The sequence below is a fragment of the Paenibacillus sp. FSL L8-0502 genome (genome assembly GCF_038593055.1).
In the GTDB taxonomy this organism is placed as follows: domain Bacteria; phylum Bacillota; class Bacilli; order Paenibacillales; family Paenibacillaceae; genus Paenibacillus; species Paenibacillus polymyxa_D.
Genome location: NZ_CP151958.1, coordinates 117,501 through 175,171 on the forward strand (window position 1 = coordinate 117,501; position 57,671 = coordinate 175,171).

The window sequence follows — 57,671 nt, forward strand, 5'->3', positions numbered from 1 at the left end:
ATTGAATTTGGGTACGATCTGTACAGGATAGGTGGGAGCCGTCGAACTTTGAGCGCCAGCTTGAAGGGAGGCATCCTTGGGATACCACCCTGATCGTATCTAGGTTCTAACTTGGTACCGTAAACCGGTGCGAGGACAGTGTCAGGTGGGCAGTTTGACTGGGGCGGTCGCCTCCTAAAGAGTAACGGAGGCGCCCCAAGGTTCCCTCAGAATGGTTGGAAATCATTCGAAGAGTGCAAAGGCAGAAGGGAGCTTGACTGCGAGACCTACAAGTCGAGCAGGGACGAAAGTCGGGCTTAGTGATCCGGTGGTACCGCATGGAAGGGCCATCGCTCAACGGATAAAAGCTACCCTGGGGATAACAGGCTTATCTCCCCCAAGAGTCCACATCGACGGGGAGGTTTGGCACCTCGATGTCGGCTCATCGCATCCTGGGGCTGAAGTAGGTCCCAAGGGTTGGGCTGTTCGCCCATTAAAGCGGTACGCGAGCTGGGTTCAGAACGTCGTGAGACAGTTCGGTCCCTATCTGTCGTGGGCGTAGGAAATTTGAGAGGAGCTGTCCTTAGTACGAGAGGACCGGGATGGACGTACCGCTGGTGTACCAGTTGTTCCGCCAGGAGCACCGCTGGGTAGCTATGTACGGAAGGGATAAGCGCTGAAAGCATCTAAGCGTGAAGCCCCCCTCAAGATGAGATTTCCCAGTATGTAAGACCCCTTGAAGACGACGAGGTAGATAGGTTGGGGGTGGAAGTGCAGTAATGCATGGAGCTGACCAATACTAATCGGTCGAGGGCTTATCCTAAGAATAAAACGCAAATGAGTTTCGGATCCAGTTTTCAGGGTGTAACCTTGAAGGTATGTACAAGTGACATACGACAAGCGCATGGCTATTCATTCACACGATATGTGGTGAACCGAATAACCGTACGGAAGAATTTGCGTAGCAAATTCATGTTTGGTGGCGATAGCGGAGGGGTTCCACACGTACCCATCCCGAACACGACCGTTAAGCCCTCCAGCGCCGATGGTACTTGGACCGCAGGGTCCTGGGAGAGTAGGACGTCGCCAAGCAACAAGTAAAGAGGACCATGATCTCATTGAGATCATGGTCCTCTTTGGTATATTAGGGTACAAACCACTTGTATAATTGCTTCTATGCTGCGCATTCAAAGAAGAGATACGCTCTTGTGAATAGCTATTACTCTTAAAAACGCTTATTTTTAAAGGTTGTCCTCCGTAGGAGTACAGTTGTTTGTACAGGGAAATACTAAAGGTTAGGGCTATTGTTGAAGGCTTGACACCCCTATACCGCTTTGCTAAGATTGCAATAATATATTTTCAGAGAGCCTTGATTTGTCCATGTCGGACAGACAACAAGACCAATACAGACTAAACAATTTGAAGGAGGATCATCTTGGTGTGGGAAGATAAATTCGGTAAGGAAGGCCTTACCTTTGACGATGTTTTGCTGGTACCTCGCAAGTCGGTGGTTCTGCCCAAAGAAGTAAGCGTGGCGACACGTTTGAGTGATAACGTAAAGCTGAATATTCCTTTGATGAGTGCTGGTATGGATACTGTTACTGAGGCAGTGTTGGCAATCGCGATGGCTCGTGAGGGCGGTATCGGTATTATTCATAAAAATATGTCGATTGAACAGCAAGCGGTAGAGGTGGATCGGGTTAAACGTTCTGAGAGCGGTGTTATCACCAATCCATTCTCATTGACTCCGGATCATTTGGTATCTGATGCTGAAGCAGTTATGGGTAAATACCGTATTTCTGGTGTACCTGTTGTAAACGAAGAAAACAAACTGGTGGGTATTATTACTAACCGTGATCTTCGCTTTATTCACGATTTTAACCTTAAAATCAGTGAAGTCATGACGAAGGAAGAACTGGTAACTGCACCTGTAGGTACGACTTTACAGGAAGCGGAAGTCATTTTGCAAAAGCATAAGATTGAAAAGCTCCCTTTGGTCGATGATGAAAATTATCTCAAAGGTCTTATCACCATTAAAGATATTGAGAAAGCTATTCAATTTCCGAACGCAGCGAAAGATGCACAAGGTCGTCTTCTGGTCGGTGCGGCTGTTGGTATTTCCAAGGATACATTTGATCGGACTGAAGCACTTGTAAAAGCGGGTGTGGATATGATTGTTGTGGACTCTGCTCACGGCCATCATATTAACATCATTGAAGCGGTCCGCAAGCTGCGTGAAGCTTATCCTGATCTGACGATTGTAGCAGGTAATGTAGCTACTGGAGACGGAACGCGCGAATTGATTGAAGCAGGAGCATCGGTCGTAAAAGTCGGTATTGGTCCAGGCTCCATCTGTACAACACGCGTAATCGCAGGGATAGGTGTTCCACAAGTAACAGCAATTTATGATTGTGCAACAGTAGCACGTGAATATAATATTCCGATTATTGCAGACGGCGGTATTAAATACTCCGGTGAAATTACAAAGGCCATTGCGGCAGGCGCTTCTGCGGTAATGCTGGGAAGTCTTTTTGCAGGTACGGAAGAAAGCCCGGGCGAATCTGAAATTTATCAAGGACGCCGCTTTAAAGTATATCGTGGTATGGGCTCTATGGCTGCGATGAAGCAAGGTAGTAAAGATCGTTATTTCCAAGATGACGACAAGAAATTGGTACCGGAAGGCATTGAAGGACGCGTTGCTTATAAAGGACCACTTTCCGACACTGTCCATCAGCTGTTGGGCGGTCTTCGTTCCGGTATGGGTTATTGCGGTACAGCTAATATTGAGGAGCTTCGTAACGATACAAGCTTTATCCGTATTACAGGTGCTGGTCTGCGTGAGAGCCATCCGCATGATGTGCAAATTACGAAAGAAGCACCAAACTACTCTCTATAAAGTTCGGCTGTAGTAGACTTGACGACAGGCAGAGCGTATTTCGCTCTGCCTGTCTTTTTTTAGAGATACCCCTGTGATAGAATAGACAAGTGTCCGCCTTTATGACGAAATTATTGACGAATTAGGGCACGTAGGTCTTTTGGATGATTCCTACCAGTAAAGAAGATTCGAGCAGAAAATGCTCATGACAGGATACAACTAAGAAAACGAAATAAAACGAAATGAAACTGGATTTTAACACTAAAACATTAATTACATTGGCCAAGTAGAGGCTGTAACCACCGTCTCGTTGTACATAACGGATCGGGTTGAGGTACGAGAGGAGTTTGTATTCATTTGAAAGCGAACAATTTAAAGCAAAATACAAAACGCAGCATGATTAAAAAGAGCGTGACTGCAGTCATGGTGCTCAATATGATGTATATGTCGGCATTGCCTGTTGTAGGCAATTTCGATCCGAGCGTGGCTACTTTTGCAGCTGGAGCGGCAACACAGGCAACCAATATTACGGGGACAGGTTCTATTAACCCCCCTAGTCTGGCACTACGTTCTGCCATTTTGATCGAGCCTTCCACGGGGCAAGTATTGCTGTCTATGAATCCAGATGAGCCACTTCCACCAGCAAGTATGACTAAAATGATGACAGAATACATCGTGGCTGAACAGGTTAAGCAAGGCAAACTCAAGTGGACGGATAAGGTTACGGTTAACGAGAATGCTTCTAAGAGCATTGGATCACGTATTTTTTTGGCTCAAGGGGATCAACATACGGTAGAAGAGCTTTATATTGCCATGGCGGTAGGTTCTGCTAATGATGCAACAGTAGCCCTTGCTGAACGCGTATCCGGAACTGAGCAGGATTTTGTAAAACTAATGAATGAAACAGCTCAGAAAATGGGCATGAAAAATACGTATTTTATCAACTCGACTGGTTTGGACCGTGGTGATATGCCGAAAGGCTTCCAGCCGGATACAGACCGGGAAACGGTGATGACAGCGAGAGATGCAGCTACTCTGGCTGGTTACATCATTAAAGATCATCCGGATTACACACGATTCACGACAATTCAATCTTACAAATTCCGTCCTACTGACAAGGCGCCGATTATTAACTATAACTGGATGCTGGAAGCAAACAAAAATATTACTAACTTTAGAAAGTTTGCTTACCCAGGTTTAGACGGGATGAAAACAGGCCATACGGCCAATGCTGGCAACTGTTTTACAGGAACCGCTGAACGCAATGGAATGCGTCTCATCAGTGTAGTTATGGGAGCTGATTCAGATGCACACCGTTTTACAGAGACAGCTAAAGTGCTGAACTATGGTTTTGATAATTTTGAAGTGAAGCAGGTTATTGCCCCAAAGACGGTGGTTAAGGGTGTTGAGAATGTGCCAGTGACCAAAGGTACGGAAACAGAAGTGCCGATCGTTACAAAAGATGCAGTAAGTTTTATCGTACCCAAGGGTGCGAGCAATCCCAAGGTAACCTTTACAACGAACATTACACCAGCAAGCTCTCTTGTAGCACCTTTGAAGCAAGGGGCCAAAGTCGGAACCATTACGTACACGTACAAGACAGACGGTGTGGATAAAGGGCAGACGAAAACCGTTGATCTGGTTACTACGACAGCAGTAGAAGAGGGCGGCTGGTTCCGAATGCTTTTCCGGGCAATCGGTGATTTCTTCGGAGATCTGTTCCAAGGAATTAAGAATCTCTTCTAAATAAGCAGAGCTAAGCGACCTACCTTGTTTTTCATTACTTATTTTGCAGCTTGAAATGATTGTGTATTTGGCATTGGTGCGGTAAAATATTTAGTTAGAATCTAAACGTAACCCTTACAGGAGGCAACGACATGGAAACGGGAACTTCGCGTGTAAAAAGAGGTATGGCAGAGATGCAAAAAGGTGGCGTAATCATGGATGTCATGAACGCTGAGCAGGCTAAAATTGCAGAGGCAGCAGGAGCTACAGCTGTAATGGCTCTTGAACGGGTACCTTCGGATATCCGTGCAGCTGGTGGGGTTGCTCGTATGGCTGACCCAACGATTGTGGAAGAAGTTATGAAGGTTGTTTCTATTCCTGTTATGGCTAAGGCTCGCATCGGTCACTTTGTAGAGGCAAAGGTACTGGAATCTCTCGGTGTTGACTATCTCGATGAGAGCGAAGTATTGACACCTGCGGATGAAGTTTTCCATATTGATAAGCGGGAGTTCACCGTTCCATTTGTTTGTGGAGCCAAGGATCTGGGAGAAGCACTGCGTCGCATTGGTGAGGGTGCATCTATGATCCGTACGAAGGGTGAACCGGGAACTGGGAATATTGTTGAGGCCGTTCGTCATATGCGTTTTATCAATGGTCAAATTCGCAAGGTGCAAAACTTGTCGAAGGACGAGCTGTATGCAGAAGCGAAAAACCTCGGAGTTGCATATGAACTGCTGTTAGAAGTGCATGAGCTTGGCAAGCTGCCAGTGGTTAACTTTGCAGCGGGTGGTGTAGCAACACCTGCTGATGCCGCGTTAATGATGCATTTAGGCGCTGATGGCGTCTTTGTAGGTTCTGGTATTTTCAAGTCGGATAGCCCTGAGAAGTTTGCACGGGCAATCGTGGAAGCGACCACTCATTATACGGATTACAAGCTGATCGCAGAAGTCTCCAAGAATTTGGGAACTCCTATGAAAGGCATTGAAATTTCCAAACTGGCACCGCATGAGCGCATGCAGGATCGTGGTTGGTAAGAAAGAAGGGACCGGCATGAAAATAGGTGTATTGTCGCTGCAAGGCGCTGTAGCTGAACATATACGAAGCGTTGAACGTGCGGGTGCGGAAGGTATAGCGGTGAAGAAGATCGAACAGCTCGATGAGCTGTCCGGTCTTATCATTCCCGGTGGTGAAAGTACCACTATCGGTAAGCTAATGCGCAAGTATGACTTTATAGAGGCTATACGTCAGTTTTCCAATCAAGGCAAGCCTGTATTTGGCACTTGCGCAGGATTGATTGTACTGGCTAAAACGATTCAAGGACAGGAAGAAGCACATTTGGGACTAATGGATATTACAGTATCGCGTAATGCATTTGGTCGCCAAAGAGAGAGCTTTGAAACAGACTTGAACATTAAAGGGATTGAGGAACCGGTTCGTGCCGTATTTATACGCGCACCATTAATACAGTCTGTTGGAACGGGAGTAGATGTGCTGTCTGAGTATAACGGCGAGATCGTGGCAGCCCGTCAGGGTCATTTGCTGGCTTCATCCTTCCATCCGGAGTTAACAGACGATTACCGGTTACATCAATATTTTGTGGATATGGTCCGCGAATAGTGAAAGTCAGGTTTGTAGTGTAGGAGGGATTACCTGTGTTAGATATAAAGATTTTACGTAATGAGCTTGGTAGGGTTGAGAAAGCTTTGCAGAACAGGGGAAAATCTCTGGATCTGATTAATGGTTTTACAGATCTGGATGTAAGCCGTCGTGAGTTACTTCAGGAAAGTGAAGGGCTCAAAAATCGTCGGAACGTGGTATCCGGTGAAGTAGCCAAGTTGAAGAAGAATAAGGAAAATGCGGATGATCTTATTGCAGAAATGCGTCAAGTCTCCGATCGTATCAAAGAATTAGATGAGCAAGTACGCGAACTGGAAGTTCAGATCGACGAACTGGTGATGTCTATTCCGAATATTCCCAATGAAACAGTACCTGTTGGCGCATCGGAAGAGGATAATGTAGAAATCCGTCGCTGGTCGGAGCCGCGCGAGTTTTCCTTTACACCCAAAGCGCATTGGGAGTTGGCTCAGGATCTAGATATTCTTGATTTTGAAGCAGCAGCCAAGGTAACGGGTTCTCGTTTTACGTTCTACAAAGGACTGGGAGCAAGACTAGAGCGTGCGCTGATTAACTTTATGATGGATCTGCACAGCAGTGAGCATGGTTATGAAGAAATGCTTCCTCCATACATCGTAAATCGGGACAGCTTGTACGGAACGGGCCAACTTCCGAAGTTTGAAGAAGATTTGTTCAAGCTGCGTGATACGGAGTATTATCTCATTCCTACGGCTGAAGTTCCGGTAACGAACTACCACCGTGAAGAGATCATGAATGCGGAGCAGCTTCCGAAATATTATGTGGCATACAGCTCATGCTTTCGCTCAGAGGCAGGATCAGCGGGACGTGATACACGTGGTCTGATCCGTCAGCATCAGTTCAATAAAGTAGAGATGCTTAAGTTGGTTCACCCGGATACCTCTTATGAGGAATTGGAAAAAATGACGAATAACGCTGAGCGTGTTTTACAGCTGCTCGGACTTCCATATCGTGTGCTGGCACTTTGCACGGGAGATATGGGTTTTACGTCTGCCAAAACGTACGATCTGGAAGTATGGTTGCCTGAGAGTGGCATGTACCGCGAGATTTCTTCTTGTTCAAACACAGAAGACTTCCAAGCGCGTCGTGCGAACATCCGGTTTCGTCCAGATTCAAAGGCGAAGCCTGAATTTGTACATACGCTGAACGGATCAGGATTGGCTGTAGGGCGGACTGTGGCTGCTATTTTGGAGAACTATCAGCAAGAGGATGGAAGCATCGTGATCCCAGAAGTACTGCGTTCATACATGCGAGGCATTGAGGTTATTGCTCCTAAACAGTAAGTATTGCATTCTTAGAAATTCTGTGGTAAAATAATTTTGTTGCGCCTGAGTATGTTTAAAAGGGAAGCAGCTTTATCCATTTACCACCTGGAGAGGTACCGAAGCGGTCATAACGGGGCGGTCTTGAAAACCGTTAGAGTGCAAGCTCACATGGGTTCGAATCCCATCCTCTCCGCCATATTCTAAATAAACCAAGCCATTCAAATACGATAGCTGGTACATTAGCCTTTAGATGCTAGTGATCAGGAATCGTGGAGAATGGTTTTTTTGTTGTATAAAAAGCTCGGTTTTTTCACACGTTATCAGATATGGAGGTGCTGGCATGAATCGAGAAATGACAGTAGATCAGCAAAAGCTGGTAGAGGCCTGGCAGGAACAACTGCCGATTCTTTTGAATTCAGGGGATAAATCGCAGGTACAGGCAGATGAAGCTGACAACCGGGCTATACGAATCCACATCGAGGTAGAAGGCCGACAAATGTACTCCTTTGATTTTGCATGTACTTATGTAGATTCCCGGGAAGTGCAGGTTAGCTTAGTCGATGTAGAGCGGGATGGACAGTCTGTAGATGAACGAACAGATATCATTCAACAGCTGGTGTCCGATTATACTCGGCATATTCACCAATGTGCCCAAACATTACAGTCATTGACGCATTCGTAGTATGAAGGAATGAGGAGGAAGGATACATGACAAAAGCCAAAAACGGACTGGATAAAAACCTATCTAACATTGTTGATGATTTGGAGCAACGTCCAGTGAATAGTCATCAGGCACAGCAAGTGCAGCAGGATCGTAATGATCGCCGTCATCAGGATTCACTAAACCACGATAAAACAGAAGATCTACACCATCTATAGTCCTATTTTTAATGGTAATAAACGGATTTGTTGATGTACCACAAATATAGACTGAGAATGGAGGATGCATAAATGGGCAAGCCTAAAGCCATTCCTGTCCCTGAAGCACAGGATTCTGGTGGAAGTAACGAAAAGCGTGAGCGTAGTCATCAGCAGGAGCCGTTATCTGGTTCCAAGAAGGTGAAACAGCGGAATCACGTGGATCATCATAACAGAGAAGGTTCATAAGCAGGAAGACCTTTCTCCTAAAAATATACTGCATCGATAGTACACCCTGGTTAGGAGAACCAGGGTGTCTTTGTGCTTATTGTAAGAAAATTTTCCAATAAGTGTTTCGCTGTTTGAGAATATGAGTTAAAATAGGAGGTGTGTATTTTTTTGTTAGCATAAAAAAAGGGGTTAATTACGAGAGGAGAGAATCTACACAATGAGTAAAAAGTTATCCGTCTTGGTACTCACTATGGTGTTGCTTTTGACGGTAGCCCTGGTAGGTTGTAGCAAGAAGTTAGAACCGAAGGAAGCAGTTACGACCGGTACTGCAAATGCAATGAAGTTGAATTCTTATGAATCCAAAAGTCAATTTACCGTTAAGGATCTGACAATTTCATCTGCTACTTTACCAAGTGAACAAAGTGCAATGATAACCAGTATGCTGAAAAATGCAGACATTACGCTGGACGGTGTATATCAAAAAGAACCTTTCCAATCTGAAATGACGCTCGGCATTCATTTGAAAGGTGATCTTTCCACCAGCTTCACGATTCCAATGGTGATGACTAAAGATAAACTGTACGTTAAAATTCCTAATATTCCATTTTACCCGCTTCCACAGGATGTTGTAGGTAAATTCCTGATCATTGATCCACAAGAACTGGCTAAACAATCGGGACAAGAATTTAACCCTGCAGCTATGGATCAAGAAAAATCGCAGAAATTTGCGAATGAAGTGATCGCTGCTATTATGAACGAGTATGATCAAGCTACGTACTTCTTTGATATTGATCCTAAAGACGCTAAGTTGCCACAAGGCGTTGAAGCTAAACAAGTAGTTCAGTTTAAAATAACGAACGACAACGTGAAGCAAGCAACCAATACATTTATCACTAAGGCGCTTCCTAAAGTCCTTGATATAATGTCTAAGGACGAATATGCTAGCATGCTTCAAGTGAAGAAGGAAGAGCTGGCTGAAGCGAAGAAAGAACTGCAATCTAACACCAGTGAAGTTAGCAAAAAGCTGGATGAGTTGAAAAACTACTTGACAGTGAAGCAGTTTGACATTAATACAGCTTTGAACAAGGATAACATTCCTGTGTATCAAGACCTGAATGCGAATGTAGAGATGAATGATCCGGCTACAAAAGACAATGTGAAATTGTCTGTAACAGGCTACACGCAATACAATAAAATCAATGCTAAAGCAGCATTTAAAGTAGGTATTCCAACAGCTGATCAAGTCCTGACGATGGAACAACTGCAACAAAAAATGCAAACTGTTGCTCCTTAAGTATGGGATGACATGATTGCAAGAAAACCGCTCGGCATAAGCCGGGCGGTTTTTTGTTTGTTAATGTTGCCCTGTACAGTCATTTAGCTCTGCCACACTTCATCCTCGGCTAAAAGTCCAAACACCTGGTGATCCTGCCATGTGCCCTGAATCTGTACAAGCTTGCGAGCAATGCCTTCTGGTCGAAAGCCACATTTTTCTAATACACATTGTGAGCGATCATTATGCAAAAGAGTACCCGCTTGAAGACGATGTAGAGATAAGGCACGAAAGGCATATTGTATGATCAACTTTAAGGCGGCGGTCATATGCCCTTTACCCTGTTCATGATGATCCATCATGTAGCCGATATCAGCGAATTGTCCAACTCCACGTACTAGATTGGAAATGGAGATATAACCGATGAGCCGTTCTTCCTTTAAGAGAAAGATACCGAATACGTAACCTCGATCTTCTTCGGCTTGCCGCAATTTCTGACGGATGTAGTCCTGTTGTTTCTCTAATGTGAAAAATGAATCCTCGTAAAGCGGCTCATAAGGCGCATGGGAATCCCTATTTCGGTGCCTAAGGGCGAGAAGGGCTTCGCTATCCGCCAAGCTAAATGGCCGTAAAAAGATACCTTGAGGCGTATTATACAAGCTCATAGGCATGGGGTGATCTCCTTCCATGGGGAATTAGCAATGAGATGAGGTATTTTGGACTGTGTCTCCTCAGAATGAAGACGGGGGAGGAGACAATTTGGCTGCCGCTCTTTTTTGCCGCAGATGCCGAAAGAAGCTCGTTAGCAGCGATGCACATTCCTCCTGCAGTACACCACTAGTTACTTCTGTACAATGATTGAACCGAGGCTCCTGTAATAAATTCATCAGCGTGCCTGCGCAGCCTGCCTTGGGATCTGTAGTGCCGTATATCAAATGGGGAACCCGTGATTGCACAATGGCTCCGGCGCACATTGGACACGGCTCCAGAGTGACATACAGCCTACAATCCAGCAGGCGCCAGGCACCTAAGTGCTCACTGGCCTGACGAATGGCGACCATCTCTGCATGTGCGGTTGGGTCAGCATCCGTCTCGCGCAAATTGTAGCCGCGACCGATGATTTCATTATCTTTTACGATGACAGCCCCGATAGGGACTTCACCTAACGTTTCTGCCTTATACGCTTCCTGAATGGCTTCTTTCATCCAATAGGCGTGATCCATGGTGGTCACTGGGAAAATGCTCCTTTCAAAACGCGGAATTATCCAACGAACAAATATTCCGTTGTTAACATGATGTGAATAAAATTGTGGATAACAAGGTACTTGTCCACAGGTTTATCCACAGTTTATAATAAAATCTGTGTATTTGTGGACTACCTGTGGATGATTATCTTTTATATTGTAGGCAAATCCTCGTCTATTGACAATACTGTACACAAGGTGTGTATTTATGTATATCCGGTAAATGTAAATGCTGGTATCACAGGCGCTATTACGGTATCATTGAGTTAGCAATTCCCAGTAATCGCCAGCATGCGGCAAGAGGTGAGAAATCAGTGTGTCGATAAAAATCAGAATAACGATCATTTTGTCGGGGTCCGTCCTGTTTATCCTTTTATTAAACATCGCACTTAATTATTACACGACCCACGAAAACCTAAGAAGTGACAGTGAAACTAAAATGGTTCTGACGGCTAAAATTATCGGAGGAGCTATCGAACAAACCCAACATAGCTGGGAGGCCGTTGACAAACAGCTCGGATATAATCTGTGGCTTTCTGCCACGTTGGCTGCCAATCAGCTCGATCCTGACATTCGAAATATTCAGCAGAAACAGCTTCAAAAGGTGGCCTCACTCCACAGAGATACTAATATTTCCTTGATGATTCGAGACGGGCAGGGGTATAAGGTTGTTAGATCCTCGGATCCTAAAGAAGTAACGCCATCCGATCCATTGACAGGATATTGGAAAAATGCAGTTGACCAATTATATGAGCACGGACAGGCTGCAATGGTGCAAGGTCAGAAACTGGATCATTTTTGGACGGGGTCATTTGACTACACCGGTTCAGACTCCTCAGATATTAACAAATGGGGATTTTATTATGATCAAAAACGTAACTACTTAATTCGAATTTCCTTTCAGGATACTTCAGTACAAAATTTCATAACCATCCTGAGCCCCGATGAGATCGTAAAGCAAACTCAACAAGTGGATTATCGCATCATGGAGATTACAGGAATTAACCCTGCAACCTTTGGTGGCGCTTCGATGGACAAGAACGGAAACGATTCGAAATACTATTACATGTACAACAAACCGATCCAATTCGGCACGTATCAACTAACAAGGGTGCAGGAAGATCGTTTGGCCGTGTCCAGAGCTATCCTCTCGGGGGAGAGTATTGTACAAGACTGCTATATTAAAGGTGAGCGGGTTCTCGTCAGTTACATACCTTTTTATCCGGCTAATCGTGATGCCTATGTTATCCGTATTGTTATGAATTATGATACGATCACTTCTGTTATTTCCAAGCAATTGATAAGTTTAATTGCCATTTCCATTGTCCTTTTAGAGGTGGTGATCATTGGAAGCTATGTGCTGGCAAGTCTGTTTGTCCGCCCAATTCAGTCGATTCTGGGGAAAGTGAATGAGATGGCTGACGGTCATTTTGATACACGGCTAGAAATAAAAGGTGGTCATGAGCTTGCACAGTTGGGTGAGCGCATCAATGCGATGGCCTACAACCTAGGGATGTACACGAGAAGACTCGAGCAGATGTATGAAGAGAACCGTTCTGTAAAGGAACATCTAGAATCGGTTATTAATCAGACAGCAGATGCGATTCATGTAACCGACGAGGAGGATCGCGTCGTTCGGGTCAATCATGCCTTTGAAGCTTTGTACGGCTGGACCAAGAAAGAATTGGTTGGTCGTAAGTTGGAATTTGTACCTCCACAGCAACAGGAGGAATATGAATTTCAGAAGAAGAGCCTGCTTCAGGGAGAGAGCATCGTATCAAGTGAGTCCCTTAGAATGCGGAAGGATGGAAGTACAGTAGAGATTAGTATGAGCACATCGCCTATTCTGGATGAAGAAGGCCAGATTTTGGGGTTTATCTGCGTGTCGCGTGATATCACGGGTCGCAACCGGATGGAGGAGTTGTTGCGCAGATCAGAGAAACTGACAACCGTCGGGCAACTGGCGGCAGGCGTAGCGCATGAGATTCGTAATCCGCTAACCACGCTACGTGGCTTTCTCCAACTACAGCAGCAAAATCAAGTGTTGAATATGAAACACAACGATATTATGATGTCTGAGCTGGATCGCATTAATTTGATCGTTAGCGAGTTTTTAATACTGGCGAAGCCACAGGCAGTGCATTTTCAGAAAAAAGATGTTCGTTATATTGTGAGCGACGTGATTTCTTTACTAGATAGTCAGGCGCATCTGCTGGGCATTGTATTCAACCTTCAGGTCACGGACGAGCCTGCCCTGGTATACGCTGAAGAAAATCAGTTAAAGCAAGTATTCATTAATTTACTTAAAAATAGCATGGAGGCTATGAGTAAAGGTGGCATCATCACGATTCATTTGTTCTTGGAGGGAGAAAACGTTAAAATCTTCATACGGGACCAGGGAGCGGGTATTCCCGCAGAAATGCTGTCCAAGTTGGGAGAACCTTTTTTCACAAACAAAGAAACAGGTACAGGACTAGGACTTATGGTCAGCCAGCGTATTATACAGAGTCATAAAGGCACACTGGATATTGAAAGCACAGAGGGAGAGGGAACGACAGCCCTGGTGCAGCTTCCGATTGCCAAGCCGGAGTAACGGGCTGGGGCGCAGGAGGAAGTGTGTTAGTAGAAATGGAGGGTACACAGGTTGCGCATTAACAAGTTTATCAGCGAAACCGGTTTTTGCTCGCGCCGGGAGGCAGACAAGCTGGTAGAGAGCGGTCGCGTGACGATTAACGGCGAAGTGGCTGTGCTGGGTAGTCAAGCGGAAGAAGGCGATGATGTTCGCGTGAACGGCAAGCCACTGCGCGATAAGTCTGATCACGTCTATATTGCATTGAACAAACCGGTGGGCATTACAAGTACAACGGAGAGCCACATTAGAGGCAATGTTGTTGATTTTGTGGGGCACCCGCAGCGGATATTCCCGATTGGACGCCTGGATAAGGATTCGGAAGGTCTCATTTTACTTACCAACGATGGAGACATTGTGAATAAGATTCTACGGGCAGAAGGCAAGCATGAGAAAGAATATATTGTAACAGTGGACCGCCCTGTCGTACCGTCTTTTGTGCAGGGCATGTCTAGCGGGGTGAAAATACTCGGTCAGCGGACGCTACCTTGTGAGGTGACGCGTGTATCTGAGTATGTATTCCGTATTATCCTGACTGAAGGGAAAAATCGTCAGATCCGGCGTATGTGTGCAGCCTTCGGTTATGAAGTTAAAAAACTGCAAAGGCTGCGAATCATGAATATTCGGTTGGGGTCCCTTCAGAAAGGTGCCTGGCGTGATCTGACAGAGGCTGAGAAGCTGGAGCTTGGTCAGATGCTCGATTATACGCTTAGCTAATGCCAGAGGGGCTCGTATAGCCTAGAGCGTATGATCGTCGTATCTGAAAGGGCAAAGTACAGGAAGCACTAAACAAAGAGGCACCAGCTGCATAAAAATGCGGCGGTGCCTTTGTTCATATAACATATGCATAATCAACCTTCACTCGAGCTTGAGGTAGGACTGATGACTTGTGTCCCGTTCTGATATTTGCGAAGAACAGATATTTCAACACGACGGTTTTTAGAGCGTCCTTGACCATCTTGATTGCTTGCCAATGGACGATACTGGCCATAACCGATGGATACAAACTTGGTTGGGTCGAGATCTGGATTGAGCAACAAGATACGCAAGAAATTCAGAGAGCGCTTGGCGCTCAAATCAAAATTGGACGGGAACTGGCTGTTGGAGATCGGTACATTATCCGTGTGACCCGATACGATAACATCATAGCCAGGGAACTGCTGGAGCATACTAGAAATGGACTTGGCCAGCTTTCTTGCTTCCGGCTTTACTTCGGCCTGCCCGGATGAAAACAGGGCATTATCACTAATGGTAATCATTAGCTGCGATTGGTTTAGCTTGGTATTCAGCAACGGGGTCAGGCCGTTATTTTGAATATATTGATCCATCTGTTTTTTAAGCTTTTTTAAATCTTCTTCTTCCCGCTGGGCTAGCTGTTTTTGCAGTTCAGAGGTAGAAGTAGCCTTCGATTTTACGGGTTGTGACACTTGTTCTTTATTTTTGCCCATATCCATGGATTGTGACGACGGATTCGCGGCTGAGTGATCCAGTACGCCAGTGCCGCCATTAAAAGCTGCACTCAGGGATTGAGCCATAGTTTCAAATTTTTTGGCGTCGAGCGAGCTCATACCGAATAAGACAATGAAAAGAGCCAACAGAAGGGTCATTAAGTCGGAATATGGCAACAGCCAGCTTTCGTCAGCATGCTCTTCATGCGGTTCATGTCTCTTTTTACTCACTGGAATCGCCATCCTTCTGGGTCATCGTAGCCCGTTCGGTCGGAGTCAGGAAGATCGTCAGTTTCTGACTGATGGCGATCGTCGATATCCCCGATTGAATGGAAAGCAGACCTTCGACCATCATTAATTTAAGCTCGACTTCTTTTTTGGATAACCGTTTCAGCTTGTTGGACATCGGATGCCACAGGACATAACCTGTAAAAATACCGAGCAACGTCGCAATGAAGGCTGCTGCAATGGCATGAGAGAGCTTTTCCATGTCACTAAGGTCGGCCAGAGCGGCGATCAGACCTACAACCGCACCGAGTACCCCGAGCGTTGGAGCGTACATACCGGCTTGGGAGAAGATCAGCGCGCCAGAGCGATGCCGATCCTCGGTGGCATTGATATCCTCCATTAGAACGTCCCGTACGAATTCCTGATCATTGCCGTCAATAATCATTCGCATGCCGCCACGCATAAAGGGATCGTCGATTTCCTCTACCTTGGATTCCAAGGCGAGCAGACCTTCACGACGGGTAATGGATGCCCACTCGGTAAACGTACCGATGAGCTCTTTGCGGTCTAATAGTTTTTGTTCGGTAAAGATAACCTTGAACAGCTTCGGAATCCGTTTGATTTCTGCCATCGGGAAGGCCATAAATATACTCGCTGCCGTTCCGACGAAAATAATCATGTAAGCAGCGGGATTATTGACCAGATTGACGACCGGAGCGCCTTTTAAGATCATCCCGACGACCAGTGACAAAATCCCGAGCACAAGTCCGATAATGGTTGAAATTTGCATGATACACCTCATCCATGAGAATAGATTTTGAATCCTTTCATGCCGCCGGGGTCGTCCTTGCCCCAAGCGCGTCATTACAAGACGGATTATAGTATTTATCGACAAAACTCTCTTTTTTGTTAAGTGCGAATTTCCGGTATAATAAGGTGATTATGTATTGAATGGCGGAACCATTGGAGGAAATGGCATGGGAGTAAAGCATGGACGTGAGTATGAACAAATTTTGAACGATTTGACAGAGGCTGTGGGGCGCATCCCAGATAGCTATGAATTTTTTGAGATGGAAGCAGAAGATTGGGACAGGCTGGACCCGGCGGGACGTCAGGAAGTCAATGAAGCTTTGGCAGAAGACTTATTTTATGCACTGGGTACAGAGCCCACAATCACTGTAGGGAGTGGCGTTGTGATCTATGAGCCGGAGCAGCATCGTATCTATGTACTGATTGGGGACGAGGAGCTTACGTCAGTCCCTTTGATTTGAGGTCCGTCTTATGGATTTATCAACGGGGCCGTGGTAATATGTACACCAATATATCGTAGTTTTGGCCGTATTTAAGCGGTCGAAAGGCTTCCGTATAAACGGGGAGGAGTTCGTAACATGCCTTTTACACAAGAAGAGATTGAAGCACATCTGGAGAAACTGGAGGGCTGGGAGCTGGAGGAAGGACGTTGGATCGTTCGGAAATATAATTTTTCCAGTTTTATGAAAGGGATTGCATTCGTGGATGAAGTTGCCGCTATATCTGAAGCATTCAATCATCATCCATTTATTACGATTGATTACAAGACCGTGACTCTGCGTTTGACCTCTTGGGACGATGGCGGTATTATGGCCGTGGATATTAAGGAAGCCCAACAATATAATGAAGCTTTTGAAAAAATGCGTAGCAGTCATTGAGCTTGTAATGATCTGTCGTATGATGATAAAAGCGCCTTCGCTATACAACATCGTGGTTGTATGCCGAAGGCGCTTTTATCATAGAACCTGGGTTGGGTGGTCTGGACGATATACCATACAATAAAACGGTTTTTTGCCATCGGGAGTCTGGCGTTCATAGGTATCTGTAAGCTCAAATCCAGCCGCCTTGTAGGCCCGAATAGCGCGCCCATTCCAAGTGAGCACCTCTAGATCAATTTCATTCTTCGGGTTGCGTCGTTGGGCTTCCTCTGCAATGGCACGGACAAAATCTGATCCTTTGCCATGTCCGCATCTGTCAGGGTGCATTCCAAGACCTAGCCGGGTCACACCGATCATAGGAAAATATTGAGCAAATCCTGTCAGCTTGTTCTCTTCATCCAGTACGGCAACATATTGCTCTTGGCGAAGCGTGGGACTCCCAAATTCGACTTCAAGCGCCTTCATTTGTTCCCAGGGGAGCCAACCGTATATGTTATAAGGTGGATCATAGCGCCACTCACAGATTGCAGCCGCTTGATGCTCGTCCATCGGTACGATCCGATAGTTGGATATTGAGGCCGGCATGTGTTCCATCCTCCTTTTACACAGGTACTTCAATCATTAACAACAGATTGTAGACAAGTTGCAGGGGAATGGCAAGCGTGTTTATTTCATACCTAAGTCGGGTATACATTCAATAAGAAGGAATTACTGCTCATATGCTCCCCCAGCGGTGACGGTAAAACCGACGATGTTCGCTAAAATTGAAACCTTTTGAGGTGTCAGTTCGTCAGTAAAGATAATCATTGCTGATGTTGTGGACATAAAAAACCGCAATTCGATTCCGGCCAGAATCAAATTGCGGCTAGGGTTAGCTTGCTGTGCGTTAGTTATTCTACGTTATCGTCATCAGGAATATCTGAAGCTACAGAATGGTAAGCGTCTGTGCTCATAATTCTTTTTGCACCGACATAGCGGTTAGCGTAATAATTTTCGTTCAGTGAGCTAACTACTACACCACGTGAAGTCGAGGAGTGGGCAAATTTCCCTTCACCTACGAAGATACCTACATGGGAAATGCCTCTTCCTGTGGTGTTGAAGAACACCAGGTCCCCAGGCCTCATTTCATCGCGGGATACAGAAGATCCCATTTTGAATTGTGATCCAGATTGATGCGGAAGTTTAATTCCCAGTTTGTTGAATACATACATTGTGAAGCCGGAGCAATCGAATCCCTCGAGTGTAGTGCCTCCGCTTCTGTAGTTCGTTCCTTTGGCATCTTGGATGACCTGGTCCATCTTGGAGTCTGCAAATGCACTGCCGCCACCGAATGTAAAAGATGTAAAGGCAATGGCAAGACTCATAGCTGCGATCGTTAGCTTCTTCTTCAAAAAAAATATACCCCTTCCAATGCCTGCGAGGTTAGCTTAAGGATTCGGTAGAAGGTTCCCCTATGACCACTCTGTTGCGAGATCAATTCACCCAAACTGGTTCCCCCGCTTCCTAGGTGCCAGGAATTAGGCTTTACTTAAGATGTGCACCTTGGAGAGCAGTATTCACAATAACGATATTTTTGAGATAAAGGTTACAATAAAGATTACAAAGTTGTTACTATCAGTTCACTGCGATTATTGTAACAAAGTCGGCTGGCTTTGGCAAATGTTTCATTGCAAAAAGTTACAAAAAAAATCTGCTCCTAATGTCCCAGGAACAGATCTTGTTAACAGTATTCAGTTATGTGCCGTTTGCGCGGTTATGCATAAAGTTTTTTCGACAGACGGAAATGAAGTGATTAACATAAAGGAAGGGCTTAGCTTCTACTGGAGATATCGGTATGCCATAGTCTGTACTGCGAACTGATATGCCACAGCCTGACCAGACTAGTAACAAAATGATACGATTGTTGGAGAATGAGCGCGAGCATGCCAGTCCAAATCATCGCCACGGTGCCAAATAGACCGAAGACCAGCAGCACACAAGCACCGAGCAAAAGGGATATACCGACAGCTGGGAGAAGCTGGCGAAAGAAGGCGAGCAGGGACGATAGTATGGCGTGACCACCGACAGTGCCTAGTTGCATATACAGGATGCACTGCCGAATGAACCATCCGTATGCCATCCATCCCATGGCATAGGGCAACAAGTGCAGCAGGTAAGAGGGAGATTGAAGCGTACCTGCTACAATAGGGTAGAGTCTCGGTACTACCCAAAAGGCGGGAATCAGCAGCAGTCCCAACTCGATGATGTAATACAACAGCGACGACATGCCATGGCGTTTCATACCTTTGAAAAAGGACAGGCTTTGCGGCTCAGTCGCATCGGTATGCAGGCTTTGATATATTCCGGCTCTAATGAAGGGAGTGATCAGTATGCGTAGTACAGTCGCCCCTAGTAGTATCCACAAATACACATGTACTTCCCGGCTGTCCATCAGAGCAATCTGGCTCTCCATCCAAAACAAGGTCTGTCCCAGCTCGTTTTGACCCTGATCAGGATAACGGAGCAGTAGCGGGATAACGGCAGATTGTACCAGCCGATAGAGAAACACCCCCCACAGTAATCGATACAGAAACAAAATGATAACGATATAAAATCGTATGCGCACCAGCGCCCAGCCCTCTTTTATAACAGTCCGCATCTATAGACACCTCACCATGACAGACTTCCAAGCAGTGTCTCCAACAGCTTGGTTACACTTATACTCCAACGGGTTTGTTGCTTTTCGTCCAATTCGGCTTTTAGGGTATTGTTAATATGCTTGTTCTCCAGTGCAATGGTATATAGGGGATCAAGGGTTACATAGGAAACGGGAGAAGTACTTTTGATCCGAAAAGTTGTGCTTTTGCCCGCACCGTCCCAAGCCTTGAATTTCGTGGTTCCATCCTTGAAGGTAAATTGGACAGGGATCTTGGGATAATCCGCCCCTTTTTTGCTGACCGTCACGACTGCTTCATATCCATTCTCCAGCTTGTGGTTTGTGATGTGATCCACTGAAAAGTCCGCCATCTGGCCGTCATATACATACTGTTCAAAATAGTGGCTCCATGAGCGTCCGGTGACTCTCTCCACGATACGTTGAAAATCCTGTGAGGACGGATGCTTAAATCGGTACGTCTGGACGTAGGTCCGCATAATGCGATCCATTTTTTTCATACCCACCTGACGTTCAATGCCCCGTAGTACCAGCTTGCCTCGAGAGTAGGCATTTTGCGCGTACTCAGCAGCCGAGCCGTACTTCCATGACTCACGGTTTAGCGGCTGTGGGGAGGATACCTGTCCCGATTGTAATGGCAAGTTGGGGGTAAGCCCATATTCTTGCTCCATAAGTCGCTCCTCTGCATAGGAGGTGAAGCCTTCATCCAGCCACGGCTCCTCAAATTCATTATTGGCTACCATTCCATAGAAATATTGATGTCCAATCTCATGAACTAATGTCCGTTCCAGACTATAGCCAGGATTGAGATTACCCGCAGCAGCGGCCGTGATGAGTGTCGGATACTCCATGCCGCCAGCTCCATTGCCTGATTTAGGTGGAACCACGATGGACAGGGTGGAATATGGATAAGGCCCGTACCATTTGCTGTAGTACAAAAGAGCGGCCTTCGCTGCGCTCATATAGCGTCCTTTGAGCTCCTTGTGCGATGGGTCAAGGTAGAGCTTGATTTTGACACCAGGGACTTCAGCAGAAGAAAAGGGTTCTTCTACGGCTACAAAGTTGGGTGAAGCGGACCAGGCAAAATCGTGTACATCATCGGCATAAAATTGATATATTTTTTGTCCGTTCTGTCGGACGGCACCACGGGTGGGAAATCCGGTCGCTGCTACGATATGAGTTTCAGGCACCCGAATCCGTACGCTGTAAATTCCAAAATCGGCATAAAACTCGGAGTTACCATGATACTGGTGGAGGTTCCAGCCCTCCTCGGCGCGTCCACGCTGCCCTGCAGTCTCGTAGACACTGAGCTTCGGGAACCACTGTCCTGCCATTACAAAATCATCTGTCCCACCCATACGAGCAAAGATGGCAGGCAGTTTTACCTCAAACTTCATATATAATGTGATTTCTTCGCCACCTCGTACTGGCTTGGGTAGACGCACCTTCATGAGCGAACGGTCGCCTGCGTTACCGTCATCTGGCTGCACATATTGGATGCGATGCATGAGGGATAAACCGTCTTCTGTTTTTAGTTCAGTCAGCGTCATAGAGCCAAAGCCGTCTTTGGGCATGGTGTCTCCGCGCAGCTTTCCACCGGATTCCTTCATAAAGGTGGTTTCCATGGAAGAGAAGGCGTTCGGGTATAGATGAAGATACAGATCATTCACGGTTTTCTTGCCCGGATGTTTCCAGGTCAGTGTCTCAGTGCCTCGCAAAACCTGTCCCTTTTCCAGAGATACATCAATGTGGTACTCTACCACCCGTTTGCTGAGGATTTCTGTAGCGGGTTGTGGAGGGTTCTTGGGCAGGTCAGGCAGGATGTTTGCCCCTAGAGGCTTGCCCACATTTGGGGCAAGCGCAGACTCAGACAGGGAGCCGTATAGTGGTTGGCCTATGGACTGCGGGTCGGATTGCGATTGGGGCTGCCAGGCAAACCATAACGTCCCTGCGAGGAGACCGAGGGCTAGTGTAGACAATAAAACGATTTTAGTGCGTGCTGGGGTCATACAATGGATACCTCCCGTTGACAAGCATCTACAGCATGTATATGTTTGCTTTCAGGAGATTATTAGTTAAAATATTTATAGTGTAGAATGAGTGTGAAGACGGAAAATGGAGGTCTAGTGACGCATGAGTGAAAATCAGCCGGACGGCAAAAAACAGATTGCACTGAACATTGTCAGTGGCAAGAGTAAACATAAGGGTTTCGGCGCAGGCTCAATTGACCTGAACAGCATGTCACCGGTCATCATTGACCGAGGAGAGGCGAAAATTGATATCGGTGCCATGCATGCCAAAAGTAAAGTAGAACGTGGTATCAAGTTCTCTACGAATAAAGAGGACGTACCGAACGGACGCCAGGTATGGCTCGTATGGGTAGCTGTGGACCGTACAGCCGAAGGACGTATGTACGGCGGCGCCACCGCCTGCGAGATGCTGATTGACGACGAGGCCAAACGCGGCTGGAAAATCCTCGCCGATCACGTCAACCGTATGGATTACGCGCTCAAGCGTCGTTTCATGCTGGAGGATCTCGGCAGCGAAGATAAGGCAGCGCTCAAAAGCCTGCTCATTTCGCATAACGAGGAATGGTGGGACGCTTCGCCTGAGGAATTGAAGCAGGCGCTGGAAGGGTAGGCCAAGCGTTAACACGATTCCAGTGTACACAACTGCTTAAAGAGCAGTCGGCAGTAAGGTTCAGAAGTAGACCGATACCTTGGTTGGGGGCGGTCTACTTCTTTTTCATGTAGGTAAGCAATGCTGAATGAACATGCCAAACATGATCATCAAAGAAATTGCTGGAAAAGTATACTATAAAAAATCTGTTTTTAAGAGATAAAACACTTAAATCGGCAATTTGTTAGAGCACCTCCAAGTTACATGAAAATTATTGTAACAGATATGTAGTTATGAACTGATAGCTCCTTGACATCCTGGAAAGGCATTCACTATAATTCAGATAGAAATCGCTTCCACTCTTCTTTCTATTCATTTTGTGGAACCGGTTCCTTGAAAGATGTAGTTAAGTCCTATTTACTGTTTATGAATGTAATCTCTAAATAAGGTGGCATCGTTATGTTTAAATGGTTGAAAAAGAAGGCGGCTCCTCGTATTGAAGAATTCGAAATGATAGCACCAATCAAAGGAAAAGTGGTTTCCCTGGAGGAGGTTCCAGATCCTGCGTTCTCTACGAAAGCTATGGGGGATGGCATCGCTATTCATCCGTCTGAGGGTAGGGTCACCGCTCCTTTCGCGGGAAAAGTTGCCCATGTCATGGAGAAAAGTAAGCATGCTCTGATTATTGAACATGAATCCGGCGTACAAGTTTTGATACATGTCGGGATTAATACCGTCTCTCTCAAAGGACAAGGGTTTAATCCTCATGTCCAAGTAGGAGATAGCATTAAAGCTGGGCAATTATTGATGGAGTTTGACCTGGATGCGATTCAACAAGGTGGATTGCCTGTAATTACGCCGGTAATCGTTCCAGATGGGCAAGAGATGATTAGCCATGTGGAAATCCTGGAAGGTACATCTGCCTCTCCAGAAGTACCTGTATTAAGAGTTCACTTAAAAGCCTAGTTCTCATTCAAAAAAGACTAACCAGGAATTCCTGGTTAGTCTTTTCTTTAGATGATTCACTGACCAGTCAAGGGGTGGGTACGACCATGTAAATCAAAGGTTAGGATTCATATATTTCAGATATCCGCTGATTACAATTGCCTTCGTACAGCCCTCCATGAAAGCAGACCACTTTTTTAATATCATATGGCAGCAGGTTTTTAAGAGATTCTTTGGCCATATTGAAATCACAGCAGTATTGCGGGTCTGGAGCCAATAATTTGCCGCTTACTACGCGTAGAGCATCTCCTGCAATCAGGGTTTGACTGGATTTATGATAGAAACTTAAGTGTCCTGGTGTATGTCCAGCAGTATCTATAACTACGATCCCCCCACAGAAGGGCAGTTCCTCTCCGGCAACGATGGTGGAGTTTACAATAGCCTTTGGGGGATTTTCAAGTGTACGCCGGAATGCGTGTCTCCACTCTACCGGAACGGATTCGGGCATGGAGCTTACAGCTTGATCTATTGCTTCTGGAGTCAGCTTTATAAGCTGTTTTTCTCCCTGTATATAGGGCTTTTCGATAGAACTGGCTAATACTTGAACTGGGGATGAAGAGGCTCGGACTATATCTGCTAAACTGCCGATATGGTCAAGGTCCTGGTGTGTTATTAATATAGAGGTAAGTTTATGGATTGCTAATCCGGTGTCTAGAATAGCCTCATGTAAAAGTGAGAGTTGCCCGGGGTAAGCCGTATCAACTAAAATCATGTTATCTTCGTCCCACACTAAAGTCGGGTGAATACTCTCTATACTTCCCATAATGTTAGCAGAAACCTGGAGCATGTGTATTCCCTTGTCTAATTGCATCGAATCCCTCCCATAAGAGTTGATGTAATACAAAGGAATCGTATCATTAAACATAAATATGTAAACCTATACTATATCATAAAAATAATTATTTGTAAATATGTATAATTTTAAATTTGTGTGACAGTTAGGAGTGATGACGTGAAGAGAATTTATTTTGTCAGACATGCCCAAGCAACAGGACAGGAACCAGATGCCCGACTTACCGATGAGGGTACCCGACAAGCTGAGCAGTTGGTTGATTTTATGGAGAATGTAGGTGTGGAATATATTGTGTCCAGCCCGTGGAAACGGGCCGTGCGAACCATTCAGCCCTTGGCTGAACGGAAACAGTTGCAGGTGTATACTGATGTACGTCTTCAAGAACGGGTAATTAGCCATGAGCATTTGGATCATTGGCTGGACGTGCTGGAACAGACCTATTTGGACGAGGACTTGAAGCTGGAGGGAGGGGAATCATCCCGTGAAGCAGTAGATCGAGGAATCCAGCTTGTTCAGGAGCTTATAGAGCGGGCGGAAAAAACGGTTATCATTGTAACTCATGGAGCTTTACTATCTCTTCTCATTCGATATTACGATCCGCAGTTTGGGTTTGAGGACTGGAAAAAGCTTTCGAATCCCGACGTGTATTTGCTAGAACTGAAAGAAGCAGAAGCCAAGATTCGCAGAGTGTGGAATACGGGTTGAAATAAATAAAGCACGTTCACATAAGTGCAGAATGGAATCGAAAGGGGAGGCGCATGTTGGATGCAAACCGTTTTTTAGAATTAGAAAAGGCGTTGTTTCAAGCTTGGTCTTTGGAGTCTAGCTCTAAATGGACCGCAAATAATCCTGCGTCTGGGCAATGTGGTGTCACAGCACTCGTCGTTCAGGACAGGCTTGGCGGCGATATTTTGAAAACATGGCTGGATAGTGGTTGGCACTATTACAACCGTATTGGTGAGGACATTGTAGATTTTACGAGGTCGCAATTTTCAAGCCTTCCACAGTATCAGCATGTACACTCCAACCGGGAAGAAGCATTCTCAGACACCAATGCAGAGCAGTATGCAGCCCTAAGTCAGAGATTAAAGGAATTTCTAAACGAAGAAGAATAAGGGGATTTAAATCTGGATGCAGTCATAAAGGCGTGATTTTTGAACCTGATCCAATGGAAGGTGCTTTTTGTTGCCCAATATACATTAAAGAACTGAGTAATCAGTAAAATTCTTGAAGATAAAAGCTGTATTTACGTTATAAAATGAGCTATATACTGAGGTGAGAATAATAAAGAAGTCGTGCGCTAACACGACTCGAATATACAACCACTGCTTAGAAAAAAACTAATGCAGCCAATGGTTTGGAATGCTTAGAGAAGGGGGCAGTTTGGTTTTACAATTGCCCTTAGCCGAATTTAATTGCGCCTGTGTAAGAAAGATACTTCCTTCCAGATTAGCCCCACTTAAATCAGCATCTCTAAAATCCGTACCGATCAAGTCCGTCATTCTCAGATCAGCCTCTCGCAGATCAGCAGCAATCAGTAAAACTCCTCTCAGGTTGGTACCTCTAAGATCAGCGCCTCTCAAATTGGCCCCGATAAGGTCTCTACTCCTGATCTTTTTACTATATTTGTTGTGCTCTATGTTTTTCTTAACTTTTTCTCGTACTAACTCACTTGTTTGTAAAAGTAAATCATTGACTAACGCCCTATGGGTGGGTACATGAAGATTTATGAGAGATTTTGGATCTTGATTCGTAAGCTGCTCGGTTTTCGCCATAGCCTTTTGTAAGTCTGTATAGATGGGATGAGTTTCTTTTAAGTTAAGGGCTTCATTTAGGTAATAAAGCATTTCATGAAGCTGTTGCATGATGGGAAATATATTGAACATTTCCTCAGCTATTGCCGGATCGTCTCGCCAGCTTTTTCCGTTGTATGTAACTTGGGAAACTTTTTGGCCTGCTCCAAAGCAATCATATACTGTACAGCCTCGCAAGCCGTTATTTCTTAGGTTCTTATGAATATTACAACGATAATCCGCATTTAGGTTTTGACAAGGGGTTCCTCCGTCCTTATTAAAAGCAAAATCGGCTGATTTAGCATAAGGCAAGGCTACACAGCATAAACCAAAACATTGTTCACAATTTGCACTATACAATAAACACACATCCTTTTATTGGCACCTATTAAATATAATATTACCAAAAAAAGATGGAGCATGGTCTATTGTTTTTCTATAGACTTCTAGAGTCTGCTGGATCGTTTAGAGAAGAAATTTAGTCTTTTGCCAAATTTAATTGCCATGAAACACCGTATTTGTCTTCAACCCAGCCAAATTGTTGGCTTACGGGCGAGGCTTCAAGGGGCATTAGAACTCGGCCTTCCTGAGATAGCTGACCAAACACACGATGAATTTCTTCTTCCGAATCACAAGTGACGAATAGCGATAGAGCTGGGGTAAAAGGGTGTTTGTCCTGATGGTTATAGTCTATAGCCATAAAGGTTTGCCCTTTGAGGTTGAATACGGCATGTAACACGGTCCCATCTTCCTGATGGAAAATGCTCATGATACCAGACGGCTTAAAGACAGAGGTATAATATTGCATGGCTTCTTCTGCTTGACCAGAGAACATGAAAAATGTTGTAATTTTTGGATTGGAATCATGCATGAGATCAGCTCCCTAGACTGGATCGTAGATGGTAACATCTTTCCTCTTTTTTAATAGAAATATTCAGCATTAGAGAATTGCTTTATGAAGACGTACACACGTGAAAGGAGAAAACAGGATGATGGACACGACAGCAAGACTTATGGATATGTTCGGCTCAGGCAAGAAGCTGGACGCCAGCATCATTTCCGCCTATACGGATGTGGTTGCCCAATATGGGACAGTGGAGGATGCGTGGGAGTTATATAGGCTTTTTGTAGAAGATCCCCACCATTATATCAGGGGGTTGCTCCTCCAGCCGATCATGAGATGCGGGGATGTTACTTTGGCGCAGGATATGTACGAGCGTTATGTGCGAAATCAGGCATCCCCAGAACATATACCTGACGGCGTGCTGTATGTGCTAGGTTATTTGGGTTATGTGGAGGCTGCTGCTGATCTTGTCGCTTTGGTGAACGGACCGTATGGAGCTGTGTCTGTGGATGCCTGTTTGGGACTGGTACATCTTCCATGCGAACCGTACCGTGAGAAACTGGCGGCTGAATTGGAAAAAGTGTTGGATCAGCATTTGTTTAATGAATTCTTACCTCTGCTAAGCTTCAAATGCACTACTGAAGATATGGTTCCACGATTGGTGCATTGGGGAGAACGACATGCCTCGGTAGACTGTAATGCGGGAATTATTGCTGGAATTGCCTTGTTTGGAGAGGAGCAAAGGGATACGATTCGGTCTATTTTGTGGAATCCGCTTTGGGAGGCTCATGGAACAGCTACGGGAAGCTGTGTGTGGTCTTATATTGCTATGCAACATGTAGGGTTGACCTTTAGAGAGCTTATTCAGGATATAAAAAGCTGTGATGTGTCCAAAGCAGGTGTACAGGACTTGGAGTACCGTTTGGAAGTGTTGTATGAGATGCTGGAACTAAAACTAAGTTATACAGCCCGACCGATCCGGTTCGCTCGCTGTAACGAGGAATCATTTGGTCAGCTCTATAGCGATTTATTTAGCTGGTCCACAGAGCATAAGGATGACTCTATGATAGGCTGGATGAACGACAATTTAGGGTATAAGCATCGGCTGCTGGAACAGTATGATGAGCTCAGGAAACGAGTCGAGATTAAAATGATACATGAAATTGAGCTGGAGCATGTTCAAAAAGGAAGTTAATCGTATCAGGAAATAAGAATTTTTGATGTAAAAGGACGAAATAGCGGAGTTTGGCGGAGATATGGGGATTCGCCCAGTCCGCGGGCTGGTGTCCCGCATAGGATACATCAGCCTAGACACAAGGAGTGAAACACATGTCTTTACTGCCACAAGTTCCTTTCGGAACGCAACCGGGTATTCCGGGTCCATTCACGCCGTCAAGTCCTCCGATTCCACAATTTCCTGATATGCAGGATTCGTTCCCGTCTCCGATAGGTCCGCCACCAGGCCCAGGATCATTTTCGCCACAGCCGTTCTCACCGCCGCCGCAAGGGCCGTTCGGTCCGCAAGGTGGGCAGCAAGCTCAAGCACCCACTTCTCCACCACCGCAATTTACGCCACCGAAGCCGCTGGTTTCGGCGTATGCGGTTGACCCTGGAGCCATCTTCGGTTGTTTGTTCCGCAACACGTTTGTATGGCTGACGAACGGAGAGCGTTTTTGGCTGTACCCTGTCTTTGTAGGCAGAACATCGGTAGCGGGTTTTCGGTGGAGTGGACGTTTTTGGTTTTATTATGGTGTAGACCTCAACCGTATTGAGTCGTTTAGCTGTTATTGGTAATAGCGCAGCTTTAGGGAAGAGTGGGGTTTAACGGGATGATGGCTGATGGCACTGGCAAGAGAGTTAAATGGGCATATGAGGTAAGTGATGCGAAAATAAAAAGACTGAGAGAGCGCTCATCGCGTTCCCCCAGTCTTTTTTTGCTATTAATCCATCCACCAACGCTTAAAATTGCCCCACCACGATTTCTTTTCAGCTTGTCGCTCCGCTTGGTCAGTTGGTGTGGATGCCGGTTGGTTATCTTGCCCCGATAGCGTCTCCTTCGGCTCCGTGCCGCTGACGAATACCTCCAGCCGCTTGTCCGGGCTGTCCGGTGCAGCCAGCTTGCCGCTGGCCGGGTCAATATAAGCGCTGACTACGCCGTCAGGGATAGGAAAGATTTTGGGTGGCACATTCTCCAGCGCTTTCTCCGTATATTGCGCAAAAATCGGAGCCGCCCGTCGGGCATCCTGTGTGCTGATGTCCTTGCCCTTGTCATAGCCGACCCAGACAGCGGTGGACAGCTCGGGGGTAAAGCCGACCATCCACGCATCGGTGTTGGTCGTGCCGCTCTTGCCGGCAACCGGGCGCTTGATCAGCTTCGCGACCCGGTTGCCAGTGCCGCCTTCCTCGAACACGCCTTCCATAAGGCGTGTGAGGACGTAGGCGGAGGCGGGCTTCACCACCTGCACGGGCGCGGCTTGGGGCGCTTCGTACAGCGACCGCCCGGCAGCATCGGTGATGCGCAGCACTGCCACCGGAGCCACCTTTTGCCCGCCGCTACCGATGACCGAGAAGGCCGAGGCCATCTCGAACGGGCTGACGGGCGACACACCCAGCGCTAGCGAAGGTACGGGCTTGAGCTCGCTTGTAATGCCCATTTTGCTGGCGAGATCCATGACCTTATCCGTTCCCACCTTCAAAATGGTGCTAACGGCATAAATATTATCGGACGCCGCAATTGCGCGCCGAAGATCTATTTCGCCCAAATATTTGTCTCCAAAATTTTTGGGCTTATAGGTCTTGCGATTGTTATCGTAGTGGAACAACGTCGGTCGGCTTTCGAACTTGGACGTACTCGTCAATTCGCCGGAATCCAGTGCGCTTAGATACATAATCGGCTTGAAGGAGGAGCCTGGCTGCCGGGTTGTGGCCAGCGCATGATTATATTGATTCCCGACATAGTTCGTTCCGCCGACCATGGCCTTGACATGCCCGTTGCGCGGGTCCATGGAGATTAACGCGGTTTCCAGTCCGTTGCTGTTCTTCATGCCCTCGTTTACAGCCGCCTCGGCTGCTTGCTGCATGTGCATGTCCAGCGTGGTATAAATACTCAGGCCGCCATGCTCAAGCACCCCTTCGCTAATCCCGAGCTGATGTGTCACCAACTGGCGGACGTAATCGCGGAACCAGGGAGCGGTTTCCACTGTCCGACGCTGGCTCTCGGGCCGCAGGGCTAACATTTCCTCATAGGCCTTGGTGGCTTCAGCCGGTGTAATTTTGCCGATAAGCGCCATGGAGTCCAGAACAATTTTCTGCCGATCCTTTGCATTTTTCATATGATTATACGGTGAATAGTAGGTTGGCCCTTTCGGAATACCTGCTAACAGGGCGCTTTCGGCCAAATCCAGATCTTTTGCGGATTTACCGAAATACATTTGCGAAGCTGCTTCAATGCCATAGGCGCCGTGACCATAGTAAATTTCGTTCAAATACATTTGTAGCAGCTCATTTTTGGTGTACTTCATTTCAAGCTGTGCGGTATAGATAGCCTCCTTGGCCTTGCGCGTCCACGTTTTCTCATGAGATAAGTATAGATTGCGTGCAAGCTGCTGAGTCAGCGTGCTGGCCCCTTGCGACATATCCCAGCGGGTCAGATTAACGATTACCGCCCGGCCCAGACCTTTGAAATCAAAGCCAAAATGATCGTAAAACTTCCGATCTTCCACAGCCAGGGTAGCTGCAATCAAATCGGGTGAAATGTGATCAAGCTGGACCGGAATGGATTCTTTGCCTCCAGCAGAGAAAGTGGCGATGACTTGCCCCTGACTATCGAGCAGACGTGAATTCCGGTCCGTATCCGCGAGCGGAAGGCTGGTCGTGTACAAATAGGCGAGCAGGATGCAGGCGGCGATGACCGTCAGAATCGTGAGAGACATCAGTCCTTGAAACAATCGAAGCCAAAGCGGTTTACGCTTGGGGGATCGTCCGGTCGTATCGGTCATCATGCCACCTCCTTCCATAGTTGATGTTCTCAGTATAGTCAATCCGAAAGCGTCTATTCATCAGATACACATACGTGTCTATTTTAAACAAGATTAAATCTCCAAATTGCTTTAGCAGCTCATTCAGGTATCACTTATAATGCAAAAAGTGTGAAATTCCAATGTGTTTGGTACAATAAATATAGCAAACTTGGCGTTTGCGTGTTACTGATATAAGGAAAGTCAACGTTTATGCTACCGGATTGCCGGACACATACTTTGATCAGAAAGAAGGTTGGAATGATGGACTTGTGGTTTACGGAGAAGCAGACTCCCTCTTTCGGCATTACAGCAAAAATCAAACAAACCTACGTCTCTGAGAAAACAGATTTTCAGGATCTGGCTATGATCGAGACAGAGGAATTCGGCAATATGCTTGTTCTGGATGGCATGGTGATGACAACGGTTAAGGATGAATTTGTGTATCACGAAATGGTAGCACATCCGGCTTTGAATACACATCCGAATCCGAAAAAAGTTTTGGTTGTGGGTGGTGGCGATGGCGGCGTTATTCGTGAGGTCATCAAGCACCCTGAAGTGGAAAAGGCTGTATTGGTGGAGATTGACGGTAAGGTGATAGAATATTCTAAAAAATATTTGCCTGAAATTGCCGGAAAGCTGGACGAGCCTAATGTAGAAGTGCTGGTCAATGACGGATACATGCACATTATTGAACACAAAAATGAATACGACGTCATTATGGTCGATTCGACGGAGCCGGTAGGTCCGGCAGCCCCGCTGTTCGAGCGCGGGTTTTACCAAGGTATTTTTGAAGCATTGAAGGAAGACGGTATTTTCGTTGCACAAACGGATAATCCTTGGTTCAAGGCAGATCTGATTCAGAAGGTTAACAAAGATGTGAAGGAAATTTTCCCGATTGTGCGTGTATATGGTGCGAACATTCCAACCTATCCGAGTGGTCTATGGACATTCACGTTGGGTAGTAAGAAGTATGATCCGCTCGAAGTAGACGAAAACCGAATTCCAGAGATGGACACCCGATATTATAGTCCGCGTTTGCACAAAGCGGCGTTTGTACTACCTAAGTTTGTAGAGGATTTAACGAAGTAAACATTTTAAGAAAAAGCGTCTTAGTGGTCTTTATTGCCTGTTTTTGGGCGGAAAGGAGCGCTATAGGCGCTTTTTTGTCTTGAATAAGATTTAAAAATGGCCATGAAAGCATACTGGACACTGAATTTCCTTTTAAGATAAAAGAAGGAAATTTAAGGGTGTGTGTAGAATATACAAAAAACCAGACATTTAACAGATTTGTAATGTCAACAGGGACGGTTTGGTTATGGAAATACATAAATCGGCGATGTACCAAAGAGGGGGAAACTTTTTTGATCAGACGCTCTTTTTATTACCTGTGGGGGTCCCAGACGATCTCCAACGTAGCAGATATCATCTACATGTTGAGTGTAGTGGTATTGGTGTTCAGCTCAAGTAATTCCTTAATGACGACTATTCTAATCCCGCTGTTCCGATTGTCTGCCCAAGTGCTTAGTGGGCTCGTTGCACCAATCGTCCTCGGCCGATTTCGGCTAACACGCGTGTTGCTATTTTCCCAGTTTGGTCAGTTTGTCATTTTTACGCTACTGCTGCTTTATTTGTGGATCGTACCTGAGCAGAGGTCGTTTCTATTTATTTTTGTGATGGTGTTCGGTATGTCTTTTCTGGATGGCTGGACCAATCCTGCGCGTAATGCGCTTGTACCCCGTTTGGCTACGGGTGAAGGGCTAATGCGTGCCAACGGCATGGTGGCGGTCAGTGATCAGGTGGTCAGGTGTGCAGGCTGGGCGCTGAGCGGAATTATTGTGGCTTGGCTGGGTTCCCTGAATACGCTTGTGATTGCATCCTGTTGTTATCTCGTGGCTGTAACTGTCACGTCCTTCATTCGTGATCCGCTGGATCAGAAGGAATTAAGTCTTGAAGCTTCGGATTCCTCGACAAATGCAGTAGAGCCTGCAAAGGCAAAGGAAAAAGGCTCCCATTGGAAAGAGCTTGGGGAAGGCTGGACAATCATTTGGCACAACCGTCGTATTCGTTCTCTGATGATCGTCGATAGCGTGGATAGTATCGGGGGAGTCTCCTGGCTTGGGGTATTTATTCTGGCGTACGTCAGCCAAGTGCTGCATCGGGATGCGAGCTGGTGGGGCTTTATGAATGCGTCCTTTTTCTCGGGCACGATTTTGGGTGGATTGATTGTCGTTGGCTTGGTCAAGCGATTGCAAAAGAACAGCTTTTTGTACATGCTCGGAGCATTGCTGGTGTATGTACTGATTACCATTGTATTTGCGCTGAATACCATCCCCGTTGCTGCGCTTATTCTTTTTGCTGTATCAGGCTTACCTGTTCAAATGGCGGGGATTATTCGCCGCACCTTGCTGCAAACCAGTGCACCGCCAGCCCAGCTGCCCAAAGTGATGGCGGGAATTGATGTGCTTACAAATCTCGCTTTCGGTCTGTCTTTGTTATTCATGGGCTGGTATGCAGACCGTTTCGGTATGGTGCAGGTGTATTTGTTGGCTGCGGCCATGACTACCGTTGCTGTTCTGATCGGCTGGTTCTACCGCAGGGATTTTCAGGAAAGTGAGCAAATGGACCAACCAACCGCTACGGGCGCTGGGATTTAAAATTGGGGTTCCCGTTAGGCGTGACAGCATTCATTGGATGAGTTCAATTTTACAGGAACACCACTGGAATAACGTTGACGGTGGTGTTCCTTTCATATCATATTAAATTAAATGGTATGTCTGTTGAGCAATACGTGCCATTCCTAATGTCAGGTCCGTTTGCTCGTGAGATATGTTTTGACGGCAGGAGGAGTGTAATTTGTAAATTGCTGTAGGATTCCTTGCGAAGTAGTATCCGTAATTACCAACGCACGATATTTTTCCTGCATAAATTGTTCCTCAACCATACGATTAAACAAGGAAATAAGAGGATCGTAATAATGGTTAATATTTAAAAGACCGCATGGCTTTTCATGCAAGCCTAATTGCGCCCATGTGAAAATTTCAAAGTATTCTTCCATTGTACCTGGGCCACCTGGTAAAACAATGAATCCGTCCGCAATCTCTGCCATTTTAGATTTTCGTTCGTGCATGGAATCAACAATGATTAATTCGCTCAGGCCACATGTGCAATTTCACGGCTTTGCAAAAAGTGAGGGAGTACACCGATGACGTGACCTCCTGCATGAAGTGCCGCGTCAGCCACTGCACCCATTAAACCAACACTTGCTCCTCCATAAATCAGGCTTATTTCCTGTTCGGCAAGTGCCTTGCCCAGAGCAACAGCATGCTCTCGATAAATCTCAGACGCTCCATTACTGGAACCGCAAAAAACAGCAATGCTTTTCATATGAGATTCTCCTTTATGTATATCTTTTTGCAAGTTTTTGCTGGTGTGTTCGAAATATATCCTCCAAGGTGATGTCATACTTGTTGGCGATCACGATGAGATTACCCAGTACGTCTCCAAGTTCTTCAGTTAAATGCTCCCTGTTCTCCTCGAATGAACCATCGATCTCATCAGGCCGGTCTCTGCCGATCTCCAGGGCGCGAATAGCTCTCGCAACCTCCCCGGTTTCCTCTGCCAAGAAACCAATTCGGACGAAGATATCTAAATCAGACCAGTTCCTCTCTTGATAATATTGCTTGACCCACTTTTGAAATTCATTAATATCCATATTCAGCCTCCCAACTGAAACCCATGCATGATGTTGGCTATACAAACCATAAGGTTTAGATGAAACGGAAACGTTTGTTCTCGTTTTATTATATAATATAGGGGGGGATTTATCAAAGAAAAATAAAAAAGCCAATTGCTTAAAAAGCAACCGACTTTTTTTAAGAACGTTGACCTTACTGATGCGACCGTATCCGGTCAGCCTTTTAAGCCGTAGTAAACTGGCTGTTATAGAGCGAGGCATAATGGCCGCCGCTGGCAAGCAGCCCCTCATGGGTACCACTTTCGACGACATCGCCGTTTTTCATGTATAGAATCAAATCCGCTTCGCGGATGGTCGATAGTCTGTGGGCGATCACAAAGCTGGTGCGTCCGGCAATCATTTTCATAAATGCTTTTTGGATACGCGCTTCTGTCAGAGTGTCTATGCTACTGGTCGCTTCATCCAGGATCAGCATAGGTGGATCGACGAGGATTACCCTCGCGATGGTAAGCAGCTGTTTTTGGCCTTGCGACAGGCTGTCGCCTGACCCGCTGATGACCGTATCGTAGCCATGAGGCAGTCGCTTGATGAAGCTATGCGCATTGGCAGCTGTTGCAGCCGCGATGACTTCTTCGTCCGTGGCTTCCGGCTTCCCGTAAGCGATATTGTCCCGAATGGTTCCGCTGAACAGCCATGTATCTTGAAGCACCATACCAAAGTTAGTCCGCAGGTTGTCCCGGCTCATGTCGTTGATATTCACCCCGTCGATGGATATCGAGCCGCTGTCCACATCGTAAAACCGCATGAGCAGATTGACGAGTGTGGTTTTGCCAGCTCCGGTCTGTCCGACAATGGCCACACGTGTACCCGGTTTAACCTCCAGACTAAAGTTCGTAATGAGCGTACGTTCCGGGTTATAGGAGAATTTGACATGATCAAAAAGAATCGTGCCTTTGCTGCGCTTCAGCTGTACGGCGTTCGATTTTTCCGGCTGCTCTGGCGGTGAGTCCAAAATCGCAAATATGCGCTGAGCAGAAGCCGTGGCTGCCTGGAACTGGGTGAGAACACCCGTAATTTCATTAAAGGGCTTGGCGAACAAATTGGTATAAATCAGAAAGCTCGACAATCCACCTACCGAGATCCCACCCAAAATAATGGAAATACAGCCAATCATGGCGGTGACTGAAAAAGTCATGTTGTTCACCAATCGGGTAGAGGGGTTGGACAATGATCCGTAAAACTGCGATTTCACCCCGGCTTGATACAATTGTTCGTTTCTGGCGGAAAATTCCTCAAGCGAGCGGTTTTCATAATGAAAAGCAGTAACTACCCGTTGCCCGCCGATCATTTCTTCCACGTAACCGTTCAGGCTTCCTAAAATTTTGGCCTGTTCGCGGAACATACGCTGTGACCTTGTCGTAATGAACCGTGCCACACCGTATGTGATCGGGGCAGACACCAATACGACCAACGTCATGATCGGACTGATATACAGCATGAGTACAATGGAGCCTATAATCGTAATAATCCCGGTAATCAAGGTGGAAAATCCTTGCAGAAATCCATCCGACACAGCATCCATATCGTTCACGAAACGGCTAATGCTGTCTCCTTGCGGATGAGTGTCATGAAAGCTTAACGGAAGGATATTAAAATGATCAAATAACTCCCGCCGCATATCATTTACGGTCTGAAAAGCAATACGGTTCGTCAAATACGTGAGTAGCCAGCTAAACAGACTGCCTACAACATATACAATGCCTAATCCAGCTAGAATCTGTGCAATACCTTTAAAATTCACTGCTCCCTTATCCACCATGTGGTCGATAGCTTGACCAATCATGTAGGGTCCGATCAGACTGGCAAGCACGCTGAGAATCGCACTGACGATGACCCAAAATGTTGTTGTTTTATATTGACCGACATAGGTTAACAATCTTCTCCAGGTTTCCTTGCCACTCATTGGTCCACCTCCTGCGTTGAGAGCTGGGAGCGATTAATTTCCTGATATACCTCCGAGCTGCTCATCAACTGATCATGTGTGCCGATTCCGACAATCCGGCCTTCATCAAATACAATGATTTTATCAGCATGCTGTACGCTGCTTACTCGTTGCGAGACCAGTAGGACAGTCATGCGGGTGCTTTTTTCCCGTAGCGATTTCCGGAGGGCGGCGTCAGTTGCAAAATCAAGTGCGCTTGAGGAATCGTCCAAAATCAGAATTTCCGGATTGCCTACAATAGCTCTGGCAATGGTAAGTCGCTGTTTTTGTCCTCCCGATAGATTAAGTCCTCCTCGGGTGATCGGGGCATCGAATTTTTCCAGCAAGTTAGAAATAAATTCATCCGCTTGCGCGATTGCTGCGGCTTGAGCGACTTCCTCGTCGGTGGCGTGTTCATGTCCCCAACGGATATTATCCGCTATCGTCCCAGTGAACAGCAGCGCCTTCTGAGGAACAATACCGATTTTCTGCCGCAATTGCTCAAGCTTATACTGCCGTACGTCGATGCCGTCAACCTGTACACAACCCTCTACCGCATCATAGAAGCGGGGAATGAGATTCACAAAGGTGGATTTCCCCGAACCTGTTCCTCCGATGATTCCAACCGTTTCACCAGGATAGATGTTTACCACTACATCGTTAAGTGCCAGTTGCCCTGTCGTATTGTATCCAAAGGAAACATGATCAAAAGAGATGGCTGGTACAGCGCCATGCCCACTTGTTCCCTCCCTATCTATAGATGTAGAAGTAGCAGCAGTGTCGGAAATCGAAGCTTGCGTGTCTAGGACCTCCTGAATCCGCGCTGCTGAAGTGGCAGCCTTGGTGAACAAAATAATTAAATTGGTCACCACAATCAGAGCTAATAAAATTTGCGTAATGTAATTAATAAAGGCAATAATCTCCCCTTGTGTAAGTGATCCATATTGGATATGGATGGCGCCGATCCACAGGATTGCAATAATAGCTCCGTTTACCACCAGCAAGGTGGCAGGGCTTAGCAAAGCAGAAATACGTCCGACACGAATAGCGGTCTGAGTCAGGTCATCCGAAGCGGCGTTGAATTTAACTCGCTCAGCGCCTCTTTTGGCAAATGCGCGTATGACCCGTACGCCTGTAAGATTTTCGCTAAGTACCAGAGCGATTTTATCGAGTTTTTTTTGATACCGACGATACAGTGGTGAAGCCTTGGTAATGACCACATACAGGATCAAAGCTAGAACCGGTGTAGCCGCCAACAGCACCAAAGCCAGGCGGAAATCCAGGATCATGGACATGATAATAGCCCCGATACAAATAAAAGGAGCACGAATGACCAGACGAATCAGCATCGCTACAGCCGTTTGGAGTTGATTGACATCATTCGTAATCCGGTTGATGAGCGAGGGCGTACCGAACTTATCGAGATCAGCATAAGAAAACGATGAAATATGTTTAAACATCGTATTGCGCAGCGTAGTTCCGAATCCTTGGGAGGCACGGGCTGCGTAAAACTGACACACTAATGAACTGCCAAAGCCCAGTATAGTCATGAGTAACATCAAAAGACCCATCTGCCAAACATAATGGGTGTCTCCTTTACCTACACCATGATTGATCATTAAGGCAACCATAGTGGGCAGCAATAGTTCCAAGATGGCCTCAATCAGTTTAAATAGAGGCCCAAGAATCGTTTCCTTTTTATAGGGTTTCAAAAAAACAGCAAATTTCAGCAAATAAACCATCACCTAACCTAAATAATGTATATAGCCTCATGCCGCAATAGCATATCTGAATTTGATTATGTCATATCCCCAACCATATGAATAATATTTAATATATATTAGAGGTATAGGTTTTACATATATCAGTACCGGAGGGCCATAATGATGGAATTGAGACATCTCAAGTATTTTTTGGCGATCGCAGAGGCCGGACAGATTACAGCGGCAGCCAAAAAGCTGCAAATCGCACAGCCTCCCTTAAGTCAGCAGCTCATGCAACTGGAGGAAGAGCTTGGTGTAAAGCTCGTGCATCGAGGCTCGCGAAGCATCCAGTTGACGGAGGCCGGCATCATTTTACAGAATAGGGCCAAGCAGATTCTGGAGCTGACAGATGCCACAACGAGAGAAATTAACGATTTTGCCTTGGGGATGAAGGGTACGCTTACCATTGGAACGGTCTCCTCTTCCGGCGCAGCCCTAATGAAAGACAGGCTTTCCGAATTTCATAAAACCTATGCGGGTGTAAAATTTGAAATTCATGAGGGAAATACCTTTAGGATTCTCGATCTTTTGAACAAAGGAATTGTCGAGGTCGGTATCGTCAGAACCCCTTTTAATACCACTGATTTAGGGTGCAGATATGCGTCCTCCGAACCGATGATCGCAGTGATGACAGAAGAACATGACTGGAACCCCGAACAGAAGACCATCCCGTTGTCTGGCTTGAAAAACAGGCCGCTCATCGTATATCGCCGCTTTGAACAATTGATCCACGATACCTGTATAAAGCATGGCTTTGAGCCAAATTTCTTTTGCAAAAACGATGATGCTCGCACCACGCTTCATTGGGCTAATGAAGGGCTGGGGATCGGTATGATTTCGCGGTCTGCGTTGTCACTCGGAAGCAATAACCAGTTAATCGTTAAGGAAATTATGTGTGAAGAATTGCATACACGTGTGGCGGCTGTCTGGATGAAGGATAAATACATGTCTTCTCTAGCCTCTCGATTCATTGAAAGTTTTAGCCAAGCATCTGATGGAGCTGACTTAAGGTAGCTAAATTTTTTGGATGAAAGCATCTTTTTGTAAAAACTCATTTGAATTGCAATCGGGAACTGGATATAGTAGTACAGTAGGATAGCAATAGAATGGAGTTTGAATACATGCCACATAATGCAAAGGTCCGAATCCGTCTTCATAGTCATCATGACGGAGAAGATGTGGTACAGGAACTTCCCGGAGAAGCGATTGTGCGTGGGAAGCATCTATATATAAGGTACGATGAGCCGCAAGAAAGTCCTGAGGGCGGTACGACACGGAACACAGTCAAGATCGGACCGGATGAGCTAAAGCTGATTCGTCACGGTGAGGTACAATCAGAGCAGTCGTTTGCGCTGGGACGCAGGTTGCCTGGATTTTACCGCTCGCCTTATTTAAACCTGAACATGTCTGCGCATACGCAGAAGCTTGATATTCGGATGGATGGATTCAGCGGACATGTGAGCTGGACCTATGATCTGTACGTATTTGAGGATTTCTCGGGGCATTTTGCCATCAGTTTGCATATACAGGAGGAGCAATAATCATGACAAGCAATCCACTGGAACTTATTAATCAAAAGGTGACTTTAGCAATCGAGGCGGCGGTGCTGGCTGCCGGAATCGTGAGCCGCGAAGAGCTGCCGACCATTACGCTGGAGGTGCCCAAGGACAAGTCACACGGTGATTTGGCTACCAACGTTGCGATGCAGCTCACCCGCATTGCGAAGAAGAACCCACGGCAAATCGCTGAAGACTTAATCGCGAATATGGATTTAGCTTCCGCTTCTATTGAAAGTGCGGAAATCGCTGGACCGGGTTTTATTAACTTCCGCCTGAACAAGAGCTACCTGTACGCAGTCATTGGACAAGTGCAGGAGCAGGGGGCAGATTACGGGCGTATACAGGAAGGTGCAGGCAAAAAGGTACAAATCGAGTTTGTCAGCGCCAATCCGACAGGTAGCCTTCACTTAGGTCATGCACGTGGTGCAGCCGTAGGGGATGCTCTTTGCAACGTGCTTGATTTTGCCGGATACAAAGTAACTCGTGAATACTACATTAATGATGCGGGCAACCAGATTTACAACATGAGCCGCTCTATTGAAGCGCGTTATTTGCAGGAGCTGGGACAGCCTGCGGAGATGCCGGAGGATGGTTACCATGGTGAGGATATCATCGGGTTTGCCAAGGAACTGGTGGCCGAAAAGGGCGATTCTCTGTTGTCCATGGAACCGGGAGATCGTGCTGCTTATTTCCGTGACTACGGTCTGGAAAAGGAACTAAACAAGATTAAGCGTGATCTGGAGCTGTTCCGTGTACCTTTTGACTCCTGGTTCAGCGAAACGTCGCTGTATGAAAATGGTGAAGTGCTTAAAGCGCTGAATGAGCTGCGTGACCGTGAAGAGATTTACGAGAAGGACGGAGCTACATGGCTGAATACGACCAAGTACGGCGACGATAAAGACCGTGTCTTGATCAAAAATGACGGTACATATACGTACCTGACCCCGGATATCGCTTACCATCGCGATAAATATGCTCGTGGGTATGACACGATCATCAACATTTGGGGAGCGGATCACCATGGCTATATTCCACGGATGAAGGCAGCAATGGAAGCACTGGGTAATGACCCGGATAAGCTTAAAGTGTTGATTGCCCAAATGGTCAGCTTGTTCCAAAATGGGGAAAAAGTAAAAATGTCCAAACGTACTGGCAAGGCCGTGACGATGGAAGATCTGATGGAAGAAGTGGGTGTAGACGCGATCCGTTACTTCTTCACTATGCGCAGCATGGATTCGCACCTGGATTTTGACATGGATTTGGCGATTTCCACTTCCAATGAGAATCCAGTATTCTACGTACAATATGCGCACGCACGTGCATGCAGCGTATATCGTCAAGCTGAAGAGCAGGGGATTGCTGTGCTGCCGTTGGCGGAAGTTGACTTGTCCAAGCTGACGGCTGAGCATGAATACGATTTGCTCCACAAAATCGGCGAGCTGCCGGAGGAAGTATCGGTGGCGGCTGCAAACTTTGCACCACACCGTATGATTCGCTATGTCTACGAGCTGGCTTCATTGTTCCACAGCTACTATAAGGCAGAGCGCGTCATTACAGAGGATGCCGCTCAAACGCAGGCACGCTTGGCGTTGTTTGGTGCGGTGCGCACGACCATTGCCAACGTACTGAAGCTAGTGGGCGTGTCTGCACCGGAACGTATGTAAGCAAGCAACTTTAACATCATGACCTTGTAGTCATATAAATAATAATAAAATGAACCGAGGCGCCACTCTCAACAGGTTGGCGCCTCGGTTCATTTTTATGTTGGATTAGCTTAGTAGCGTTCCAGTACCAAATTCGTTTTCAGGGAATCGGCGGGAACCATCCATCCTTTGGATTGCAACAGGTTCATCAGCTTGGTGCGGTTGCTGGCGGCAACACTGTAATCCGAGGTTTTGAAGGAGATTTCGATAATATTTTCTGTACCTGATCCGTTTGCGCTGCGAATAGGCCATATTTCAACGTCGGTATCCAGTCCCTGAAAGCTACCTTCATATTTGCTGACCTGTACCGGACCGCGTACTCTGGAGTCTGCCAGAGTTTTCTTGCCCCAGTTGCTGGATTTCCAGTTTTGCAGCTTGCCCGGAAGATTATCCTGTAGTTGCTTTAATGCTTGATCTGGGGAAGGCAGAGCCAATCCTTTGGAGGCATTTGTTTTTTTATCATTGGAAAAACTTAGTGTTTGCTTGCTGTATCCCCAATCCACCTCAGCCTCATAATTATCATCAGATGCGCTGAACCCTTCTTTATTCGCTTGGGTGAGCGCCGCGTCGATATTTCCATTTGTGACCGTATAGCGCTTTTTGTAGGTTAATTCATAATTTTTTTTGTCCTCTTTTTTGCGAAACCTCACGTTCCAGCCCTCGTCATTTAATTGCAATGAATTTGTATCAAAATACTCGACGCTCAATCGTTGTGCATCGTCGCTAATTTGAAACTCGTTCACGATGCCACTTTTTAATGAGCCATCCGCATTGAGCACCTGAGCCGTATCCAGTAGTAGCTTCACCTCATAGCTTGGTGTGGCATTGGCGGCAGCTTGTACCGGTTCTGCTCCTTTCCATCCTGTTACGAGCAGTACTGCACTCAGAGTTACTACCGACATCAATTGGGTGATACGAAGGCCTGTTTTCATTTCATCCTCTCCTGTTCGTCCGAATAGGTTACACGCTACACTTTACGGGTGTATTGTCAGTCGTATGTCAAAGCAAGAGGGTACTCCGGTAAAAAAAAGACATAACTTCTATATGACAGGTAAGATTTAATCTTGGTTCCATGATAAATATTCGGTGAATCTGTGAATGAGCGCCGAGCGATGGCGGTCTTTGTTGCTGACCATATAAATATACCGCTCAACAGACTGCCCCGGAATAGGTCTTACAACCAGTAAGCCCCGCTCAACCTCTGAATGAACGGCAATGCGAGAGACAAAGGAGATGTGTTCTCCCAGCATAACCGCCTGTTTGATGGCTTCCAGTGAATCCAACTCCAGATAGGAGGGAAGTCGCCGACTCCCACGCTCCAGCCATTTGTCGGTCACGTGGCGTGTGCTGGAATCCTTGCCATGTAATACGAAGGAGGAAGAAGCGATAAGCTCGGGTGTCAAATCGGTTTCGTTGGCGAGCGGATGAGTGGGTGAGCAGATGAGCATCAGTTCATCTTCGCCCAAGGATTCTGAGAGTAGCGTTGGGGATTGAAACGGCTCTGCCGAAATGATGCCAAGATCAATTTCGTGACGAGCGAGCATGTCCTTGATCACGGGCGCAGTTTTCACAGACAAGGCGATGTGAATGCTCGGATGCTCACGGGCAAAGCGGTGCAACACAGCAGGAAGCAAGTAGGTAGCGGGTACATAGCTTGCGCCAATACGTATGCTTCCCCGCTGGAGCGTATCGAACTCGCGGACGACTCGCTCAGCTTCGGCAGCCAGTGCATTAATTTTGCTGGCATAGTGCAGTAGCGCATTTCCAGCATCCGTCAGGATGATTTTGCCCATGCGTGTGTCAAACAGCTTTACGCCGAATTCACGCTCCAGATTTTTCATATGAAAAGTAACAGTAGGTTGCTTTAAGCCAAGAAGCTCGGCGACCGTGGTAATTTTATGGTGCTTATTCAGCAGTTCTACAATATGTAACTTTAGAAGACTTAAATTCACTTAGAATGCCTCGCTTTCAGGTTAATCGAACAATCATGCCTATTTGTATGGGTAGCAGCATTAATCCCCTCTATATAGATTAAATCTATGAGTATTAACACAATTCATTGAAATAATTAATTTTGTTTTAACTTTCCAATAACACAGCTTGCGAATTCAAGTTTTACACTGGGGTCAGTCAGAAGAACAGGCAGGTAATGCGATGAATCAGGATCTATATATTCACGGATTAAGTAAAACCTTCAGCCAAATAACAGCGCTGCATGAGACGAATCTGGTCGTACGACGGGGCAAATTCACAACACTGCTCGGACCGTCCGGATGTGGGAAAACAACGCTCTTGCGCTTGATTGCTGGTCTGGAGACACCGGATACCGGCACAATCACGATGGGAGAGGAAATTCTTTTTTCGGCTGAACGAAAAAAGGATATTCCCGCACATCTCCGCCACTTTGGTATGGTCTTTCAGGATTTCGCTCTGTGGCCGCATATGACGGTGTTTGAAAATGTGGCCTTCGGCCTGCGTGCGGGCAAGCGGGGGAAAGGGTTTGCCAGCGCCCGAGACAAGGAACTGCGGACAGTGGTGCTGGAGGCGCTCGACATGGTCAGATTGTCAGGGATGGAGGATCGGTATCCTCATCAGCTGTCCGGTGGTCAGCAGCAGCGGGTTGCCTTCGCAAGAGCGGTTGCTATCCGGCCTCGACTGGTGTTGTTCGACGAGCCTCTCAGTGCGCTGGATGCGGTGCTACGGGAGGAGATGCGCATTGAGATGTTGTCGCTTGTGCGCGATCTGGGGCTGACCGCCCTATATGTCACCCATGATCAGATCGAGGCCATGTCCATGTCTGATGAAGTGGTTGTTATGAAAAGTGGACATATTTTGCAGACCGGAACACCAGAGGTGATCTACGGTTGCCCAGCTCATCCAGAGGTGGCGAGGTTTATCGGCAAATCCAACTGGCTGGAGTTGGAACGGACACTATTTCGTCCTGAACATGTCCGTTGGGAACAGGAGCAAGCGGATCAGCACGCTTTTACAGTAGAGATCCTGCATGTCAGCTATGTCGGCGATCGTTATGAAATTCGTATACTAGCCGAGAGCGGCGAGCAATGGACTGCATATCATTCCATCCGCTTGCCCATAGGTCAACAAATGAACATTTGGGTATCACCGCAACACATCCACCAACTTGAAGCATAGGGAAAAGGGGTATATAAGATGATGAATAGGCATGTTTTTCGTACAGGATGGAAAAAAGGGACGATGCTCGCATTAACATTGACTTTTGGACTCGCTGTGGCGGGTTGCGGAACAGCAACGCCAACCAAGGATGGGGCGCCAGCTAATGGATCAGCAGGACAAGCGGAGGCGGCATCCACCGATCAGAAGTTGGTGGTCTACAGCGCAGGCCCGGATGGACTGGCGAAAAAGCTGATAGCAGGATATGAGGCGCAGAGCGGAGTGAAGGTAGAGTTGTTTCAGGGAACGACAGGAAAAATTTTGGCCCGTATGGAAGCCGAGAAGACGAATCCGGTAGCGGACGTGGTTGTGCTGGCATCGCTTCCGTCTGTACAAGGCTTGAAAAAGGAAGGACTAACACTGCCTTACCCGGATGCCAAAAACGCGGACAAGCTAAATCCAGACTGGTCCGATAAGGAGGGCAACTACTTCAGTACCAGTGCTTCTGCTCTGGGCATTGCGTATAACACAAAGCTGGTGAAAACACCACCAACTTCATGGGCCGATTTAGCGAAGCCTGAGTACAAGGATCAGGTTAACATCCCCGACCCATCACTGTCCGGCTCAGCATTGGACTTTATGACAGGCTATCTGAGCGCCAAGGGCGATGGAGGCTGGACGTTGTTTGAGCAGTACAAGGCAAACGGTGTGGCCATGGCTGGTGCCAATCAGGAAGCGCTGGACCCCGTGATTACCGGAGCTAAAGGTATAGTCGTTGCTGCGGTCGATTACATGACCTACAAGGCTAAAGCCAAAGGCGAGCCGATTGACATCGTCTATCCAACAGAGGGAACCGTCATCAGCCCACGTCCCGCTGCAATTCTCAAGTCAACGCAGCATGAGCAGAATGCCAAGGCATTTATTGACTATCTGTTGTCGGACGACGCACAGAAACTAGTAGCGGATGCCTCCTTACTCCCGGGCCGCACGGATATCAAAGCTGACAAGCGTGCCAATCTGGACGAGATCCCATTGCTGAAGACCAATTGGGAATGGATGGGCGAACATGGATCAGACGTGACAGAGAAGTTCACGCAAATGTTCAAATAAGCCGATGGGAGGCTTATCCGTTAAACACATCAGAGCGTGGTGTCTGACGCTGGCTCTGATCGCGCTTCTTTTCTTGATTGTGATGCCGTTGCTGCAAATCTTTATCCAAAGTGTGTATGTTGATGAAGAATTTCAGTGGGATGCACCTTTTCGAACGTTAGCTGCTTCACCATTTGCGGGAGTGCTATTCAGCTCGATTTGGCTAGGTATCTGTGTGATTGCAGGAACAACGGTACTTGCACTTCCGCTAGCCTGGATCATGTCCAACACTCGTCTTGCGCACTGGCGCTGGTTGGATGTCGTGCTGCTAATTCCGTTTATGACCCCGCCCTATATCGGGTCCATGGGCTGGATTCTGTTTATGCAAAAAAACGGATATCTGGAGCAGTTGTTCCCGGACCTGTATTTCTTAACGCCATCCTTCTTTAGCCTTGGTGGCATGGTGATGATCATGAGCCTACATCTATTTCCATTCCTGTACCTGCTGCTGCGCGGGGCGCTGGTGAGGATTGGCGGGAGTCTGGAGGAGGCGGGTGCCGTAATGGGCGGCGGCTTTCTGTACAGATTCCGTCGAATCATTTTACCGCTGCTGCTTTCGGCTTACGGAATGGGCGCGCTGCTCATTTTCGTTAAAACGATTGCCGAGTTTGGCACCCCCGCTACCTTTGGGCGACGTATCGGGTATGAGGTCATGACTTCAGAAATCCACAAATACATTTCTAGCTGGCCCATAGATTTTAGCAAAGCGACGTCGATGGCCTCGGTGCTGTTAACCGCCTGCCTGCTCATGTGGTATGCGCAGTCGGTGATCAACCGGAAGTTTACGTATAGGCTGGTAGGTGGTAAAGGTTCGCGTCCGTCCCGTCTTCGTATATCCGGTTGGACTACGGGGCTGAGTGTTGCATTCATTCTATTGTTGCTCATTGCGTCCATTGGCATTCCTTATTTTTCAATTCTTTCAGCCTCGACGATGAAGCTGAGGGGAATGGGACTTGCCTGGGATAATTTGACGCTCGACTCTTACAAGGAACTGCTGTCTTGGGGATCAGAGAGTATGGAGGCGCTCCTGAACAGCGTATTTCTCTCTTTGGGCGCATCGACGCTTGCTGTGGTGCTGGGCACTTGGTTTGCACTTGTCATTGGCGGCTCACGCACAAGAATCCAACGGACGGTTGATGCATTTAGTTTGCTTCCGAATACGGTGCCGGGAATTGTTATGGTGGTGGGCCTGATTTTGTGGTGGAACTCACCATGGATGCCGATTCCATTGTATAACACATACGGCATGGTCATTCTGACGTATGTTATCTTGTTTGTTCCTTATACTGTGCAGTATGTCAAAAGCGCCTTTACACAGGTGGACGCTGGCCTTTTTCAGGCGGGGCAGGTATTTGGCGGGCGACCGTCTTATATATTCCGCCGGATTGTACTGCCGCTGATTGTACCGGGAATGCTCGCTGGTTGGATGATGACATTTACCATTGCTTCACGCGAATTGGTAGGATCATTACTGATTTTGCCACCATCCGTTCAGACGTCAGCAACCTACATATTTGCACAATTTGAACAGGGACAGGTGTCGCTTGGGATGGCGATGGCTGTCATATCGGTCGGAATGACCACGTTGCTACTGATCTTAATGGAAAGCTTAAACTCGCGAAGAAAGTGGAAATAATCATGACTAAGCTTAGGATTTGGGGAGGGGCGGGCGAACATGGCCGTTCCTGCTATGTTTTTGAAGGAAAACAGCATCGCGTCATGCTGGATTGTGGCGTGAAAAAGGAAGGAACCGGACAATATCCGGTTTTCCCACCGCAGGTGGCGGAGAGACTGACCGCTGTATTGCTGTCTCATGCACATGAGGATCATTCCATGGCACTCCCCCTACTGTACAAGTATGGATACCAGGGGGAGGTCTGGACGACCAAGGCCACTGCTGAGCAGTTAGGCTCCTATTTTCGCTCCTGGCATACTTATGTTGAATCAAGAGGAGCAGAACTACCATACGACGAACAGAACATCCAATCCATTGCTTATCGCTATCTAGAAGATGAGGCGCCAGCAGGAGAATGGCTTGAGGCTTGTCCGAGTATGAGAATCATGTGGGGACGCAGTGGACATTTGGCTGGTGCAGTATGGTATGTGGTAGAAATGGAAGGGAAGCGGTTGTTTTTTTCTGGAGATTACAGCCGCGAATCTGAGCTTCTTGCTGCCGATGCGCCAGACTTGGGTGTTGGGGAGGGGCTGCATGACCTGCCTGAATGGAAGTCAGAGCCCAATCTAGCGGACATATCCATTATGGACAATGCGTATGGCATGGATATAGACCCGCAGCCTGTTAAGCTGGAGCGGCTGAGGGTCGAGATGGAGCGGATATTATGGTCTGGTGGCCATGTGTTGTTGCCGGTGCCTGCCTTTGGCAGAGGACAGGACTTGATTGTATGGGCTAGTGAGCAATTCCCTGAACAGGCAATGATTGTAGAGCACGACATATGGCAGGGATTGAAACAGTTAAGCCGCTGGAAAGAATGGCTGCGTCCGGAAGCTCTAGCGCGAATAAAACATGTGCTAAACAGTGACAGGGTCTTCGTGCCTCGTGATGCTGCGGAACGAGTGAGTCTGCTGGAACAGAACCCAACGGCTATTATCATAACAAGAGACGGCATGATGGATTCCCCACAGGCGCGCTGGTACTATCAGTATCTATCGGATAACCGCAACATGGGGGAGGGTAATGATAGCGGAGAAAGAATCAGCAACAGTGTTATATTGACCGGGCATGCTCCACATGGTTCTTTTGGCAAATATCTGTTGGAACGTGTGGATCAAAATAACAGCTGTGTAGCTCGGCATTTGATTTATAAGGTGCATCAGGGATTATCAGATGTGCGGCAAATGCTGAAGGAGCTGCCTAGCAAACAGGTTGTACTCGTTCATGCGCCGAAGCTGCAGACTGACCTGGTACGAGATGAGTTGATAAGAGAAGAAAATAGTGGATGTGAAGGTCCTTCCAGAAAAGTTCACTCTCTGGAGCCAGGCGATACACTAGAGGTTTAGCATCACATCATCATTCACTTTGTGCCCTCCTGCATCAACCGGAAGGCATCGACTTCGCCAAGTTTGGTCGAGATAGAGCTACGTCCAGCGCTTTTGCGCAGGCGTAGTGGTGTGGCGGTACGCTTAAGCAACGCCTTGATTTCTCCAGGCCCCAGTTCCGGCCTCAGTGAAAGGAGAAGTGCGATGCTTCCGGTCACATGGGAAGTAGCCATAGAGGTACCACTCATTTCGTGATGCTTGCCATGGATCCAGGAGGATGTGATCTTTTCGCCAGGTGCGTACACGTCTACAAATTGCCCTCGGTTGCTGAAAGGTGCAATGCGTCTGTATTTGTCAGTAGCCCCCACTGAGATCGTCTGGGAATAGCGGGCGGGGTAGTCAATACTTCGGCGCTTGCCCTCGTTTCCTGAGGACGCTACAACGACGATGCCGTTATGATATGCCTTATTCACCATATCAAGTAATGCCTTGCTGCGCGACTTCATACCAAAGCTCATATTGATGATATCGACACGATTTAATACACACCAGTCGATACCAAGAATGATATCGGAGACGTAGGCGGCTCCATTATGATCAAATGCTTTTACGGGATGAATTAAAGCTCGTGGTGCTACGCCCACCATACCTTCGTCATAGTTGGACGCCGCGATAGTTCCAGCAATATGAGTACCATGGCCATTATCGTCATAGGGTAGCATGGTTCGGTTAAGCAAATTAATACCTCTGGCGAGAGAATGGCGAAGATCAGGATGTTGAAAATCCGCTCCTGTGTCGATCACACCGATTCTGACCCGATTCCCTGTCGAGGAAGGCCAAGCCTTGTATGCACGTACCTGTTTGACTCCCCATGGCATGGAAAGGTTCTTCTCTGCTTTTGGTATATGAGCAGTTTCAGCGTGAACCTTCATGCGGGTATCTTCTTCAACGGTAACACCGTTGTGATATTTGCCCAGCCTGTCTCCCCCTGAAAGCGGAGCGATTAAAGCACGGATTAGTCTGGCCGGTTGTACTTGCCGTAATCCCGCAAGCTCGGGTTTCAGCTTCCTGAGATAGGACAGGCATTCCCGGTATTGGTGAGGCTTATCGAACGTGATGATCTGTTTGTTCCGTCCACTGCCGGACGGCTCCGAAATACCCTCATGCAAACGCTGCAAAAAATCCGGATAGTCCATTTGAGACGGTCCCCCTCCGATGAGCCATGCTGAGGTATAGTATGAGCAAGCGTCAGCTGCGGCATGGGAAACCTGCCCCTTTTTTAAGTAAATAGGCCTGCTTGTCGTGTCAAAGTGGATGTGGACACATACGATACATGGAGGGCATAAGCTCTTGTGCAACAACTTTGGGGGGTTCTCCCGAAGCGGGTACAGTCGAAGACGGGGGGGACCCCGTCTTTTTACGTGTGCCGTCTTGTTTAGGGGGATATTCCTGGAAATTATGACGATACCCATCTTTAACTTGCAATTTGCTTCCAAATAGGTTTTACTTAGTTTTGATAATGGATATGTTAGTATTGCATGTATCGTGTATGCTCTGAAACATGTTCTTGTGAATTACGTGTGAGAGGAAGTGTCCCTAGGTGAGTACCCCACTCAACTTGAAGATTGACCCGGAGAAAGTCCACGAGACTCCAATGGTGGACTTGGCATTTATGGTATTGAAAGCAGCCAATACTCCATATTATTACCGTGACCTGATGAAGGAAGTCGCCAAATTGCGCGGCTTGTCTGACGAAGAAATTAATGACGTTATTGCTCAGCTATATACTGAAATCAACATTGACGGGCGTTTTGCCTGTGTCGGTACGAATCTGTGGGGCTTGAAACGTTGGTATCCGGTAGATAAATCCGAAGATGCCCTGACAGGCGCCAAGCGTCCTCGTATTATTAACGACGAAGACGATGACGACGAAGATGACTATCATGAAGAAGAAACATACAACTCTGATGACGACTTCGATGCAGATAGCGAAGACGAGGACGGCGAAGACGAGCTGTTCGACGGAGAAGATGATGATGATAGTGATGAAGACGTGGTTATAGACGACGAGGACCTCAGTGATGAGGAAGATTCAGAAGATGAAAATGACGATGAGTCGACGGAAGACGACGATTCACTTCGTTAGGAACAGGCTGCAAGGGGAGATGCGTTCTCCCCTTTTCATGACCGTTTTATTGAAAACCTCTTCTGATTTAAAGCTTTCAGGTGGATTCTCTCCAATCTGGTTCAATGGACAAATTAACACATATAACTTCCTTGACAGCGGATTGGACACGGGGTAAACTATTGCTTGGGCTTATGATTGATTCACTTATATGTTTGCTTTTTTTATAAAAGTGCCCCGTACTACGGGAGTGCTTTTTTGTTTTTTATAGGGGTGTTTTCACTCATGAAAGAAGGCTAAGGGCGGCGGACATGGAAAATGATTCCGCTGCCTTCTTCATGGATGATAATCCGTGCAAACGGGTTACGATAACATCATAATGTCGCCTGAATTTTGCATCTTATCTAGGAGGGTTTTGAACAGTGACAAAGTATATTTTTGTGACAGGCGGGGTTGTGTCTTCCTTGGGCAAAGGGATTACGGCAGCTTCACTGGGGAGGCTTTTGAAGAACAGGGGACTGAAGGTAACGATTCAAAAATTTGACCCTTACCTGAATGTCGATCCGGGTACGATGAGTCCTTACCAGCACGGTGAAGTGTTTGTAACGGATGATGGTGCGGAAACGGACCTTGACTTGGGACACTATGAGCGCTTTATTGATATTAATCTGTCCAAGAACAGCAATGTCACAACAGGCAAGGTATATTCCAGCGTAATCAGCAAAGAGCGTCGCGGAGAATATTTGGGCGGTACGGTGCAGGTTATCCCTCATATTACGAACGAAATCAAGGAGCGCGTGTACCGTGCAGGCCGTGAAGCGGGTTCGGACGTAATTATTACAGAAATCGGCGGTACTGTGGGCGATATTGAGAGCTTGCCATTTTTGGAAGCTATTCGTCAGCTCAAAAGCGAAGTTGGGCGCGAAAATGTGATGTATATTCACGTAACGCTCATTCCTTATATTAAAGCTGCTGGTGAGGTTAAAACCAAGCCAACCCAGCACAGTGTAAAAGAACTGCGCAGCATCGGCATCCAACCGAATGTCATTGTTTGCCGTACAGAGCATGAACTGTCCTCCGATATGAAGGCTAAAATTGCATTGTTCTGCGATATTGATGCGAATGCAGTGGTAGAATGCCGCGATGCTTCAACCCTCTACGAGGTTCCGTTGAACCTACGTGAAGAAGGCTTGGACGAAATCGTAGTTAACCATCTCAAGCTGACAACACCTGCACCAGATATGACCGAATGGGAAGGGTTAGTTGATCGAATCAGCAAGCTGGATAAAACGGTTGAAATTGCTATTGTTGGTAAATATGTTGCATTACATGATGCTTATTTAAGTGTGGTTGAATCACTTTCGCACGCTGGATTTGATGCGAATGCAGACGTAAAAATCCGTTGGGTGAACGCTGAAGAAGTGACGGACGAGAACGTAGCTGACATGCTGGGCGGCATTGGCGGCATTCTCGTACCAGGTGGCTTCGGCGATCGCGGAATTGAAGGCAAAATTAGTACTATCCGTTATGCACGGGAGCAAAAAATTCCGTTCTTCGGTATTTGTCTGGGTATGCAGGTATCTGTCATTGAGGTTGCACGTTCCCTGGCTGGTCTCGAAGGAGCCAACAGCTCGGAAATTAATCCGGCAACGGATTATCCTGTCATTGACTTGCTTCCCGACCAAAAAGACATCGAAGATCTGGGCGGTACGATGCGTCTTGGCTTGTATCCATGCAAACTGGTGGAAGGTTCCCTGGCTTCGGCTTGCTACAACGACGAGCTGGTGTACGAAAGACACCGTCATCGGTACGAATTCAATAACGAATATCGTGAAGTTATTGAAAAAGCGGGTCTTCGCATTTCCGGTACTTCACCGGATGGACGCTTGGTGGAAATCGTGGAGCTCCCTGAGCATCCGTGGTTCCTGGCGGTACAATTCCACCCGGAATTTACTTCCCGTCCGAATCGTCCGCAGCCTTTGTTCCGTGAATTTGTAAAGGCAGCATTGCAGCTTCAAGGTTAATGCTACGGCTTGAAAGACCTCCTACGGGAGGTCTTTTTTTATCCCATGCTTCCTGATTATGAAAGAATATTCCACAATTATGTATTAGAGAAGGATTTTCTTTTTGCAGGAGCGAATATAGTTTTAGGTATGGGACGGATATTGTACGTCATCGGACGCTGTTATGGCAATAGCTGCATGATCCTCGTTTTAAGATCTTAGGAGGTTAAAACATTGGAAAAGAAGAAAGTATTAATCGTCGATGACCAGAATGGAATACGGATTTTACTGATGGAAGTGTTCGGAAGTGAGGGTTATGAGACCTTTCAGGCGGCGAACGGGAAAATTGCACTTGAAATTGTTGAGAAGGAACCACCTGATCTGGTTCTGCTCGATATGAAAATTCCAGGTATGGACGGACTCGAAATTCTGAAACATCTAAAAACCATGAATCCCGATATCAAGGTTATTATGATGACAGCATATGGAGAACTGGACATGATTAAAGAGGCGACGGAGCTAGGTGCGCTAATGCATTTTACCAAGCCCTTTGATATTGACGAAATGCGGATTGCTGTGAACAAACAACTCAGAGGTGACTAGGTGAGTCACGGTGGTTGAGAACTCTGTTAACACAACAGGGTTTTTTGTTTGTGATTATGGGAAATACTGAAAGTAAATCCTCTCCTTATACAATTCTATCGAAAAACGGCGTCCTGAGCGTGATTTTTGTATGTGTTGATATGCAAAAGCTTGTTTAGTATTTAACATGGGTTGTGGTATAATAAGCCCGTATGTGATGTCGGCTAAAAATATAGACAAACCCAAACACCTTTAGGAGGACTGTAACCATGCCATTGGTATCTATGAAAGACATGTTGAACAAAGCACTCGAAGGAAAATACGCAGTAGGTCAATACAACATTAATAACCTGGAGTGGACTCAAGCTATTTTGGGCGCTGCTGAAGAAGAAAAATCCCCAGTAATCTTGGGTGTTTCTGAAGGCGCAGCACGTCACATGGGCGGATTCTACACTGTAGTTAAAATGGTAGAAGGTCTTATTCATGACATGAAAATCACCGTTCCGGTTGCGATCCATTTGGACCACGGTTCCAGCTTTGAAAAATGTAAAGAAGCTATCGACGCTGGGTTCACATCCGTTATGATTGACGATTCCCACAGCCCAATCGACACAAACATTGCTACAACGAAAAAAGTGGTTGAATATGCTCATTCCAAAGGCGTTTCTGTTGAAGCTGAAGTTGGAATGGTTGGCGGTCAAGAGGATGATGTTGTCGGCGACGTAATGTACGCTAAGTTGGACGACTGTCTGCGTATCGTTAACGAAACAGGTATCGATACACTGGCACCTGCACTGGGTTCCGTACACGGACCATACAAAGGCGAGCCAAACCTCGGATTCAAAGAAATGGAAGAGATCTGCAATGCAATCAAACTTCCACTCGTTCTGCACGGTGGTACTGGCATCCCAACACATGACATTAAAAAAGCAATCTCCTTGGGAACTTCCAAAATCAATGTAAACACTGAGAACCAAATCGTATTTGCGAAAGTGGTTCGTGAAGTGCTTGCTGAGAAACCGGATGCTTATGACCCACGTACATTCATCGCTCCAGGTCGTGAAGCGATTAAACAAACCGTTATCGGTAAAATTCGTGAGTTCGGTTCCAACAACAAAGCGTAATAATAAGTTAAACTGGTCGTGCGTCTGCACAGGCTAGATGTATTTCTTAGTTGTAGCTGTAGTTCTGCTGCACAAAATACTTAAATCTGTACAGTTGAATAGTTTGGTATGGAAAGCACACCGCTTAGCCGGTGTCTTTCCATTTTCACCACTAAAAAAGTTAAAAATTTTGATTTGAGATTATTGTTTGACCGACTGCAAAACACGTAGGGGGACCCTCAAGCTTATGGAAAAATTGATGATCACCGGTGGACGGCCGCTTCAGGGTACAGTTTCCATCAGCGGTGCCAAAAACAGTGCCATCGCCTTGATTCCCGCAGCCATTCTGGCAGAGTCGGAAGTCATTTTGGACAATTTGCCACTGTTAAGTGATGTGGCGGTGTATTCCGAGATACTGGAGGAACTTGGTGCAACGGTTGCCTGGGAAGGTAGCCAGATGAAAATAGATCCATCCTCTATTAAATCCATTCCTATGCCGAATGGGCCTGTTAAGAAATTACGAGCCTCTTATTATATGATGGGAGCCATGCTGGGCAGATTCAAGGAAGCGATCATCGGTTTGCCAGGAGGGTGCAATTTCGAACCCCGGCCCATTGATCAGCATATCAAAGGTTTTGAAGCGCTGGGTGCCACGGTTACGAACGAGCACGGCGCTATTCATTTGCACGCCAAAGAACTGCGCGGAACCAAGATTTACTTGGATGTTAGCAGCGTAGGCGCTACCATTAATATTATGCTGGCGGCAGCACGTGCCAAAGGCGCCACAATTATCGAAAATGCGGCTAAAGAGCCTGAGATTATAGATGTAGCAACCCTTTTAAACTCTATGGGGGCCATTATTAAAGGCGCCGGTACGGAGACGATTCGAATTGAAGGTGTGTCGGAGCTACATGGCTGCCGTCATTCCATTATACCTGACCGTATACAAGCGGGCACATACATGATTGCTGCTGCGGCAACCCGTGGAAATGTATTGATTGACAACGTAATCCCCAAACATATGGAGGCTCTCACTGCAAAAATGCAGGAAATGGGCATCGGTATCGAGGAATATGATGAAAGTATTCGCGTACTGGGTGCACCTTCTTATGAACATGTCGACGTTAAAGCCTTGATATACCCCGGATTCGCCACAGATTTACAATCTCCCATGACCAGCTTGCTTACCCAAGCGCAGGGTGTCAGTGTATTGAGCGATTTTGTGTACAGCAGTCGTTTTAAGCACGTCCCTGAGCTGGTGCGTATGGGGGCTAAAATTCGCGTAGAGGGTCGGTCTGCCATTATAGAGGGTGGTCGATTGAATGCAGCTAAAGTAAAAGCGGCAGATCTGCGCGCCGGAGCGGCCCTTGTCATTGCTGGACTTACAGTAAGCGAAGGCGTAACCGAGGTGACGGGTGTCGAGTACATTGACCGTGGTTATGATCACCTTGTCTCTAACCTGCGTCTTTTGGGCGCGGATGTATGGCGGCAGACTGAATAATTAAGCCGTGCAATTTTTTCGAACTCCCGGAACGAAAGCGATAGAACGGGCAACACCTGTGCAGCCGCTGCTTGATAAAAGATTGTGGTTCATACCTAACAATCAATTATCGGAAAACCGGAATAATTCGGTATAATCCAGGCAGATGGCTGCATAACTTTATTTGTTTTGGTTAAAATTATGTTAATGGTGTTTATGATATCATTGTCTATCATTTAGATGTATGAATGGACTTAATAATTGAATAGGTGGTTATTATATGGATCTGCAAATTTCCGATCTGGAAGAAATGAAGCTGACCGACCTGTACAAGCTGGCCAAGCAATACCAGATCCCGTACTACGGAACGCTCAAGAAGAAAGAACTAATTTTCGCTATCCTGCGTGCACAAGCTGAGAAGAGCGGATTGATGTTTATGCAAGGGGTTCTGGAAATCCTTCCTGAAGGTTACGGCTTTCTGAGGCCGATCAATTATCTCCCGAGTACCGAAGATATTTACATCTCTGCTTCACAAATCCGCAAGTTTGACTTGAGAACAGGCGATCTTGTTTCCGGTAAGTGCCGAACGCCAAAAGAGAATGAACGATATTTTGGATTGCTTCAAGTTAACGCCGTCAATGGAAGAAGTCCTGAGCAAGCTGCTGAGCGGCTACACTTTCCTGCACTGACTCCACTGTATCCGCAAACCAAATTAGTCCTTGAAACTTCCCCCAACCATTTGTCTACGAGAATTATGGATGTACTGGCCCCTGTCGGACTTGGACAGCGCGGACTCATTGTAGCACCTCCCAAAGCTGGGAAGACGCTTCTCCTCAAAGAAATTGCCAATAGCATTTCTACCAACAATCCCGAGATCGAGCTTTTTGTCTTGTTGATTGATGAACGCCCTGAAGAAGTGACCGATATGCAGCGTTCTGTTAAAGGTGAAGTTGTGGCCTCTACATTTGACGAACTTCCTGAAAATCACATCAAAGTGGCAGAACTCGTGTTGGAGCGTGCGCTACGTCTCGTAGAACATAAAAAGGATGTTGTCATCCTGTTGGATAGCATCACGCGTTTGGCTCGTGCGTACAATCTCGTTATTCCTCCTTCTGGTCGTACTTTGAGTGGGGGTATTGATCCGGCGGCATTTCACCGTCCAAAACGCTTTTTTGGTGCGGCTCGGAATGTGGAGGAAGGCGGTAGCTTGACGATTCTTGCTACAGCGCTGATTGATACAGGATCACGCATGGACGATATCATTTATGAAGAGTTTAAAGGTACAGGCAACATGGAGTTGCATTTGGACCGCAAGCTGGCAGAACGTCGTATCTTCCCTGCGATTGATATTCGTCGTTCCGGCACACGCCGTGAGGAAGTGTTGTTGAACAAGGAAGAATTGGATACGATCTGGGCCATTCGTAAAAATATGACGGAAAGCCATGATTTTGTGGAAGGCTTCCTCAAAAAGCTGCGTAATAGCAAGACTAATGCTGAATTTCTGGCTTCGTTTGATTTGGCGGCACCTTCTTCCGGTGGCTCGCAAAGCAGTTCTGGTGGGCAACAACGGAGAACTAC

The 57,671-nt window shown here is 46.7% G+C and carries 52 protein-coding genes, 1 tRNA gene, 2 rRNA genes, 1 pseudogene and 1 riboswitch (2 of these 57 cut by a window edge); of the genes and pseudogenes, 37 read left to right on the plus strand and 19 right to left on the minus strand.

The features are described 5' to 3' along the window. The 12 genes from NSQ57_RS00430 to NSQ57_RS00485 all read left to right on the plus strand — a co-directional run. A 23S ribosomal RNA gene (locus NSQ57_RS00430) occupies nt 1-802 on the plus strand; it begins 2,127 nt to the left of the window's first position. Nucleotides 803-954: 152 nt separating this feature from the next. Then, nucleotides 955-1,071 (plus strand): 5S ribosomal RNA (gene rrf / locus NSQ57_RS00435). 346 nt (nt 1,072-1,417) lie between these two features. Beyond that, nucleotides 1,418-2,875: an IMP dehydrogenase gene (gene guaB, locus NSQ57_RS00440; RefSeq protein ID WP_013308172.1), complete on the plus strand. Its 1,458-nt coding sequence runs from the start codon at nt 1,418-1,420 to the stop codon at nt 2,873-2,875. Nucleotides 2,876-3,211: 336 nt separating this feature from the next. Next, entirely contained in the window at nt 3,212-4,600 is a 1,389-nt protein-coding gene (locus NSQ57_RS00445) for a D-alanyl-D-alanine carboxypeptidase family protein (protein WP_029514963.1), read from the plus strand. A 131-nt stretch (nt 4,601-4,731) separates the two neighbouring features. Further along, nucleotides 4,732-5,613 (plus strand): pyridoxal 5'-phosphate synthase lyase subunit PdxS, encoded by an 882-nt coding sequence (gene pdxS, locus NSQ57_RS00450; protein ID WP_025720037.1) that lies wholly within the window; start codon nt 4,732-4,734, stop codon nt 5,611-5,613. 16 nt (nt 5,614-5,629) lie between these two features. Next, a complete protein-coding gene (pdxT, locus tag NSQ57_RS00455; protein ID WP_029514961.1) occupies nt 5,630-6,196 on the plus strand; it encodes a pyridoxal 5'-phosphate synthase glutaminase subunit PdxT in 567 nt (188 codons plus the stop codon). 35 nt (nt 6,197-6,231) lie between these two features. Then, nucleotides 6,232-7,515 carry a serine--tRNA ligase gene (gene serS / locus NSQ57_RS00460; protein WP_025720034.1) on the plus strand — a complete coding sequence of 428 codons (1,284 nt, stop codon included), beginning with the start codon at nt 6,232-6,234 and terminating at the stop codon, nt 7,513-7,515. A gap of 89 nt (nt 7,516-7,604) precedes the next feature. After that, nucleotides 7,605-7,693, plus strand: a tRNA-Ser gene (locus tag NSQ57_RS00465). A 144-nt stretch (nt 7,694-7,837) separates the two neighbouring features. After that, complete coding sequence (locus tag NSQ57_RS00470; RefSeq protein ID WP_029514958.1) at nt 7,838-8,179, plus strand: hypothetical protein; 342 nt, start codon at nt 7,838-7,840, stop codon at nt 8,177-8,179. 26 nt (nt 8,180-8,205) lie between these two features. After that, the gene (locus tag NSQ57_RS00475) at nt 8,206-8,376 is read left to right on the plus strand and encodes a hypothetical protein (protein ID WP_007428073.1); all 171 of its coding nucleotides are present in this window, start codon (nt 8,206-8,208) and stop codon (nt 8,374-8,376) included. Between the two features lie 72 nt (nt 8,377-8,448). After that, the gene (locus tag NSQ57_RS00480; RefSeq protein ID WP_029514956.1) at nt 8,449-8,604 is read left to right on the plus strand and encodes a small acid-soluble spore protein P; all 156 of its coding nucleotides are present in this window, start codon (nt 8,449-8,451) and stop codon (nt 8,602-8,604) included. 199 nt (nt 8,605-8,803) lie between these two features. Next, on the plus strand, nt 8,804-9,880 hold the full coding sequence (locus tag NSQ57_RS00485) for a hypothetical protein (RefSeq protein ID WP_165150530.1): 1,077 nt from the start codon (nt 8,804-8,806) through the stop codon (nt 9,878-9,880). An 83-nt stretch (nt 9,881-9,963) separates the two neighbouring features. On the opposite strand, the gene NSQ57_RS00490 is transcribed toward NSQ57_RS00485, so the two are convergent. Together NSQ57_RS00490 and tadA are read right to left on the minus strand one after the other, a co-directional pair. Further along, complete coding sequence (locus NSQ57_RS00490; protein ID WP_342425491.1) at nt 9,964-10,530, minus strand: GNAT family protein; 567 nt, start codon at nt 10,528-10,530, stop codon at nt 9,964-9,966. A 60-nt stretch (nt 10,531-10,590) separates the two neighbouring features. Continuing rightward, a complete protein-coding gene (gene tadA, locus NSQ57_RS00495; protein WP_069011491.1) occupies nt 10,591-11,091 on the minus strand; it encodes a tRNA adenosine(34) deaminase TadA in 501 nt (166 codons plus the stop codon). 328 nt (nt 11,092-11,419) lie between these two features. On the opposite strand from tadA, the gene NSQ57_RS00500 reads away from it, so the two are divergent. Together NSQ57_RS00500 and rluF are read left to right on the plus strand one after the other, a co-directional pair. Further along, nucleotides 11,420-13,696, plus strand: coding sequence for a PAS domain S-box protein (locus tag NSQ57_RS00500; protein ID WP_342425492.1), 2,277 nt, complete (start codon nt 11,420-11,422; stop codon nt 13,694-13,696). Between the two features lie 51 nt (nt 13,697-13,747). Next, the gene (gene rluF, locus NSQ57_RS00505; RefSeq protein WP_029514947.1) at nt 13,748-14,449 is read left to right on the plus strand and encodes a 23S rRNA pseudouridine(2604) synthase RluF; all 702 of its coding nucleotides are present in this window, start codon (nt 13,748-13,750) and stop codon (nt 14,447-14,449) included. Between the two features lie 134 nt (nt 14,450-14,583). On the opposite strand, the gene NSQ57_RS00510 is transcribed toward rluF, so the two are convergent. Both NSQ57_RS00510 and motA read right to left on the minus strand, forming a co-directional pair. Next, nucleotides 14,584-15,411 (minus strand): flagellar motor protein MotB, encoded by an 828-nt coding sequence (locus NSQ57_RS00510; RefSeq protein WP_029514945.1) that lies wholly within the window; start codon nt 15,409-15,411, stop codon nt 14,584-14,586. Then, on the minus strand, nt 15,404-16,198 hold the full coding sequence (motA, locus tag NSQ57_RS00515) for a flagellar motor stator protein MotA (protein ID WP_029514943.1): 795 nt from the start codon (nt 16,196-16,198) through the stop codon (nt 15,404-15,406). The genes NSQ57_RS00510 and motA overlap by 8 nt, the downstream gene beginning before the upstream one ends. Before the next feature lie 187 nt (nt 16,199-16,385). Between motA and NSQ57_RS00520 the strand changes: the two genes are divergently transcribed. After that, complete coding sequence (locus tag NSQ57_RS00520) at nt 16,386-16,679, plus strand: hypothetical protein (RefSeq protein ID WP_013308186.1); 294 nt, start codon at nt 16,386-16,388, stop codon at nt 16,677-16,679. A gap of 117 nt (nt 16,680-16,796) precedes the next feature. Beyond that, nucleotides 16,797-17,096 carry a 4a-hydroxytetrahydrobiopterin dehydratase gene (locus NSQ57_RS00525; protein WP_007428083.1) on the plus strand — a complete coding sequence of 100 codons (300 nt, stop codon included), beginning with the start codon at nt 16,797-16,799 and terminating at the stop codon, nt 17,094-17,096. A 78-nt stretch (nt 17,097-17,174) separates the two neighbouring features. Here NSQ57_RS00525 and NSQ57_RS00530 read toward each other — a convergent pair whose 3' ends face one another. The 4 genes from NSQ57_RS00530 to NSQ57_RS00545 all read right to left on the minus strand — a co-directional run bounded on the left by NSQ57_RS00530 (nt 17,175) and on the right by NSQ57_RS00545 (nt 21,758). Then, nucleotides 17,175-17,681 (minus strand): GNAT family N-acetyltransferase, encoded by a 507-nt coding sequence (locus NSQ57_RS00530; protein WP_209950353.1) that lies wholly within the window; start codon nt 17,679-17,681, stop codon nt 17,175-17,177. Nucleotides 17,682-17,986: 305 nt separating this feature from the next. Further along, on the minus strand, nt 17,987-18,487 hold the full coding sequence (locus NSQ57_RS00535) for a C40 family peptidase (RefSeq protein ID WP_029514939.1): 501 nt from the start codon (nt 18,485-18,487) through the stop codon (nt 17,987-17,989). Between the two features lie 5 nt (nt 18,488-18,492). Beyond that, a riboswitch (cyclic di-AMP (ydaO/yuaA leader) is annotated at nt 18,493-18,630 on the minus strand. 276 nt (nt 18,631-18,906) lie between these two features. Next, the gene (locus NSQ57_RS00540; protein WP_029514937.1) at nt 18,907-19,734 is read right to left on the minus strand and encodes a hypothetical protein; all 828 of its coding nucleotides are present in this window, start codon (nt 19,732-19,734) and stop codon (nt 18,907-18,909) included. A gap of 11 nt (nt 19,735-19,745) precedes the next feature. After that, nucleotides 19,746-21,758 carry a M1 family metallopeptidase gene (locus NSQ57_RS00545; RefSeq protein WP_069011489.1) on the minus strand — a complete coding sequence of 671 codons (2,013 nt, stop codon included), beginning with the start codon at nt 21,756-21,758 and terminating at the stop codon, nt 19,746-19,748. Nucleotides 21,759-21,882: 124 nt separating this feature from the next. On the opposite strand from NSQ57_RS00545, the gene NSQ57_RS00550 reads away from it, so the two are divergent. Continuing rightward, entirely contained in the window at nt 21,883-22,389 is a 507-nt protein-coding gene (locus NSQ57_RS00550) for a YwhD family protein (protein WP_029514934.1), read from the plus strand. 438 nt (nt 22,390-22,827) lie between these two features. Beyond that, complete coding sequence (locus NSQ57_RS00555; RefSeq protein WP_029514933.1) at nt 22,828-23,334, plus strand: PTS glucose transporter subunit IIA; 507 nt, start codon at nt 22,828-22,830, stop codon at nt 23,332-23,334. A gap of 100 nt (nt 23,335-23,434) precedes the next feature. On the opposite strand, the gene NSQ57_RS00560 is transcribed toward NSQ57_RS00555, so the two are convergent. Beyond that, nucleotides 23,435-24,184, minus strand: coding sequence for an MBL fold metallo-hydrolase (locus NSQ57_RS00560; protein ID WP_165150536.1), 750 nt, complete (start codon nt 24,182-24,184; stop codon nt 23,435-23,437). Between the two features lie 141 nt (nt 24,185-24,325). Here NSQ57_RS00560 and NSQ57_RS00565 point away from each other — a divergent pair, with 141 nt between their 5' ends. Then, the gene (locus NSQ57_RS00565; RefSeq protein ID WP_342425493.1) at nt 24,326-24,871 is read left to right on the plus strand and encodes a histidine phosphatase family protein; all 546 of its coding nucleotides are present in this window, start codon (nt 24,326-24,328) and stop codon (nt 24,869-24,871) included. Nucleotides 24,872-24,927: 56 nt separating this feature from the next. Next, nucleotides 24,928-25,281: a hypothetical protein gene (locus NSQ57_RS00570; protein WP_342426106.1), complete on the plus strand. Its 354-nt coding sequence runs from the start codon at nt 24,928-24,930 to the stop codon at nt 25,279-25,281. Nucleotides 25,282-25,506: 225 nt separating this feature from the next. On the opposite strand, the gene NSQ57_RS00575 is transcribed toward NSQ57_RS00570, so the two are convergent. After that, the gene (locus NSQ57_RS00575) at nt 25,507-26,319 is read right to left on the minus strand and encodes a pentapeptide repeat-containing protein (protein ID WP_069011488.1); all 813 of its coding nucleotides are present in this window, start codon (nt 26,317-26,319) and stop codon (nt 25,507-25,509) included. A gap of 118 nt (nt 26,320-26,437) precedes the next feature. After that, nucleotides 26,438-26,830 carry a VOC family protein gene (locus tag NSQ57_RS00580; RefSeq protein WP_029514926.1) on the minus strand — a complete coding sequence of 131 codons (393 nt, stop codon included), beginning with the start codon at nt 26,828-26,830 and terminating at the stop codon, nt 26,438-26,440. A gap of 118 nt (nt 26,831-26,948) precedes the next feature. Between NSQ57_RS00580 and NSQ57_RS00585 the strand changes: the two genes are divergently transcribed. Together NSQ57_RS00585 and NSQ57_RS00590 are read left to right on the plus strand one after the other, a co-directional pair. Beyond that, complete coding sequence (locus tag NSQ57_RS00585) at nt 26,949-27,998, plus strand: hypothetical protein (protein WP_069011487.1); 1,050 nt, start codon at nt 26,949-26,951, stop codon at nt 27,996-27,998. Nucleotides 27,999-28,132: 134 nt separating this feature from the next. After that, a complete protein-coding gene (locus NSQ57_RS00590; protein WP_029514922.1) occupies nt 28,133-28,597 on the plus strand; it encodes a hypothetical protein in 465 nt (154 codons plus the stop codon). Nucleotides 28,598-28,743: 146 nt separating this feature from the next. Here the strand turns inward: NSQ57_RS00590 and NSQ57_RS00595 are convergent, their stop codons facing one another. Next, nucleotides 28,744-30,801: a PBP1A family penicillin-binding protein gene (locus NSQ57_RS00595; RefSeq protein WP_029514921.1), complete on the minus strand. Its 2,058-nt coding sequence runs from the start codon at nt 30,799-30,801 to the stop codon at nt 28,744-28,746. Between the two features lie 282 nt (nt 30,802-31,083). Here NSQ57_RS00595 and speE point away from each other — a divergent pair, with 282 nt between their 5' ends. Further along, nucleotides 31,084-31,911: a polyamine aminopropyltransferase gene (gene speE, locus NSQ57_RS00600; protein ID WP_029514919.1), complete on the plus strand. Its 828-nt coding sequence runs from the start codon at nt 31,084-31,086 to the stop codon at nt 31,909-31,911. Between the two features lie 272 nt (nt 31,912-32,183). Continuing rightward, nucleotides 32,184-33,476 (plus strand): MFS transporter, encoded by a 1,293-nt coding sequence (locus NSQ57_RS00605; RefSeq protein ID WP_069011485.1) that lies wholly within the window; start codon nt 32,184-32,186, stop codon nt 33,474-33,476. 149 nt (nt 33,477-33,625) lie between these two features. Here NSQ57_RS00605 and NSQ57_RS00610 read toward each other — a convergent pair. From NSQ57_RS00610 to NSQ57_RS00625, 4 genes and pseudogenes are all read right to left on the minus strand, one after another. Further along, nucleotides 33,626-34,206: pseudogene (locus NSQ57_RS00610) on the minus strand (TIGR00730 family Rossman fold protein). Nucleotides 34,207-34,219: 13 nt separating this feature from the next. Next, nucleotides 34,220-34,534 carry a MazG-like family protein gene (locus NSQ57_RS00615; protein ID WP_029514913.1) on the minus strand — a complete coding sequence of 105 codons (315 nt, stop codon included), beginning with the start codon at nt 34,532-34,534 and terminating at the stop codon, nt 34,220-34,222. A 205-nt stretch (nt 34,535-34,739) separates the two neighbouring features. Then, nucleotides 34,740-36,479 carry an ABC transporter ATP-binding protein gene (locus NSQ57_RS00620; protein ID WP_342425494.1) on the minus strand — a complete coding sequence of 580 codons (1,740 nt, stop codon included), beginning with the start codon at nt 36,477-36,479 and terminating at the stop codon, nt 34,740-34,742. Continuing rightward, nucleotides 36,476-38,230, minus strand: a complete 1,755-nt coding sequence (locus NSQ57_RS00625; RefSeq protein WP_342425495.1) for an ABC transporter ATP-binding protein — start codon at nt 38,228-38,230, stop codon at nt 36,476-36,478. Before NSQ57_RS00625 ends, NSQ57_RS00620 begins: the two co-directional genes overlap by 4 nt. 153 nt (nt 38,231-38,383) lie before the next feature. Here NSQ57_RS00625 and NSQ57_RS00630 point away from each other — a divergent pair, with 153 nt between their 5' ends. The 3 genes from NSQ57_RS00630 (at nt 38,384) to argS (ending at nt 41,483) form a co-directional block, all read left to right on the plus strand. Then, nucleotides 38,384-39,274, plus strand: coding sequence for a LysR family transcriptional regulator (locus NSQ57_RS00630; RefSeq protein ID WP_209950358.1), 891 nt, complete (start codon nt 38,384-38,386; stop codon nt 39,272-39,274). A gap of 92 nt (nt 39,275-39,366) precedes the next feature. Beyond that, complete coding sequence (locus tag NSQ57_RS00635) at nt 39,367-39,801, plus strand: DUF1934 domain-containing protein (protein WP_080658551.1); 435 nt, start codon at nt 39,367-39,369, stop codon at nt 39,799-39,801. A 2-nt stretch (nt 39,802-39,803) separates the two neighbouring features. Beyond that, nucleotides 39,804-41,483, plus strand: a complete 1,680-nt coding sequence (gene argS / locus NSQ57_RS00640; protein WP_342425496.1) for an arginine--tRNA ligase — start codon at nt 39,804-39,806, stop codon at nt 41,481-41,483. Nucleotides 41,484-41,593: 110 nt separating this feature from the next. Here argS and NSQ57_RS00645 read toward each other — a convergent pair whose 3' ends face one another. Together NSQ57_RS00645 and NSQ57_RS00650 are read right to left on the minus strand one after the other, a co-directional pair. Continuing rightward, nucleotides 41,594-42,454 carry a hypothetical protein gene (locus NSQ57_RS00645; protein WP_342425497.1) on the minus strand — a complete coding sequence of 287 codons (861 nt, stop codon included), beginning with the start codon at nt 42,452-42,454 and terminating at the stop codon, nt 41,594-41,596. 126 nt (nt 42,455-42,580) lie between these two features. After that, nucleotides 42,581-43,474 (minus strand): LysR family transcriptional regulator, encoded by an 894-nt coding sequence (locus NSQ57_RS00650; RefSeq protein ID WP_342425498.1) that lies wholly within the window; start codon nt 43,472-43,474, stop codon nt 42,581-42,583. Between the two features lie 202 nt (nt 43,475-43,676). Between NSQ57_RS00650 and NSQ57_RS00655 the strand changes: the two genes are divergently transcribed. Genes NSQ57_RS00655 through NSQ57_RS00670 form a run of 4 tightly spaced genes read left to right on the plus strand, consistent with a single transcriptional unit; the run spans nt 43,677 to nt 48,821 of the window. Continuing rightward, nucleotides 43,677-44,675: an ABC transporter ATP-binding protein gene (locus NSQ57_RS00655; protein WP_341040373.1), complete on the plus strand. Its 999-nt coding sequence runs from the start codon at nt 43,677-43,679 to the stop codon at nt 44,673-44,675. An 18-nt stretch (nt 44,676-44,693) separates the two neighbouring features. Beyond that, nucleotides 44,694-45,764: an ABC transporter substrate-binding protein gene (locus tag NSQ57_RS00660; RefSeq protein WP_029514900.1), complete on the plus strand. Its 1,071-nt coding sequence runs from the start codon at nt 44,694-44,696 to the stop codon at nt 45,762-45,764. A gap of 4 nt (nt 45,765-45,768) precedes the next feature. Further along, nucleotides 45,769-47,439, plus strand: a complete 1,671-nt coding sequence (locus tag NSQ57_RS00665) for an iron ABC transporter permease (RefSeq protein WP_069011478.1) — start codon at nt 45,769-45,771, stop codon at nt 47,437-47,439. After that, entirely contained in the window at nt 47,436-48,821 is a 1,386-nt protein-coding gene (locus NSQ57_RS00670; RefSeq protein WP_342426107.1) for an MBL fold metallo-hydrolase, read from the plus strand. Before NSQ57_RS00665 ends, NSQ57_RS00670 begins: the two co-directional genes overlap by 4 nt. A 14-nt stretch (nt 48,822-48,835) precedes the next feature. Here the strand turns inward: NSQ57_RS00670 and NSQ57_RS00675 are convergent, their stop codons facing one another. Further along, a complete protein-coding gene (locus tag NSQ57_RS00675) occupies nt 48,836-49,996 on the minus strand; it encodes a S8 family peptidase (RefSeq protein ID WP_029514895.1) in 1,161 nt (386 codons plus the stop codon). A 404-nt stretch (nt 49,997-50,400) separates the two neighbouring features. Between NSQ57_RS00675 and rpoE the strand changes: the two genes are divergently transcribed. From rpoE to rho, 6 genes are all read left to right on the plus strand, one after another. Further along, a complete protein-coding gene (rpoE, locus tag NSQ57_RS00680) occupies nt 50,401-50,946 on the plus strand; it encodes a DNA-directed RNA polymerase subunit delta (protein WP_029514893.1) in 546 nt (181 codons plus the stop codon). A 401-nt stretch (nt 50,947-51,347) separates the two neighbouring features. Further along, nucleotides 51,348-52,949 carry a CTP synthase gene (locus tag NSQ57_RS00685; protein WP_013368772.1) on the plus strand — a complete coding sequence of 534 codons (1,602 nt, stop codon included), beginning with the start codon at nt 51,348-51,350 and terminating at the stop codon, nt 52,947-52,949. Nucleotides 52,950-53,162: 213 nt separating this feature from the next. Continuing rightward, nucleotides 53,163-53,531, plus strand: coding sequence for a response regulator (locus tag NSQ57_RS00690; protein WP_013308218.1), 369 nt, complete (start codon nt 53,163-53,165; stop codon nt 53,529-53,531). A gap of 248 nt (nt 53,532-53,779) precedes the next feature. Beyond that, complete coding sequence (gene fba / locus NSQ57_RS00695) at nt 53,780-54,634, plus strand: class II fructose-1,6-bisphosphate aldolase (protein ID WP_013308219.1); 855 nt, start codon at nt 53,780-53,782, stop codon at nt 54,632-54,634. Nucleotides 54,635-54,860: 226 nt separating this feature from the next. Then, nucleotides 54,861-56,114, plus strand: a complete 1,254-nt coding sequence (locus NSQ57_RS00700; protein ID WP_029514892.1) for a UDP-N-acetylglucosamine 1-carboxyvinyltransferase — start codon at nt 54,861-54,863, stop codon at nt 56,112-56,114. Between the two features lie 259 nt (nt 56,115-56,373). Continuing rightward, nucleotides 56,374-57,671, plus strand: partial view of a transcription termination factor Rho gene (gene rho, locus NSQ57_RS00705; protein ID WP_029514891.1) — the 5' portion only. Its footprint extends 40 nt past the window's final position; the window shows 1,298 of its 1,338 coding nt (coding positions 1-1,298); its start codon is at nt 56,374-56,376; the stop codon falls past the right edge of the window.

Excerpts from the sequence above, each read along its gene's own strand:
- pdxS (WP_025720037.1), top strand. The coding sequence starts at position 4,732 with ATGGAAACGGGAACTTCGCGTGTAAAAAGAGGTATGGCAGAGATGCAA.
- pdxT (WP_029514961.1), top strand. The coding sequence starts at position 5,630 with ATGAAAATAGGTGTATTGTCGCTGCAAGGCGCTGTAGCTGAACATATA.
- NSQ57_RS00470 (WP_029514958.1), top strand. The coding sequence starts at position 7,838 with ATGAATCGAGAAATGACAGTAGATCAGCAAAAGCTGGTAGAGGCCTGG.
- NSQ57_RS00475 (WP_007428073.1), top strand. The coding sequence starts at position 8,206 with ATGACAAAAGCCAAAAACGGACTGGATAAAAACCTATCTAACATTGTT.
- NSQ57_RS00480 (WP_029514956.1), top strand. The coding sequence starts at position 8,449 with ATGGGCAAGCCTAAAGCCATTCCTGTCCCTGAAGCACAGGATTCTGGT.
- NSQ57_RS00485 (WP_165150530.1), top strand. The coding sequence starts at position 8,804 with ATGAGTAAAAAGTTATCCGTCTTGGTACTCACTATGGTGTTGCTTTTG.
- NSQ57_RS00490 (WP_342425491.1), bottom strand. The coding sequence starts at position 10,530 with ATGCCTATGAGCTTGTATAATACGCCTCAAGGTATCTTTTTACGGCCA.
- motA (WP_029514943.1), bottom strand. The coding sequence starts at position 16,198 with ATGCAAATTTCAACCATTATCGGACTTGTGCTCGGGATTTTGTCACTG.
- NSQ57_RS00520 (WP_013308186.1), top strand. The coding sequence starts at position 16,386 with ATGGGAGTAAAGCATGGACGTGAGTATGAACAAATTTTGAACGATTTG.
- NSQ57_RS00525 (WP_007428083.1), top strand. The coding sequence starts at position 16,797 with ATGCCTTTTACACAAGAAGAGATTGAAGCACATCTGGAGAAACTGGAG.
- NSQ57_RS00530 (WP_209950353.1), bottom strand. The coding sequence starts at position 17,681 with ATGCCGGCCTCAATATCCAACTATCGGATCGTACCGATGGACGAGCAT.
- NSQ57_RS00540 (WP_029514937.1), bottom strand. The coding sequence starts at position 19,734 with ATGCGGACTGTTATAAAAGAGGGCTGGGCGCTGGTGCGCATACGATTT.
- NSQ57_RS00545 (WP_069011489.1), bottom strand. The coding sequence starts at position 21,758 with ATGACCCCAGCACGCACTAAAATCGTTTTATTGTCTACACTAGCCCTC.
- NSQ57_RS00550 (WP_029514934.1), top strand. The coding sequence starts at position 21,883 with ATGAGTGAAAATCAGCCGGACGGCAAAAAACAGATTGCACTGAACATT.
- NSQ57_RS00555 (WP_029514933.1), top strand. The coding sequence starts at position 22,828 with ATGTTTAAATGGTTGAAAAAGAAGGCGGCTCCTCGTATTGAAGAATTC.
- NSQ57_RS00560 (WP_165150536.1), bottom strand. The coding sequence starts at position 24,184 with ATGCAATTAGACAAGGGAATACACATGCTCCAGGTTTCTGCTAACATT.
- NSQ57_RS00580 (WP_029514926.1), bottom strand. The coding sequence starts at position 26,830 with ATGCATGATTCCAATCCAAAAATTACAACATTTTTCATGTTCTCTGGT.
- NSQ57_RS00585 (WP_069011487.1), top strand. The coding sequence starts at position 26,949 with ATGATGGACACGACAGCAAGACTTATGGATATGTTCGGCTCAGGCAAG.
- NSQ57_RS00590 (WP_029514922.1), top strand. The coding sequence starts at position 28,133 with ATGTCTTTACTGCCACAAGTTCCTTTCGGAACGCAACCGGGTATTCCG.
- NSQ57_RS00595 (WP_029514921.1), bottom strand. The coding sequence starts at position 30,801 with ATGACCGATACGACCGGACGATCCCCCAAGCGTAAACCGCTTTGGCTT.
- speE (WP_029514919.1), top strand. The coding sequence starts at position 31,084 with ATGGACTTGTGGTTTACGGAGAAGCAGACTCCCTCTTTCGGCATTACA.
- NSQ57_RS00615 (WP_029514913.1), bottom strand. The coding sequence starts at position 34,534 with ATGGATATTAATGAATTTCAAAAGTGGGTCAAGCAATATTATCAAGAG.
- NSQ57_RS00620 (WP_342425494.1), bottom strand. The coding sequence starts at position 36,479 with ATGAGTGGCAAGGAAACCTGGAGAAGATTGTTAACCTATGTCGGTCAA.
- NSQ57_RS00630 (WP_209950358.1), top strand. The coding sequence starts at position 38,384 with ATGGAATTGAGACATCTCAAGTATTTTTTGGCGATCGCAGAGGCCGGA.
- NSQ57_RS00635 (WP_080658551.1), top strand. The coding sequence starts at position 39,367 with ATGGAGTTTGAATACATGCCACATAATGCAAAGGTCCGAATCCGTCTT.
- argS (WP_342425496.1), top strand. The coding sequence starts at position 39,804 with ATGACAAGCAATCCACTGGAACTTATTAATCAAAAGGTGACTTTAGCA.
- NSQ57_RS00645 (WP_342425497.1), bottom strand. The coding sequence starts at position 42,454 with ATGAAAACAGGCCTTCGTATCACCCAATTGATGTCGGTAGTAACTCTG.
- NSQ57_RS00655 (WP_341040373.1), top strand. The coding sequence starts at position 43,677 with ATGAATCAGGATCTATATATTCACGGATTAAGTAAAACCTTCAGCCAA.
- NSQ57_RS00660 (WP_029514900.1), top strand. The coding sequence starts at position 44,694 with ATGATGAATAGGCATGTTTTTCGTACAGGATGGAAAAAAGGGACGATG.
- NSQ57_RS00665 (WP_069011478.1), top strand. The coding sequence starts at position 45,769 with ATGGGAGGCTTATCCGTTAAACACATCAGAGCGTGGTGTCTGACGCTG.
- NSQ57_RS00675 (WP_029514895.1), bottom strand. The coding sequence starts at position 49,996 with ATGGACTATCCGGATTTTTTGCAGCGTTTGCATGAGGGTATTTCGGAG.
- fba (WP_013308219.1), top strand. The coding sequence starts at position 53,780 with ATGCCATTGGTATCTATGAAAGACATGTTGAACAAAGCACTCGAAGGA.
- NSQ57_RS00700 (WP_029514892.1), top strand. The coding sequence starts at position 54,861 with ATGGAAAAATTGATGATCACCGGTGGACGGCCGCTTCAGGGTACAGTT.